This window comes from Nocardioides zeicaulis, assembly GCF_042432345.1.
Classification (GTDB): Bacteria; Actinomycetota; Actinomycetes; order Propionibacteriales; family Nocardioidaceae; genus Nocardioides; species Nocardioides zeicaulis.
Genome location: NZ_JBHLXH010000001.1, coordinates 1858331 through 1909547 on the forward strand (window position 1 = coordinate 1858331; position 51217 = coordinate 1909547).

Annotated in this window: 49 protein-coding genes; 20 read left to right on the forward strand and 29 right to left on the reverse strand. The window is 73.7% G+C overall.

Translation table 11 applies throughout. The annotated features are described in order from the left end of the window. Positions 1 to 636: 636 nt before the first annotated feature. From ACFFJG_RS09055 to ACFFJG_RS09065, 3 genes are all read right to left on the reverse strand, one after another. Complete coding sequence (locus ACFFJG_RS09055) at positions 637 to 1335, reverse strand: DUF4230 domain-containing protein (RefSeq protein ID WP_378518277.1); 699 nt, start codon at positions 1333 to 1335, stop codon at positions 637 to 639. Positions 1336 to 1446: 111 nt separating this feature from the next. Further along, positions 1447 to 2454, reverse strand: a complete 1008-nt coding sequence (locus tag ACFFJG_RS09060; protein WP_378518278.1) for a beta-ketoacyl-ACP synthase 3 — start codon at positions 2452 to 2454, stop codon at positions 1447 to 1449. 29 nt (positions 2455 to 2483) lie between these two features. Beyond that, complete coding sequence (locus ACFFJG_RS09065) at positions 2484 to 2618, reverse strand: hypothetical protein (protein ID WP_378518279.1); 135 nt, start codon at positions 2616 to 2618, stop codon at positions 2484 to 2486. Between the two features lie 84 nt (positions 2619 to 2702). Between ACFFJG_RS09065 and ACFFJG_RS09070 the strand changes: the two genes are divergently transcribed. Next, on the forward strand, positions 2703 to 3299 hold the full coding sequence (locus tag ACFFJG_RS09070) for a DUF998 domain-containing protein (protein WP_378518280.1): 597 nt from the start codon (positions 2703 to 2705) through the stop codon (positions 3297 to 3299). A gap of 4 nt (positions 3300 to 3303) precedes the next feature. On the opposite strand, the gene ACFFJG_RS09075 is transcribed toward ACFFJG_RS09070, so the two are convergent. Continuing rightward, complete coding sequence (locus ACFFJG_RS09075) at positions 3304 to 3435, reverse strand: hypothetical protein (RefSeq protein ID WP_378518281.1); 132 nt, start codon at positions 3433 to 3435, stop codon at positions 3304 to 3306. A 125-nt stretch (positions 3436 to 3560) separates the two neighbouring features. Here ACFFJG_RS09075 and ACFFJG_RS09080 point away from each other — a divergent pair, with 125 nt between their 5' ends. The 4 genes from ACFFJG_RS09080 to ACFFJG_RS09095 all read left to right on the forward strand — a co-directional run bounded on the left by ACFFJG_RS09080 (position 3561) and on the right by ACFFJG_RS09095 (position 7178). Continuing rightward, on the forward strand, positions 3561 to 4304 hold the full coding sequence (locus ACFFJG_RS09080; RefSeq protein ID WP_378518282.1) for a hypothetical protein: 744 nt from the start codon (positions 3561 to 3563) through the stop codon (positions 4302 to 4304). Positions 4305 to 4451: 147 nt separating this feature from the next. Continuing rightward, on the forward strand, positions 4452 to 4724 hold the full coding sequence (locus ACFFJG_RS09085) for a hypothetical protein (RefSeq protein WP_378518283.1): 273 nt from the start codon (positions 4452 to 4454) through the stop codon (positions 4722 to 4724). Continuing rightward, the gene (locus ACFFJG_RS09090) at positions 4708 to 6198 is read left to right on the forward strand and encodes a WXG100 family type VII secretion target (protein WP_378518284.1); all 1491 of its coding nucleotides are present in this window, start codon (positions 4708 to 4710) and stop codon (positions 6196 to 6198) included. Before ACFFJG_RS09085 ends, ACFFJG_RS09090 begins: the two co-directional genes overlap by 17 nt. Continuing rightward, positions 6171 to 7178, forward strand: coding sequence for a hypothetical protein (locus ACFFJG_RS09095; RefSeq protein ID WP_378518285.1), 1008 nt, complete (start codon positions 6171 to 6173; stop codon positions 7176 to 7178). The genes ACFFJG_RS09090 and ACFFJG_RS09095 overlap by 28 nt, the downstream gene beginning before the upstream one ends. A gap of 3 nt (positions 7179 to 7181) precedes the next feature. Here the strand turns inward: ACFFJG_RS09095 and ACFFJG_RS09100 are convergent, their stop codons facing one another. Further along, on the reverse strand, positions 7182 to 7895 hold the full coding sequence (locus ACFFJG_RS09100) for a hypothetical protein (protein ID WP_378518286.1): 714 nt from the start codon (positions 7893 to 7895) through the stop codon (positions 7182 to 7184). Between the two features lie 131 nt (positions 7896 to 8026). On the opposite strand from ACFFJG_RS09100, the gene ACFFJG_RS09105 reads away from it, so the two are divergent. Then, the gene (locus tag ACFFJG_RS09105) at positions 8027 to 9151 is read left to right on the forward strand and encodes a nucleotide sugar dehydrogenase (protein WP_378519469.1); all 1125 of its coding nucleotides are present in this window, start codon (positions 8027 to 8029) and stop codon (positions 9149 to 9151) included. A gap of 178 nt (positions 9152 to 9329) precedes the next feature. Here ACFFJG_RS09105 and ACFFJG_RS09110 read toward each other — a convergent pair whose 3' ends face one another. The 9 genes from ACFFJG_RS09110 to ACFFJG_RS09150 all read right to left on the reverse strand — a co-directional run bounded on the left by ACFFJG_RS09110 (position 9330) and on the right by ACFFJG_RS09150 (position 18980). Then, complete coding sequence (locus tag ACFFJG_RS09110) at positions 9330 to 10922, reverse strand: glycosyltransferase (RefSeq protein ID WP_378518287.1); 1593 nt, start codon at positions 10920 to 10922, stop codon at positions 9330 to 9332. A 2-nt stretch (positions 10923 to 10924) separates the two neighbouring features. Then, positions 10925 to 12748, reverse strand: coding sequence for a glycosyltransferase (locus ACFFJG_RS09115; RefSeq protein WP_378518288.1), 1824 nt, complete (start codon positions 12746 to 12748; stop codon positions 10925 to 10927). Beyond that, the gene (locus ACFFJG_RS09120; RefSeq protein WP_378518289.1) at positions 12745 to 13683 is read right to left on the reverse strand and encodes a glycosyltransferase family protein; all 939 of its coding nucleotides are present in this window, start codon (positions 13681 to 13683) and stop codon (positions 12745 to 12747) included. The genes ACFFJG_RS09115 and ACFFJG_RS09120 overlap by 4 nt, the downstream gene beginning before the upstream one ends. Then, positions 13683 to 14768, reverse strand: a complete 1086-nt coding sequence (locus tag ACFFJG_RS09125; RefSeq protein ID WP_378518290.1) for a sulfotransferase family protein — start codon at positions 14766 to 14768, stop codon at positions 13683 to 13685. Before ACFFJG_RS09125 ends, ACFFJG_RS09120 begins: the two co-directional genes overlap by 1 nt. A gap of 23 nt (positions 14769 to 14791) precedes the next feature. After that, positions 14792 to 15193: a hypothetical protein gene (locus ACFFJG_RS09130; protein ID WP_378518291.1), complete on the reverse strand. Its 402-nt coding sequence runs from the start codon at positions 15191 to 15193 to the stop codon at positions 14792 to 14794. After that, positions 15193 to 15936: a hypothetical protein gene (locus tag ACFFJG_RS09135; protein ID WP_378518292.1), complete on the reverse strand. Its 744-nt coding sequence runs from the start codon at positions 15934 to 15936 to the stop codon at positions 15193 to 15195. The genes ACFFJG_RS09130 and ACFFJG_RS09135 overlap by 1 nt, the downstream gene beginning before the upstream one ends. Beyond that, positions 15933 to 16925 (reverse strand): hypothetical protein, encoded by a 993-nt coding sequence (locus ACFFJG_RS09140; RefSeq protein ID WP_378518293.1) that lies wholly within the window; start codon positions 16923 to 16925, stop codon positions 15933 to 15935. Before ACFFJG_RS09140 ends, ACFFJG_RS09135 begins: the two co-directional genes overlap by 4 nt. Before the next feature lie 92 nt (positions 16926 to 17017). After that, positions 17018 to 17596, reverse strand: coding sequence for a hypothetical protein (locus tag ACFFJG_RS09145; protein ID WP_378518294.1), 579 nt, complete (start codon positions 17594 to 17596; stop codon positions 17018 to 17020). Positions 17597 to 17630: 34 nt separating this feature from the next. Beyond that, a complete protein-coding gene (locus ACFFJG_RS09150) occupies positions 17631 to 18980 on the reverse strand; it encodes a GH1 family beta-glucosidase (protein ID WP_378518295.1) in 1350 nt (449 codons plus the stop codon). Between the two features lie 18 nt (positions 18981 to 18998). On the opposite strand from ACFFJG_RS09150, the gene ACFFJG_RS09155 reads away from it, so the two are divergent. Further along, positions 18999 to 19685, forward strand: a complete 687-nt coding sequence (locus ACFFJG_RS09155) for a pirin family protein (RefSeq protein WP_378518296.1) — start codon at positions 18999 to 19001, stop codon at positions 19683 to 19685. A gap of 119 nt (positions 19686 to 19804) precedes the next feature. On the opposite strand, the gene ACFFJG_RS09160 is transcribed toward ACFFJG_RS09155, so the two are convergent. After that, positions 19805 to 21397: an FAD-binding oxidoreductase gene (locus ACFFJG_RS09160; RefSeq protein WP_378518297.1), complete on the reverse strand. Its 1593-nt coding sequence runs from the start codon at positions 21395 to 21397 to the stop codon at positions 19805 to 19807. 17 nt (positions 21398 to 21414) lie between these two features. On the opposite strand from ACFFJG_RS09160, the gene ACFFJG_RS09165 reads away from it, so the two are divergent. Then, positions 21415 to 22017 carry a TetR/AcrR family transcriptional regulator gene (locus ACFFJG_RS09165; protein ID WP_378518298.1) on the forward strand — a complete coding sequence of 201 codons (603 nt, stop codon included), beginning with the start codon at positions 21415 to 21417 and terminating at the stop codon, positions 22015 to 22017. Next, complete coding sequence (locus ACFFJG_RS09170) at positions 22017 to 23555, forward strand: glycerol-3-phosphate dehydrogenase/oxidase (RefSeq protein ID WP_378519470.1); 1539 nt, start codon at positions 22017 to 22019, stop codon at positions 23553 to 23555. Before ACFFJG_RS09165 ends, ACFFJG_RS09170 begins: the two co-directional genes overlap by 1 nt. 218 nt (positions 23556 to 23773) lie before the next feature. Here the strand turns inward: ACFFJG_RS09170 and glmS are convergent, their stop codons facing one another. After that, positions 23774 to 25597: a glutamine--fructose-6-phosphate transaminase (isomerizing) gene (glmS, locus tag ACFFJG_RS09175; RefSeq protein ID WP_378518299.1), complete on the reverse strand. Its 1824-nt coding sequence runs from the start codon at positions 25595 to 25597 to the stop codon at positions 23774 to 23776. A gap of 8 nt (positions 25598 to 25605) precedes the next feature. Beyond that, the gene (locus ACFFJG_RS09180) at positions 25606 to 25866 is read right to left on the reverse strand and encodes a hypothetical protein (protein WP_378518300.1); all 261 of its coding nucleotides are present in this window, start codon (positions 25864 to 25866) and stop codon (positions 25606 to 25608) included. Between the two features lie 246 nt (positions 25867 to 26112). Between ACFFJG_RS09180 and ACFFJG_RS09185 the strand changes: the two genes are divergently transcribed. Both ACFFJG_RS09185 and ACFFJG_RS09190 read left to right on the forward strand, forming a co-directional pair. After that, complete coding sequence (locus ACFFJG_RS09185) at positions 26113 to 26238, forward strand: hypothetical protein (RefSeq protein WP_378518301.1); 126 nt, start codon at positions 26113 to 26115, stop codon at positions 26236 to 26238. A gap of 161 nt (positions 26239 to 26399) precedes the next feature. Beyond that, on the forward strand, positions 26400 to 26969 hold the full coding sequence (locus ACFFJG_RS09190; RefSeq protein WP_378518302.1) for a YceI family protein: 570 nt from the start codon (positions 26400 to 26402) through the stop codon (positions 26967 to 26969). A 409-nt stretch (positions 26970 to 27378) separates the two neighbouring features. Here ACFFJG_RS09190 and ACFFJG_RS09195 read toward each other — a convergent pair whose 3' ends face one another. Continuing rightward, positions 27379 to 29130 carry a DEAD/DEAH box helicase gene (locus tag ACFFJG_RS09195; RefSeq protein WP_378518303.1) on the reverse strand — a complete coding sequence of 584 codons (1752 nt, stop codon included), beginning with the start codon at positions 29128 to 29130 and terminating at the stop codon, positions 27379 to 27381. A gap of 94 nt (positions 29131 to 29224) precedes the next feature. Here ACFFJG_RS09195 and ACFFJG_RS09200 point away from each other — a divergent pair, with 94 nt between their 5' ends. From ACFFJG_RS09200 to ACFFJG_RS09210, 3 genes are all read left to right on the forward strand, one after another. Beyond that, positions 29225 to 30157 carry a GNAT family N-acetyltransferase gene (locus ACFFJG_RS09200; protein WP_378518304.1) on the forward strand — a complete coding sequence of 311 codons (933 nt, stop codon included), beginning with the start codon at positions 29225 to 29227 and terminating at the stop codon, positions 30155 to 30157. Positions 30158 to 30350: 193 nt separating this feature from the next. Continuing rightward, entirely contained in the window at positions 30351 to 31184 is an 834-nt protein-coding gene (locus ACFFJG_RS09205; protein ID WP_378518305.1) for a response regulator transcription factor, read from the forward strand. Positions 31185 to 31321: 137 nt separating this feature from the next. After that, entirely contained in the window at positions 31322 to 32110 is a 789-nt protein-coding gene (locus ACFFJG_RS09210) for a response regulator transcription factor (RefSeq protein WP_378518306.1), read from the forward strand. A 32-nt stretch (positions 32111 to 32142) separates the two neighbouring features. Here the strand turns inward: ACFFJG_RS09210 and ACFFJG_RS09215 are convergent, their stop codons facing one another. From ACFFJG_RS09215 to ACFFJG_RS09230, 4 genes are all read right to left on the reverse strand, one after another. Continuing rightward, complete coding sequence (locus tag ACFFJG_RS09215) at positions 32143 to 35223, reverse strand: FtsX-like permease family protein (protein ID WP_378518307.1); 3081 nt, start codon at positions 35221 to 35223, stop codon at positions 32143 to 32145. A gap of 64 nt (positions 35224 to 35287) precedes the next feature. Beyond that, positions 35288 to 37648, reverse strand: coding sequence for a hypothetical protein (locus tag ACFFJG_RS09220; RefSeq protein ID WP_378518308.1), 2361 nt, complete (start codon positions 37646 to 37648; stop codon positions 35288 to 35290). Between the two features lie 10 nt (positions 37649 to 37658). Then, the gene (locus ACFFJG_RS09225; RefSeq protein ID WP_378518309.1) at positions 37659 to 38363 is read right to left on the reverse strand and encodes an ATP-binding cassette domain-containing protein; all 705 of its coding nucleotides are present in this window, start codon (positions 38361 to 38363) and stop codon (positions 37659 to 37661) included. Beyond that, on the reverse strand, positions 38360 to 39247 hold the full coding sequence (locus ACFFJG_RS09230) for an ABC transporter ATP-binding protein (RefSeq protein ID WP_378518310.1): 888 nt from the start codon (positions 39245 to 39247) through the stop codon (positions 38360 to 38362). Before ACFFJG_RS09230 ends, ACFFJG_RS09225 begins: the two co-directional genes overlap by 4 nt. A 59-nt stretch (positions 39248 to 39306) precedes the next feature. Between ACFFJG_RS09230 and ACFFJG_RS09235 the strand changes: the two genes are divergently transcribed. Both ACFFJG_RS09235 and ACFFJG_RS09240 read left to right on the forward strand, forming a co-directional pair. Continuing rightward, positions 39307 to 39960 (forward strand): response regulator transcription factor, encoded by a 654-nt coding sequence (locus ACFFJG_RS09235; RefSeq protein WP_378518311.1) that lies wholly within the window; start codon positions 39307 to 39309, stop codon positions 39958 to 39960. 53 nt (positions 39961 to 40013) lie between these two features. Next, on the forward strand, positions 40014 to 41546 hold the full coding sequence (locus ACFFJG_RS09240) for an SDR family NAD(P)-dependent oxidoreductase (RefSeq protein WP_378518312.1): 1533 nt from the start codon (positions 40014 to 40016) through the stop codon (positions 41544 to 41546). A gap of 18 nt (positions 41547 to 41564) precedes the next feature. Here ACFFJG_RS09240 and ACFFJG_RS09245 read toward each other — a convergent pair whose 3' ends face one another. Next, the gene (locus tag ACFFJG_RS09245; RefSeq protein ID WP_378518313.1) at positions 41565 to 42206 is read right to left on the reverse strand and encodes a LuxR C-terminal-related transcriptional regulator; all 642 of its coding nucleotides are present in this window, start codon (positions 42204 to 42206) and stop codon (positions 41565 to 41567) included. Further along, complete coding sequence (locus ACFFJG_RS09250) at positions 42158 to 43306, reverse strand: sensor histidine kinase (protein WP_378518314.1); 1149 nt, start codon at positions 43304 to 43306, stop codon at positions 42158 to 42160. Before ACFFJG_RS09250 ends, ACFFJG_RS09245 begins: the two co-directional genes overlap by 49 nt. A gap of 156 nt (positions 43307 to 43462) precedes the next feature. Here ACFFJG_RS09250 and ACFFJG_RS09255 point away from each other — a divergent pair, with 156 nt between their 5' ends. Next, complete coding sequence (locus ACFFJG_RS09255) at positions 43463 to 45610, forward strand: MMPL family transporter (protein WP_378518315.1); 2148 nt, start codon at positions 43463 to 43465, stop codon at positions 45608 to 45610. A gap of 168 nt (positions 45611 to 45778) precedes the next feature. Then, a complete protein-coding gene (locus tag ACFFJG_RS09260) occupies positions 45779 to 46417 on the forward strand; it encodes a hypothetical protein (RefSeq protein WP_378518316.1) in 639 nt (212 codons plus the stop codon). A gap of 42 nt (positions 46418 to 46459) precedes the next feature. On the opposite strand, the gene ACFFJG_RS09265 is transcribed toward ACFFJG_RS09260, so the two are convergent. The 5 genes from ACFFJG_RS09265 to ACFFJG_RS09285 form a co-directional block, all read right to left on the reverse strand. Continuing rightward, complete coding sequence (locus ACFFJG_RS09265; RefSeq protein WP_378518317.1) at positions 46460 to 46801, reverse strand: hypothetical protein; 342 nt, start codon at positions 46799 to 46801, stop codon at positions 46460 to 46462. Positions 46802 to 46840: 39 nt separating this feature from the next. Continuing rightward, positions 46841 to 47440 (reverse strand): hypothetical protein, encoded by a 600-nt coding sequence (locus tag ACFFJG_RS09270; protein ID WP_378518318.1) that lies wholly within the window; start codon positions 47438 to 47440, stop codon positions 46841 to 46843. 62 nt (positions 47441 to 47502) lie between these two features. Continuing rightward, the gene (locus ACFFJG_RS09275) at positions 47503 to 47850 is read right to left on the reverse strand and encodes a ribosome maturation factor RimM (protein WP_378518319.1); all 348 of its coding nucleotides are present in this window, start codon (positions 47848 to 47850) and stop codon (positions 47503 to 47505) included. Between the two features lie 48 nt (positions 47851 to 47898). Continuing rightward, the gene (locus ACFFJG_RS09280; RefSeq protein WP_378518321.1) at positions 47899 to 48561 is read right to left on the reverse strand and encodes a CE1759 family FMN reductase; all 663 of its coding nucleotides are present in this window, start codon (positions 48559 to 48561) and stop codon (positions 47899 to 47901) included. Beyond that, positions 48558 to 49733: an LLM class flavin-dependent oxidoreductase gene (locus ACFFJG_RS09285; protein WP_378518322.1), complete on the reverse strand. Its 1176-nt coding sequence runs from the start codon at positions 49731 to 49733 to the stop codon at positions 48558 to 48560. The genes ACFFJG_RS09280 and ACFFJG_RS09285 overlap by 4 nt, the downstream gene beginning before the upstream one ends. Before the next feature lie 126 nt (positions 49734 to 49859). Between ACFFJG_RS09285 and ACFFJG_RS09290 the strand changes: the two genes are divergently transcribed. Together ACFFJG_RS09290 and ACFFJG_RS09295 are read left to right on the forward strand one after the other, a co-directional pair. Next, positions 49860 to 50651, forward strand: coding sequence for a hypothetical protein (locus ACFFJG_RS09290; protein WP_378518324.1), 792 nt, complete (start codon positions 49860 to 49862; stop codon positions 50649 to 50651). Positions 50652 to 50757: 106 nt separating this feature from the next. Then, on the forward strand, positions 50758 to 51144 hold the full coding sequence (locus ACFFJG_RS09295) for a tetratricopeptide repeat protein (protein WP_378518326.1): 387 nt from the start codon (positions 50758 to 50760) through the stop codon (positions 51142 to 51144). Positions 51145 to 51217: the final 73 nt, after the last annotated feature.

Sequence of the window (51217 nt, forward strand, 5' to 3'; positions counted from 1 at the left end):
CCGCCGGGCAGCCCCTGCCGATGTGGTCGGACCACTGTTCACGGATCCCGGTCGCCACCCGGGTCGAGGCCCGGACAGCCCGGCCGCCCCAGGGGCGGGGCGAGGACCCGACCGTACGCCGCGCGGCGGGCGCCGCGCGACCGGATTCGGCTTGCGAGGTGGGGAAGCGCCCTTGGCGACGACCGCGGTGGACATCCATCACAAGGAGGACAAGTAAGGGACCGGACCTATCGAGCGCTTCGACCACGCCACCGTCCGCGACCTCGACCACGTAGCCAACTTCTTCGTCGCGGTCGGCATGACCGTCCAGGGTCGTGCGTTCGTCGAAGACGACTTCATCGACGACGTCTGCGCGACCCTGGTCTGCGTAGCCTCGGCTTCGACGTCCATGGCATTGAGGCGGTCGTCGCCGCGGCCGCTGACATGGGATGTACAAGCTCGTCAGAGTGATTGGCAAGTACAAGGGCAAGTGGAAACAGGCTTACGTCTGCGGGCCGGAGAGACCAGCGCCTCGGTCGCCCAGCGCATCTGGTGAGCTCCGCGTCGGTGGAGCGGAAGGCCCGTAGGTCGGGCCCAGCGCTCCACCGTCGGCCGAAGATCACACGCGACATCGCGAGCGAGGACCGGGTGACTGCTTCAGTCGACAAACGTCGCTTCCACGCCGAGCGCCTTGCAGATGCTCCCCAGCGTGTCCTTCGTGTTCGACAGGGCCTGCTCCTTCAACTCGGAGGCTTCGGCGGCCGTTGCGAGTTTGTCCTCGGCCTCGACGAAGAGTGTGGAGTCGTCCTCCGCCGAGAATGCGTCCCCAACCCGAGTCAGCAGCCCGCGGTCGTTCTCGTACCGATAAGTGTTCTCGTGATCGAGGTTGGGCTCTCCAAGCTCAACCTCTGGCAGACGGATCGTTGCCTTCGTCCCATCCTCGGAGAGGGTGATGTCGCCCTTCGCCAAACCGGAGAAGTCGACGTACGCATCGACAGTGCCGGTCACGACGTAGAGGTTGCGCTCCCCCGCGAGGAAGTCGGGAAGGTTGTTGACGTCGTCCTCGATGTCCAGGACCACCTCGAAGTTGCCAACCGCGGCTCGGAACTCCGCAAGGTCCTCGATCGACTTCAGCACTGGCGGCGCACTGCGATCAATCCGCTCGGTCTTGAAGATGTTGGGAATGCTGAAGAGTCCGAACACTCCTAGACCGACGAACGCCGCGATCCCGATAGCCGCGGCCGCGATGAGGGCGACCACGAGCTTGACCAGCTGTCCGAACGTGAACTCACCACCGACGCGTGGCCCGGCTGCAGACATGTCGACCTTCAGCTTGCCGTGTTCCTTCGTCGCCACTTCTTCCCCCTGTGATGGGCCACGCGCCCCGGGGAATGCTAGGCGGCCGCCCCCCAGATGTCTGTGACTTCAGGACGTCCGACCTCTCTCGGCCACATGCCGTCGACGGGCTCAGCCCAGCGGCGGGAGGGTGACGACCTGCCCGGCGTAGGAGAGCCCGGCGCCGAACGCGATGAGCAGCGCGGTGTCGCCGACCGAGGCCTCCCCCTTGCGCAGCATCGCCTCCATGGCCAGCGGCACCGAGGCGGCGGAGGTGTTGCCGGAGTCGACGACGTCGGTGGCGACGGCGACCGACTCGGGCAGCTGGATGTTGCGCGCGAGCGTCTGGGTGATGCGCAGGTTGGCCTGGTGGGGGATGAAGGCGTCGAGGTCGTCGATCGCGACGCCCGCGCGCTTGAGCGCCTCGTGGGCGACCTCGGCCATCGCGAACGGCGCCCACCGGAAGACCGCGGTGCCCTCCATCTGCACGACCGGGTGGTCGGCCCCCTCGCCCGAGGCGTGGCCGCCGAGGCAGCTCGGGGTCTGGGTGATGACGTGGGCCTGCGAGCCGTCGGAGCCCCAGGCAGCCGGGCCGATGCCGTCCTCGTCGGCCGCACCCACCACGACGGCGCCCGCGCCGTCGGCGAAGATGAAGGCGGTGCCGCGGTCGGTCGGGTCCATGAAGCGGCTGAGCTGCTCCACGCCCACGACCAGGACGTGCTGCTCGGCGCCCGAGCGCACCATCGCCGAGGCGAGGTTGAGCGCGTGGCAGAAGCCGGCGCACCCGGCGGAGACGTCGAACGCGGCGGCCGTCGAGCCGAGCGCGTTCGCGACCTGCGGCGCGGAGGCCGGGGTGTGCTCGGGGTGGGTGGAGGTGGCGACGATGACGCAGCCGAGCTGGGCGGCGTCGACGCCCGCGGCGGCCAGCGCCTTGCGGGCCGCGGAGACGGACATGCCGATGAGCGTCTCGTCCTCGCCCGCGAAGCGGCGGGTGCGGATGCCCGAGCGGGTCTGGATCCACTCGTCGGTGGAGTCGAGGACCTCGCAGATCTCGTCGTTGGTGACGACCCGCTCGGGTCGGTGGACGCCGAGCCCCAGCATCGCGGCGTGGGTCATCTCGGCGGGCTGCTCGATCCTCATGGGCCGAGCATAGGCACGGCGTCCACCGCTCAGCGCGGGCCGTCGGGGGCGGGCTGCGTCTCGGGCGGGTCGGGCACCTCCCCGGGTGCGATGGGGTTGGTGGCGGGGTCGCCCGACGGGACGACGTCGGGGGCGGGCAGCGGCTCCTGCGGCGTGGTGGTCATCGTCCACACCTACGCCCCGCGCGTGGCCGGCCACAAGGGCGCGCACACCCGCAGCGGTGGGGAGCCCCGGGCTAGGGTCGCGCCGTGCCCGAGACCTCGCGCGGCGTCCGCCTCGGCGCGCTCGCCCTCCTGCTGCGACCGACGTACGTCCTCACCGAGGTGGTGACCGCCGCCGCCACCCGCGGGGGCTACAGCTTCGTCTCCGACTCGGTCAGCCGGCTGGGCGAGGTCGGCTGCACGGTCGACTACTGCTCACCACGGCACGCGGTGATGAACGGCTCGTTCGTCGGCTACGGGGTGCTGCTCGCCGGCGGGGCGGCGCTCCTGGCCAGGCCCCTCGGCCCGTGGGTGACGGGCCTGCTGGTCGTCTCCGGCGTGAGCTCGGTGGCCACCGGGATGGCTCCGCTCGACCAGGACGCGACCCTGCACGCGCTCGCCGCGACCCCGCTCTTCGTGGGCCAGCCCGTGGCGCTCCTCGTGCTCGGCCACCGGCTGCGCGAGCAACGGCCACGGCTGGCGCGGGCACTCCTGGCGACGGGCATCGTCACCGGCGCGGCCGCGGTGGGCTTCATCCTCTCCGGCGACGACCGTGCGGCCGGCGCGCTCGAGCGGCTGGCGCTCTGGCCCGTGCTGGGCGCCCTGGCGGCGTTCGCCTGGCCGCTCGCGCGGCAGCGCGGCTGAGGCCTCAGCGCGGCCGGCGACGGTCCTGCAGCTTGCGCACCGCTGCCCGGATGCGCGCCTGGTTCTGCGGCTTGCGGGCCTCGTCGTAGACCTTCTTCGCGATGCCGAGTGCTGCGACCTTCTTCGCCATGCCCATGCCCCCACCCTGCCAGCGACGCCCAAGGCCGCATCCGGAGCTCGTACCCATCCGTGATCCGCGTCACTCCGAACCATCCTCGAAGCCGCCCGCTCCGACGGCGGCACGACGAAGGGTCCGACCCGATGCGCCTCCCCTCGATCCGCCGCCCCTCTCCCTCGATGGCCGTCTCCGTGATGGCCCTCGTGGTCGCCTCGACCGGCACGTCCTACGCCGCCGGCCTGATCGGCTCCGACGACATCAGGAACAACTCGATCCAGTCGCAGGACGTCAAGGACCGCACCCTCCAGGGCAAGGACGTCAAGAACGGCACCATCGGTGCCCGCCAGGTCAAGGACGGCTCGCTGCGCGCCCGTGACTTCAAGGCCGGCCAGCTGCCCGCCGGCCAGCAGGGGCCCGCCGGTCCCGCCGGCCCGGCCGGTGTCGGTCGCTGGGCGCTGGTCGACGCGACCGGTGCGATCGTGGCGCAGTCGGGCGGGTTCACCGTCACCGCGGCCTACCCGACCCTCGCCCCCGCGGGCACCGACACGACCGGCCTGCGCGCCAACGGCAACGTCTACATCGACGCCGGCGAGAACCTGGCTGACAACGGCGTCCTCGCGGTGGTCGCCCTGCAGAACACCGTCGACCAGAACGGCGACGGCGTCACCAACGGTCGTGCGCTCGGGGCCGACAACAACCCGGAGTTCTCCGGCGAGATCTCCGCCGCCGTGTGCCAGCCCGGCGTGGTGAACTGCGCCCCTCCCGGCACCGGCAACACCAACCACGTCGTGGTGAGCCCCCGCAACAGCGACGGCAGCGTGACGACCGACGGCACCCGCAAGCGCTTCTACGTCGTCGTCACCGGCGACTCCAGCGACCGCCGCTGATCGGTCAGCTCCAGGACGCCGCCGGGCGGGACCGCCCTCCCGCCCGGTGGCCCCGGGCCGCCCGTCCACAACCCGCCCGGGCCTTGTTTCGCACGCCGCCGCGGGGGAACGCTCCTCCTGACGAGAGGAGCCCCGATGGGCGTGGTGATGAGGCCTGACGCGGTGCGCGCCGGATGGGTGCACGCGGACAACGCGGCGGCCGAGATCCGGGCGGCGCGCAGCCGCACCGCTGACGCGGCCGGGCACGACCTGGGCGACCTGGCCACGACGCTCGCCGACGCGGCGGGCGACCTCGCCGGCGTCCTGCAGGTCGTGCTCGGCGTGGTCGAGGAGCACCACGCCGGCGTCGAGGCCTGCATCAGCGACTTCCTCGCCACCGACGGCGCCTCGGCAGGAGAGTTCCATGGGCTTGCTCGATGACACCATCGCGCGGCTGAGGGACGTGCTGGCCACCGTCGAGGACATCGACCTCTGGCCCCCGTGGGACGCCGCGCAGACGATCGTGGACGCGGTCGCCCTCGCCGTGTCGGTCGCGACCGAGCCCCCGGGGCCCGACCCGGCCGACCTCGCCGACGCCGCAGCGGCCTGGCGCGCGGCCGCCACCTCCGTCGACGCGGGCGTCGACGACCTCAGCTCGGCGCGCGACGCGATCGACGCCACGACGTGGGACGGCACGTCCGGTGACGCGTTCCGCTCCTCCTTGGGCCGCCTCCGCACCCGCACGGACACCGTGCCGCCGGCGGCCCGCGCCGTCGCCGCCGCGCTCGACCGCCTCGGCGACGAGATGACGGCCGCGCGCACCCGCCACCGCGAGGCCGACGACCTGCTCCGCGACCACCTCCAGCTGTCCTGGGGTGACCTCTGGCCGTGGGAGCTCGTCGACCACCTGCGCGGGGTGGTGCAGGGCGTGGTCCGGGCGATCACCGAGGCGATCGGCGCCTACCAGGACGCCGCCGAGGCGGTCCGCGTCGCGAAGGCGGCCGTCGTGGCCGCGATGGACGAGATCGACCTCCCCGACGCCCTCCCGGGCGGCGTCAGCCCGGTGTCGGTGGTCAACGGCTGGGAGGACGAGGACGGCCCGCTGTCCGGTGCGGCGCTCGCACGCTACGACGACGCGCTCGCCGGCCTCGACCCCGCCCAGCGGCAGGCCGTGCTCGACGCCCTGGCCGGCGCCCGCAGCGAAGCCGAGCGCGCGTGGATCGTCGCGGGCGTCGCCTCCGGCCTCTCCGGCGCCGCCCTGACCCGCTACCTCGCCCGCCTCCACTCGATGACGCCGTCGGAGCTCGCCGACCTCGACCCGCCGACCGACGGCTCGTACTCCCAGCCCGACCAGACGACCTGCGGGTCCTCGGCCCTCGTGATGTCGCGGATGCTCAACGACCCGGCCTACGCCCTGTGGATGCAGACCGGCTACGACGCCGAGACCGGCACCACCGACCCCCGCACGCCCGAGCAGCGCTTCGCCGACGAGTCGCTGGCGATGCACGACCGCACCAACGCCACCCACGACCGCGACGGCGACCTCCAGTTCCCGTGGCCGCAGGCGGCCGGCACCCAGCCCTGGGCGGTCGCGGCCGAGATGTCGAGCGACGGCGGGAGCGGGGTGCCCGGGCAGGACTACGAGGTGCAGACCGTGTCGCCGTCCGACCGCGGCGACACCTACGACGCGATCGCCGGCTCGGTCGAGGGCGGCCACACCGTGCCGCTCTACGTCGGTGACACCACGCGCCCCGGCCACGTCGTGCTCGTCACCGGCAGCGAGGGCGACTCGCTGACCCTGTTCGACCCGGCGACCGGGCAGGAGCAGACTGTCTCGCGCGACGACTTCACGAGCGGTCGCCTGGGGGTGTCGGGATGGGACGAGCCGTGGTTCGCGGTCACGCCGTCGTCCTGACCCTGCTGGCCGGAGCGCTCACCGGGTGCAGCGGCGACCCCGGCGTGGTCTCCGACCGCGACGACCTCGACGCGGCGGTGGCGGTGTGGACCGACCCGTGGGTCGCCCCGACCGCCGCGCGGGTCGCCGGCCCGTCGCTCGGCAGCAACGGCCGCGTCGACCGGGTCGTGGGTCGGCGCACCACGTCCTACGACGCCGGGGTGCGCGCCACGACGCGCGCCGAGCTCGCGGTCGCCACGGCCCACGGGTGGTCGCCCACCTCGAGCACCTGCGGCGACACCGTCGAGGTGGCGCTCGTCGGCCCGCACGACGAGCTCGCCCAGCTGGTGGTGACGCCCGACGGCGAGGGCGCCCAGGCCGCGCTCCAGGTGGCCACGCACCACCACCTCGACTCCGCCTGGCGAGTCCCCGACGCCGTCGCCCGCACCTGCCTCGACGGCACCTCGCCGACCTTCGAGGCGCCGCCGCTGACGTCCGCGCCGATCGGGGGAGGCAGCGAGGAGGTCCGCGCGGAGTGGGAGGAGGACCGCACCTCGACCGACCTCGTCGACGCGGTCGACGCCGACGGTGTCCTCGACGGGCTCGGGCTCTCCGTCACGGCGCCGCGCGTCCGCGACGGCGTCAACCGTCGTCAGGCCCCCGCCGCCGAGGCCTCGCTGCCCGTGCGCTCGCTCACCGAGCTCGAGCGACGGCTCACTGGGTGGCGACCCACGTGGGCGGCCTGCGGGGGTCGCGGTCCGGTGCTGGCCACCTTCGTGCGCGAGGTCGCCGACTCCTACGCCGTCCTCGCGGTGCAGCTCGACGACGACGGGGCGACGGCCCGGGTCACGCTCCCGATGACCGAGGGCCCGGGCGGCGAGTGGCTCGACGGGATCGACGGCATCGACCCGCGCACCTGTGCGACCCCGACGAGGGGACCGCGGGAGGCCACCGGGGTCCCGGCGGTGCTGCCCACCGACCTCACGCCGCTGGCCGACTGAGCCTCAGCGCGAGCCGCGCACCCGCACGTGCGCGGTCCAGGCCGAGCCGTTGTGCCACCGCTCGCGGGTGCGGTCGGCGGTGATGTACCAGCCGTCGACGACCGCGCCCGGTGGCGTGGTGGCGTCGCCGGTCAGCTCGTCGGGGGCCAGCACGCTGTAGCGGACGTCCTCGCCCGCCACGGGCTCGACGGGGAGCCCGGCCGTGGGTGCTGCCGGGGCGGGGACTGGCGTGGGTGCTGGCGTGGGTGCCGGTGTGGGTGCCGGGGTGGGGGCCGGCGTCGCTGCCTGTGTCGCCGCCTGCGTCGCCGCGGTCGGGGTCGCCCCGAACGGGGCGGGCATCCCCGAGGTGAACCAGCCCTCCGGCGCGCGGCGCTCGATCTCCTCGCGCATGTGCTCCGGCAGCCGGGCGTAGACCTCGGCGGCGTCGCGCACCACCTCCTCGCGGCTCCGCCCGCCCGGCAGCGCGAGCTCGACGGCGAGCCCCTTGAGCCGGTCGACCGCTGCCTCCAGCTCCGCCGCCGCGACGCGCGGGCCGGTGACCTCCGGCGCGCGACCGGCAGACTGCGAGGTCGAGCGCTTCGCCAGCACGATGATGCCCACGAAGACGATGATCGGCACGAACACGGCCACGTCCCCGCGCACGAAGCCCAGCACGAGGGCGATCAGGACGAAGAGGCCGAAGCCCTGCACGGGTCGACTGCGCCGCGGTGTGGTCACCAGGGTCCCCTGCTCTCGTGGTCGGTGGCCGCACCAGCGTGCAGCACGGCACCGGCCGTTGTCCGGCGTACGGCACAATCCTCGCCGTGACCCGGATCTCCGTCGCAGGACTCGGCTACGTCGGTCTCTCCATGGCCGTGCTGCTCGCCCGCCACCACAGCGTGGTCGGCCTCGATCTCGACGCCGGGCGCGTCGAGCGGCTCAGGCGCGGGGAGAGCCCGATCCACGACGACGACATCTCACGCTTCCTCGCCGAGGAGGAGCTCGACCTCGCGTTCACCACGGACGCCGAGGAGGCCCACGCGGGCGCCGACTTCGTCATCATCGCCACCCCCACGAACTACGACCCGGTGACCAACTACTTCGACACCGCCTCGATCGAGGCGGTGATGCGCGACGTGCTGCGGATCAACCCCGGCGCGACGATGGTGGTGAAGTCGACCGTGCCCGTCGGCTACGTCGTCGACGTCCGCGAGCGGCTCGGCACCGACGCGGTGATCTTCTCCCCCGAGTTCCTGCGCGAGGGCCGGGCGCTGCACGACAACCTGTACCCGGCGCGCATCGTGGTCGGCGAGGACTCCGAGCGGGCGCGCGCCTTCGCCGACCTGCTCGTCGGGGGCGCAGAGGCCGACGACGTACCGGTGCTGTTCACCGCGCCGACCGAGGCCGAGGCGATCAAGCTGTTCGCCAACACCTACCTCGCGATGCGGGTGGCGTACTTCAACGAGCTCGACTCCTTTGCCCTCTCCCACGGCCTCGACCCGCGCCAGATCATCGACGGCGTCGGCCTCGACCCCCGGATCGGCACGCACTACAACAACCCGTCGTTCGGCTACGGCGGCTACTGCCTGCCCAAGGACACCAAGCAGCTGCTGGCCAACTACACCGACGTCCCCCAGACCCTGATCAGCGCGATCGTCGACGCCAACACCACCCGCAAGGACTTCATCGCCTTCGACATCCTCGACCGCAAGCCGTCGGTCGTCGGCATCCACCGGCTGATCATGAAGTCGGGCTCGGACAACTTCCGCGAGTCGTCGGTGCAGGGGATCATGAAGCGGATCAAGGCCAAGGGCGTCGAGGTCGTGGTCTACGAGCCCGAGCTCGGCGAGGACTCCTGGTTCGGCTCCGAGGTGCTCACCGACCTCCCCGCCTTCAAGGAGCGCGCCGACCTGATCGTCGCCAACCGGATGGTCGAGGAGCTGCGCGACGTGAAGGACAAGGTCTACACCCGCGACCTCTTCGGCGCCGACTGACCCGTCAGCACGCACGTGGCGCCCGTCGCCAGGGTGGCGGCATACGACACGCGTTAGAGCGCCGGGCATGTCGTACGCCGCCAGTGTCACGCCGACCGTCGCCAGGGTGGCGGCATACGACACGCGTTGGAGCCGCGCACATGTCGTACGCCGCCACCCTGAGGCCGAGGGACGGCGATCAGCGGCGGCGGCCGAAGATCCCGCGGCGACCCTGGTCGCCGTCGTCCGCTGGAGCAGCCTCGGTCGGGCGCGCGTCGGGGACAGGCCGCACGTCGGCGGCGTCGGCGGCGCGGCGCAGGGCCTTGCGCAGCCGGTTCTCCGACTTGTCGGGGTCGGTGGGCGGGCGGGCACCGAGGACGAAGCGCTCGACCTCGCGCTCGGCGACGGGCACCCAGCCGACGTCGGTCGCGGGGTAGGTCTTCACGCCGAACGACGCGTCGAGGAGCGTGTCGAGGTCGTCGCCGTCGTCCGCGATCCGGGCCACGCGTGCCAGCGCGGAGGTGCGCTCGAGGCGGGCGGTCGCACCGGAGGCGTACGCCAGCAGCCGGGCGCCGTGGTGGGTGCGCTCGAGGTCGTCGAGCAGCGCGGACAGCGCGACCGGCAGCGGCGCGAGGCTGACGTCGGGCAGGGTGAGCAGGAACTCCGCGTCGGTGCTGCCGTCGAAGGACTCGACCAGCCGCACCCGCGGCTCGTGGAGGTAGGAGCGGTGGACCAGGCGCGTCTCCAGCACCGGGTCCTCGACCGGCTGGACGCGGTCCTCGTGCACCGTGCTCCACGGGCCGACGACCGTGACACGGAGGTCGGGCACGTCGCCGTCGAGGAGCGAGTCGACGACGTGGATGGTGTCGTCGGCGGGACCGGCCTCGACGACGACCTCGAGGTAGGGCACCTGGTAGGCGCGGCCGCGCCTGTTGCGCTTGGGCCGCATCGTCGGCACGAGGTCGGCGAGGTAGGGGTCGTTGTAGCGGTTGACCTGCTCGGCCCGCCGCAGGACCTGCGAGCGGCCGAGGTGCCAGCTGCGGGCCTCGCGGTCGACGACGAAGACGCCGCCGGCCTGCGCGAGCGAGTGGCCGAGGTGCATGTCCTCGCCGAGCCGCAGGGTGCGGTCGAAGCCGTCGGAGTCGAGGTAGAGCGCCTTGGTGACCGACCCGGTCATGCCGATGTGGAAGCGCTGGGCGCGCGGCCCGGCCGTGCGCAGGTCGTCGGTCTTGGCCCAGTAGTCCTCGACCCACTGGTGGGGCTCGTGGTCCTGGCCGGGGAACAGGTCGGCCGCCCCGCCGGCCGCGACCCGGTCGCGCACCGCCGCGGGGTCCTGCTCGAGGAGCGGCGCCGGGTCGACGAAGAGCTTGTGACCGCCGGGGACGGCGTAGTCGACGAGGTGGTGCCAGCGCGCGTGCGCCTCGACCTCCTCGCGGTGGGCGAGCATGTCGGCGTCGTACCAGTGCAGCACCTCGCCGTCGGCGGCGAGCGCCCCGAGGTGGCAGGCGTTCGCACGGCCCCAGCCCTCCTCCACCCGGAGCAGCCGGGTGCGGTCGGGGCGCACCTCGGGCAGCTCCTGCGGCGGCGTGCTCTGGTCGTCGACGACGATGACCTCGAGGAGGTGGGCGGGATAGCTCTGCGCGGCGAGCGCGGCCAGGACGTAGGGCAGGGTGCGCTGGTAGTTGAAGGTCGGCACGACGACGCTCACCGACAGCGTCGGCTCCCACTCGCCGAGCCGTGGCGGCGTCAGGGTGCCCCAGTCGTTCTGGCGCACCAGCGGCTGCCGGGCCATGCCTACTCCCCCTCGTCCGTGCGGTCCCCGTCCGGTCGGTCGACCGGGTCGATCTCGAGCGCGCGGCTCGGTCGGAAACCCTTCCACTCCTCCGCCACGATGTCAGGTCGACGGAACTCCTCGTCGTCGCGCTGCCAGGTGTGTCCTGCCCCGGTGCGCCGCAGCACGTAGCCGAGCCCGTGGGTGCGGTAGATGCGGCCGCCGGCGGCCTCGACCCCGGCGAGCAGCTGGGCGTCGACGAACTTGCGCACCCGCCGGAAGTCGCCGAGGGCGTGCAGCAGCCCGCGGTCGAGCAGCAGCGTGCCGCCGGCGACGAAGCGGGCGAAGAGCTCGGAGGGGTGGTTGCGGCGGACCGTGAGGGCCTCGCGCTCGGCGTTGGCGTGGAGGTAGACGAACTCCGAGGGCATCCCGACCACGTCGGCGCCGGAGAAGCGCCGGGCCATGAGCAGGTCGTGGACGGCGTCGGGGGCGTACCAGTCGTCGTCGTCGACCTTGAGCAGCACCTCGCTGGACGCGGCGCGGGCGGCGGCGGTGAGGACGTCGCCGAAGAACTCGGCCCCGTCGAAGGTCAGGACCTGGTGGGGCCGGTCGCCAAGGGCACGGCGTACGGCGTCGCGGTCGGGCTCGAAGCCATGCGCGGCGAGCACCAGCTCGACGTCGGCGCCGCGCTGGCGGGCCACCTGCCGGAGCGCGAAGTCGAGCATGTCGGGCCGCTTGGTCGCCAGCAGCGCGCTGACCGGAGGCATGCCGGGGTGCCGGACGCCCGCCCGCGTGGCCAGCGCCGAGCGCCAGGCGAGGGTCGAGTGGTGGTCGAAGGCGGCCCGGCGCACGGCGAGGCTGTGCTCCTCGCGGGCGAGGGGGTGGTCGAGGTCGACCGGGGAGGTCAGGGCGGCCACCAGCGGCGCGGCCAGGCCGAGCTCGGTGAAGCGGTCCTCCTCGAGCCCGACGACCGGGACGCCGGAGGCGGCGAGGGCGAGCAGGTCGGTCACCCGGGCGTCGGCGGAGACCCGCACCGCCTGGTGGGCGCGGGCGGCGTCGACGACGGACTCGGTGACCGGACCGCGCCCCAGCGAGGCGAGGTCGACGACGGGTCGGTCCCAGTCCTTGCGGAAGCCGACGGGGTTGAAGATCCGCTCGTCGACCGGCTCCGGACCGGGGTCGGTGACCACGACCGGGGCGCGGTCGATGACGTGGTGCTCCGGCACGCTCTGCTGCACGCCCGCGCCGCGGCGCGTGACGACGACGTCGGGCGGCACGTCGCGCTCCGCCGCGCCCGCCTGCGTCACGTCGGGCAGCAGCACGCTGCGGGCGTCGAGACCGGGCGCCGCGGGGCGACCGGCGTAGGCGACGACCACGCCGCCGTGGGTCGTGTCGCCCGGACCGGCGGCCTGGCGCGCCATCTCCATCACGACGAGCTGGGCGCGGGCGCCGCCGGCGAACCGGAGGACGGTCAGCACGCCCCGCTCCCCGGCCTCGCGTGCGGCGAGGTGGACCAGCCGCGGCCACTCCGGGCGGGGCACGACCACCCACGGCACGGGGGTGTCGGTCAGCCAGCAGGCGACGACCTTGCACTGGCCCAGCAGCGGCACCGCGCTCGCCATCCGGCGCAGCCGCGCACGGTCGGCGGCGACCACCAGCACCGAGCCCCAGCCCTTGAGCGGCCCGCTGAGCGAGGACAGCGTGACGATGTGCGCCTCGATGCCGGCCACGTCCTCGATGCCGTGCAGGGCGTCGAGGGCGAGCGCGTCCGAGTCGTCGACGAGCACGAGCGTCGGGCCGGGCATCCGGACGTCGTGCAGCGGGTGGGCGGTGGGGGGCGGGGTCACGGGCGTACGCGCTCCTTGAGCGAGGCCGGCAGCGAGTGCTGCACGAGGGGTCGGGGCTGGCGCCAGAGCCAGTCGCGGCTGACGTGGTCGATCACGTGGACGCCGGGGGGTGCGGTCACCTCCACCAGACCGCCGAGCTCCTCCGCGCGGCCGGTGCGGATGGCCTCGTCGACCTCGAACTCGCGCAGCTTGCGGTAGAGCCGGGTGTTGGTGAAGTCGACGCCGTCACGGCGCCAGTGGGCGTACTCGTCGGCGTCGAGCCACTTCACCTCCACGCACAGGCCCTGCTGGAGCACGATCCGCTCCACGTCGGGCGGGAACTCGCGCAGCTCCCAGTCGAAGGCCTTGACGAAGGTGAAGTCGGGGCCCATCGGGTAGACCCAGGGCTCGAGGAAGCGCAGCGACAGGTCGAGCCAGCCGGTGGACTCGTCGACGACGGTCAGCGGGTGGCGCGGCATCGCCACGATCGCGCGGGTCGACTGCAGCTGCCACGACAGGTCGCGCAGGATGCCGGCGCCCTCGGGCGTGAGCACCATGTCGCCGTCCCACTTCATCGAATAGGTCGTGCGGACGTGGGAGAAGCACCAGTTGTAGAAGTGCGTGAGCGAGTGGACGCTCGTCGCGGGCGTCGCGAGGTGCTCGCCACCCGCACGGGAGACGCGGTGCGGGTACGCCAGGACGGTCAGCCGGTCGGCCGCCCCGCACTCCTCGGCCACCCGGCGCGCGACGTCGGAGGTGCCGTCGTCGGAGCCGTTGTCGACCAGCAGCACGTGCTGCACGGCGGAGAGGATCGGGGGCAGCACCCACGGCAGGTTGCGGGCCTCGTTGCGGACCCGGAAGACGCATGTCAGCCCGGGCGCGAGCCGCTCGCCGGCTGTCCACGGCCAGGTGACGTCGTAGTCGGCCAAGCCCTCCAGCGAGGCGATGTCGGGCATCACGCCGGTCCCTGCGGGCGCTCCCGGCCGACCACCTTGCGCAGCTTCTGGCGCGCGGCAGGCGGCACCATCGCGCGCACCGCGTGGGGCACTCGGTCGGCGCCGCTGCGGGGTGCCTCCGCGGCCGCCTGGCGACGGGCCTCGGCGGCGGCCGTGCGGCGCTGGGCGACGACGGTCGAGTGGGCGAACGCCTCGGCCTCGGCGTACTGCGCGGCGTAGGCCTCGCGCAGCTCGTCGCACCGGCGGCGCACCTCGTCGGTGTCGTCGCGGGCGACCTCGACGAGGGCCTGCCACGTCGCATCGGCCAGCTCGCGGAGCCGGTCGGGGACGCCGATGTCGTCCCAGGTGGCAGTGACCCGGCGCAGGCTCGGGTCGATGAAGCGGTGCACCTCGGCGATGTCGACGGCCATCGCGGTGCGCACCGAGGTGAGGTCGAAGGCCTCGCCGAGCGCGAACACCGGCTGCGTCCAGTCGTCGAGCAGGTCGCCGTAGTGGACGAACGCGCGCTGCTGGTCGCGGGTGGCCCGCTCGGTGTGGAGCATCATGTTGACCCACGCGGCGGTGCGGGTGATGGCGCCCTGGTCCGACCCCGCGCCCATGCGGCCGTAGTAGGCCTGCTTCGACCCGACGACCTCGGTCACCGGCCGCAGCATCGTGACGTAGGACGACGTGGCGCCGCAGCGGTCGGCGGCCGCTCGCCACAGGCCGAGGAACCACGCGGCGCGGGGGTCCTTGACGACCAGCTCGTCGCTCACGGCGAACTGCTCCTCGAGCCAGGCCGTGACGCGTTCGCGGGTGGCGTGGTCACCGCTCGTGGTGCCGGCGTCGAGCCAGGCCCGCGGGCGGGCGTCGGAGACCTGGACGTTGCTGCGCTGCAGCAGCTCGGCGTGCAGGTCGACCACCCAGCGCGGCTCGCCGAAGCCCTTGGGGTTGGTGGCGTCGGCGACCACCTCGGGCTGGGGCACGTGCATGCCGAGGGTGCGCAGGGTCCCGGCCATGGTGCTCGTGCCGCTGCGCCCGGAGCCGACGACGAACACGATGCGCCGACTGCCCGCGGACGTGCTCGGGCCGCTGTGCTCGCTCATGCACCGGAGCCTATCGGTGCACCTCAGGCGTCCGGCGTGGCCCGCTGCTGCTGCTCGCGGGCCGCAGCGTCGGCCTCGAGGAACGCCTCGTCGTGCTCGAGCTCCTCCCGCAGCGCGGTGAGGCTGGTGCTGAGGTGGGCGCGCGCCGCCTCGGCGGCCGGGTCCTCGTCGGCGCCGGAGGCGATGTCGCGCCACGACGTCTCGCCGGCGTCGACCCGGCGCTGCAGCCGCTCCTGCTCCGGGCCGAGCTCGCCGCGGCGGGCCTGGCCCTGGATCTCGGCGATCCGCCGGGCCGACTCGGCCTTGAAGCGGTCACGCTCGGCGCTGAGGTGCGCCGCCATCTGCCGCAGCGACGCGGTCGCCTCGCGCGCCTGCTGGCGCGACTCCTCGAGGGCGGCCTGGAGACCGGGGTCGGAGAGCGCCATCAGAACCCCTGGTCGGCCGAGTCGTCGGTGCGGTTGCCCGCCACCGCGTGCTGCGCGGTGCTGATCGAGGACAGCACGGCGTTGGCGCCGCCGAGCCCGGCGTTGACGTAGCGCAGCACCTTGAGCAGCGCCTCGGCCGCCTTGGTGAGCTTCTCGATGGCGCGCAGGCCGTCGTGGATCAGCTCGACGATGCGCCGCGCCTTGCCGGGCGCGGACACGCCCGCCTTGAGCCAGCCGATCGGTCCGGCGAGGCCGGAGATGATGAGCTCCTGGATGACGCCGTCGATGAAGTCGATCGCGATGACCAGCACGTCGAGGGTGGCCTTGCCGACCTCGATGACGTGGCCGAGCTGCTCGGCGATGTAGCCGGCGGCCTCCTGCTGGTCGGCGTGCATCTCGCCGATGTCGGCCATCCGCGCCTTCGCCGACGCGCCGGCCGGGCCCTGCCACACGGCGGGGAGCTGCTGGCCGAGGGAGGTGTAGTTCTGCCCGACCGCGGCGCAGCCGTTGCCGACGTTGCCCCACGCCAGCTGCATCGACGACACGGCGTTGAAGTCGCCGGCGACCGGCTTGAACAGCGCCTCCAGCAGGCTCCAGCCGGTGATCTTGTCGACGATGCCGTCGATCGCCGGGATGATCAGGCCGCAGTCGCCCTTCTTGTCCTCGATGTACTGGCCCTCGGTGCCGGGCGGGGTGCCGCCCGAGACCGCGGAGGTCGGGTTGACGTGCTCGGTGATGGTCATCGGCCGGCCCACTCCTGTGCGCTCTCGTCCTCGTCCTGGGACTGGTAGTCGTCGTACTCGTGCAGGTCGTCGGCGTTGTCGCCGATCTCGTTGACGTTGTCGACGAGGTCGGTGATCCCCTCGACCGTCTCCTTGCCCTCGTCGTAGAGGTCGGTGTAGGTGCCGACCGTGCTGCCGATGTCCTGGCGGCGGGTGTGGTCGGCGGAGTCGCGCGAGCGGGAGTCGGCGTAGGCGTCGTTGGCCTGCTCGCGGGCGTCCTCCTCGCTCGCACCGGCGGCGATCGCCCGGTCGTACGTGCTGTTGTAGGCGTCCTCGGCGTTGCGGTTGATCCGGTCGTGGTTGATCGTGTCGGCGCGGCCGTCGACCCCGTCGGCCTTGGCGAACTGCAGCGCCTCCTCGTCGGAGTAGCCCAGCGAGCGGTAGTACTGGTACTCGTCGGTGCGGCGCTCGATCGCGTCGTTGACCGCGTCCTGGGCGGCCTTCTTCGGGTCGGCCCACGGCGGCGTCTCGTCCTTGGGGCCGCCGGGCTTGACCTTGTCGCCGACCGCGCCGGCACCGTCGCTCACCCCCGGGTGCTTGTCCTCGAGCTCGGGGATCTTCGTGCCGTCGGCCGGGGCGTTGGAGATCGGGCCGCCGGGCGTGTCGTTGCCGCTGCCCGCGGGGTCGTACGGCGGGAAGTGCGCCGGGTCGGGCGACAGCGCGCGGAAGCGGTCGTAGGTCGCCTGGTCGGTGTCGAGGTAGTCGTCGCGCGAGTCGATGAAGGCGTCGCGCACCTTCTCGGCCACCGCGCGGGAGTCGCGCAGGCCGTCGTGGGCGGTGGACACGGCCGACTCGTAGCTGCCCTGGAAGAGGTTCAGCACCCCCGAGAACGCCCCGAAGTTGCTGCACGAGGAGCGGATGTAGTCGTCGATCACGCCGATGTGGTCGTGCTGCTTGGACGCGAGTCGCGACGCCGCGGTGAGGGCGTCGGGGTCCACCTGGAAGCTCACGGTCGGGTTCCTCGTCGGTGTCGGGGGCGGGCTGACGTGCTCGAGGCGCCTCCTACCCGGTCACCCGGCAGGCAAAACGCCTCGATCGCGGCTCAGGCCGCGGACCCACCCCTGCGGGCGCGGGCGCGGACCCGGAACCAGCCGACGACCATGGCCAGCAGGGCGACCATGCCGAGCGCCCAGCCGACCACCCCGCCGATCGCCTTCTCCGACGTCGTGCGCCACTCGCCGTCGCTCTGGTAGACGGTGATCGTGTCGCCCTTCTCGGCGTCGCCGAGGCGGCGCAGCTCGTAGAGCGCGGAGGCCTGCTCACCGTCGGGCAGCTCGAAGACGACCGAGGAGTAGTCGGCGGCCCTCGCGCCCGGGCGGGCCCGGTCGAGGGCCTCGAAGCCGAGCACCGTGGCCTGCTGGGTCTGCACGCCCGAGGGCGGCTGGCGGCTGTCCCAGAAGTCGAACAGGCGCCAGCCCACGACCACGATCATCACCACGAGCAGCACCAGGGCCACCCACGTCATGCCGTACGCGTCGCGCGCGCCGCCCGAGGAGAACCCGCCCGGCGCCGCAGGCCGGCCGGGGACGGGACGCTGGGGGACGGGACGCTCGGGGACGGGCCTGTCCGGGACCGGGCGGTCGGGCACCGGACGGTCGGGGGTCTGGTCGTCGTCAGCCACGCCCGCAGTCAACCACCCGGCTCGAGCCCGGTGCTCACAGGTGCTGCGGCTGCGCCCGGATCAGGTCGGCGTACCAGTGGAAGGACTTCTTCGGGGTGCGCTGGAGGGTCTCGTGGTCGACGTGCACCAGCCCGAACCGCTGCGAGAGCCCCTCGGCCCACTCGAAGTTGTCCAGCAGCGACCAGCAGTAGTACCCGCGCACGTCGACGCCGCGGACGATCGCCTCCGAGACCGCGTTGACGTGGCCGCGCAGGTAGTCGATGCGGGCCTGGTCGTCGACCACCCCGTGCTCGTCGGGGCCGGTGTTGAAGGCGCAGCCCGACTCGGTGATGACGATCGGCGGGAGCGCGGCGCGGAAGCGCGCGCGGAACATCACCAGCCACTCGCGCAGGGCGTCGGGGACGATCGGCCAGCCGAGGTCGGTCGTCGGGTGGCCCACGACGTCGCGGTTCTCCCACGGCAGCTCGGCGTCCTCGCCCGCCGCCGCGACCTTCATCGGGTTGTAGTAGTTGACGCCGTAGAAGTCGAGCGGCTGGCGGATCGTGGCCAGGTCGCCCGGCTGCATGATGTCCTCCATCAGCGGCGCGAGGTCAGCGGGGTAGCGACCGAGCAGCATCGGCTCGAGGAACATGCCGTTCCACACCGCGTCGAAGAGCTTGCTCGCGCCGACGTCGGCCGGGTCGTCGCTGGCCGGCCAGACGGGGGCGTGGTTGTTGGCGCAGCCGATCGACGTCGCCCCGGCACGCCGCAGCTCGATGGCCGCGCGGCCGTGCGCGAGGAGCAGGTGGTGCGAGGTCCACAGGGCGTCGAAGAGCAGCCGCTTGCCGGGGGCGTGGATGCCCATGCCGTAGCCGAGGAGCGAGGCGACGTTGGGCTCGTTGACCGGGATCCAGTGCTCGACCCGGTCGGCGAGGCGCTCGCCGACCACCGCGGCGTACTCGGCGAACCGCTCCACGGTGGCGGGGTTGAGCCAGCCGCCGTCGTCCTCGAGCGCCTGCGGCAGGTCCCAGTGGTAGAGCGTGGCCATCGGCTGCTGGCCGTGCTCGAGGAGGGTGTCGACCAGGCGGTCGTAGAACGCCAGGCCCTGCTCGTTGACCTTCCCGCTGCCGGTCGGCACGACCCGCGGCCACGAGATGGAGAAGCGGTAGCCGCCGGTGCCGAGCTCGGCCATCAGCGCCACGTCCTCCTCGAACCGGTGGTAGTGGTCGCACGCGACGTCGCCGGTGGTGCCGTCGGCGATGCGGCCCGGCTCGTGGGCGAAGGTGTCCCAGATGCTGGGGCCCCTGCCGTCCTCGCGCGCCGCGCCCTCGATCTGGTAGCTGGCCGTGCTCGTGCCGAAGCGGAACCCGGGCGGGAGCAGGGGGAACGGCGGCGGTGCAGGCACATCGGCGAAGATATCGGCATGCCCGTGGCCCTGTACGCCGGTTCCGACAGGTCGTCGGCGACCGCCGCGGGGCGTGTGACCAGGCACTCCTTCTCCTTCGGCGCCGACTACGACCCCGCCAACCTCGGGTTCGGCCCCCTGGTCTGCCACAACGACGACCGGCTCGAGCCGGGCGCGGGGTACCCCGAGCACCCGCACACCGACCTCGAGATCGTCACCTGGGTGCTCGAGGGCGCGCTCGTGCACACCGACACCACGGGGTCGCGGCACGTGCTCGGGGCCGGGCGGGCGCAGGTGCTGTCCGCCGGGGCCGGCATCCGCCACAGCGAGGTCGCCGACCCGGCGTCGGGTCGCTGCCGCTTCGTGCAGGCCTGGCTGGTGCCGACCACCCCCGGCGGCGAGCCGTCGTACGTCCTGGGCGAGGCGCCGCCCCCGGCCTCGGGGCTGGTCGAGGTCGCCGGTGGCTCCGGCCTCCCGGTCGCGACGTCCGGCGCCCGGCTGCTCGTCGCCCGGCTCGCCGCGGGCCGGTCGGTGACGCTTCCCGACGACCCCCGCCAGCACGTCTTCGCCGCCACCGGCCGCGCCACCGTGGACGACCTCGAGCTCGGCGCCGGCGACGCCGCCCGGGTCAGCGACGAGCCCGGCCGCCCGGTCCGCGCCCTCGAGGACACCGAGCTCCTCGTGTGGTCCTTCGCCGCTCCCTGACCCGCCCCCGCCTCCTCCGCTACCTGGGGACGAAATGGTGGGCGAAAGTGGCCGAACGCCCACCATTTCGTCCCTAGATACCCGGGGCGCGGGCCACTGGGGGCGAAGCTCCCGGGGCCTCAGGGGACGAGGACGCCCGGGTTGAGGATCCCGGCGGGGTCGAGCTCGGCCTTGACCGCACGGAGGACGCGCACGCCGACGTCGCCGACCTCGCGGGCGAACCACGGCAGGTGGTCGGTGCCGACGGCGTGGTGGTGGGTGATGGTGGCGCCGGCGGCGAGGATCGCGTCGCTGGCGGCGGCCTTGGCGGCTGCCCACCGCGCGAGCGGGTCCTCGCCCTGCGGGGCCGCGACCGTGAAGTAGAGCGAGCAGCCGGTCTCGTAGACGTGGGAGACGTGGCACAGCACCAGCGCGCCGTCGCCGAGCGTGGCCCTCAGCGCGGCCCGCACCTCGGCGTGGAGCCGCTCGCGCTGCGACCAGAAGGTGGCGGTCTCCATGGTCTCGACGAGCACGCCGTGGTCGAGGAGCGCGTCGCGGAGGTAGGGCGCGTGGAACCTGCCCTCCACCCACCTCTGCCCCGGCTCCGGGCCGAGCGGCGTGCCGCCGAGGGCCGTGAGCCGCTCGGAGACCGCGGCGCGTCGGGCGGCGACCTGCGCCGGCGTGCCCTCGTGGCCCACGACCATCAGGCAGCCGGGGTCGTCGCTCGCCCCGATCGACGACGGGTCGGCGAGGTTGAGCGCGGTCTCGTCCTCGTCGGAGAGCCGCAGCACGGTCGGCAGCAGGCCCTCCTGCGCGAGCGCGCGCATCGCGTCGGACCCCGCGGCGAACGACGGCCAGCGCCATCCCTCGTACGTCGTCTCCTCCGGCGCCCGCCGCACCCGCACCGTGACCGAGGTGAGGACGCCGAAGGCGCCCTCCGAGCCCAGCAGGAGCTGGCGCAGGTCGGGGCCGGCCGCGCTGGCGGGGGCCGAGCCCAGCTCGAGGGTCCCCGTGGGCGTGGCGGCCGTGAGGCCGACGACCATCGCGTCGAAGCGGCCGTAGCCGGCACTGGACTGCCCGCTGGAGCGCGTGGCCGCGAACCCCCCGACCGACGCGTGCTCGTAGGACTGCGGGAAGTGGCCGAGGGTGAGGCCGTGCGCGCCGAGCAGCGCCTCCACCTCCGGCCCGCGCAGGCCGGGCTCCAGCGTCGCGGTCATCGAGACCTCGTCGAGGGCGAGCAGCCGCTTCATCCGCACGAGGTCGAGGTTGACCAGGCCGGCGAACCCGTCGCGCCGGGCGGCGAGCCCCCCGGTCACGCACGTGCCGCCACCGAAGGGCACGACCGCCACGCGGTGCTCGCTCGCCCACGCCAGCAGCGCGACGACGTCGTCGTGGCCGCCCGGGCGCACGACGGCGTCGGGGGCGTCGGTGAGGTCGCCGGCGCGGGCGCGCAGCAGGTCGGGGGTCGACTTCCCGCGGGTGCGCAGGGCGCGGGTGGCGTCGTCGGTCAGCACGTGCTCGGCCCCCATGACGGCCCGCAGGCCGTCGAGGAGGTCGTCGGCCAGGGCGACCGGCGGCGGGGCGGCGCCGAGCACCGCCGGTGTCTCGTGCCGGCCGAAGGCCAGCTCGACGAGGCCGAGCGCGGACGCGGGCAGGTCGGAGGCGGCGTCGGGGTCGCCCCAGCGCTGCGGGTGCATCTCGACCGTCTCGACCGGGGGGCTCTGCGGGGTCATACGTTACAGTGTGACACATGTCGTCACTTCGTCACACCAACGCCGGCACCGGCGACCCTCGGCTCGACGGGTACCTCGACGCCGCCCGCGACTGCATCCTCGACGTCGGGTGGCGTCGTACGACGCTGACGGAGGTGGCCCGCCGGGCCGGTGTCTCGCGGATGACGATGTACCGCGCGTGGCCCGACATGGGGTCGCTGCTGGGCGACCTGATGACCCGGGAGTGGGTCGGCATCGCCGCCGCCACCCGGGTCGCCGCCGCCGACACCTCGACCCCCGCGGGGATCGCGGCCGCGGCCCTGTCGACGGTGCGCGCGCTGCGCGACAACGAGCTGTTCGTCCGGATCGTCGAGCTCGACCCCGACCTGATGCTGCCCTACCTGCTGTCCCGCCGCGGCCGTTCGCAGGAGGCGCTGATCGAGATCCTGGCCGCCGAGGTGGCCAGCGGGCAGGCGACCGGTGCGATCCGTGCGGGCGACCCGGTGCTGCTGGCCCGCAGCCTGGTGCTCGCCGCCCACGGCTTCGTGTTCTCTGCGCTCACCATGGTCGACGGACTGATCGGCCTCGACGACCTCGACGCCGAGCTGCGCCACCTCGTCGTCCGCACGCTGGAGCCGTGATGGAGCGCCGGATCACGCCGGGCCTCGCGGGCGCGCCCGACGAGGTCGACGTGGTGGTCGTCGGGCTCGGCATCACCGGCGCGGGCGTCGCGCTCGACGCGGTGACCCGCGGCCTCTCCGTGCTCGCCCTCGACGCCCGCGACCTGGCCTTCGGCACCTCGCGCTGGTCGTCCAAGCTCGTCCACGGCGGCCTGCGCTACCTCGCCCAGGGCCGGCTCGCGATCGCCCGCGAGAGCGCCGTCGAGCGCGGCATCCTGATGGACGTCACCGCGCCCCACCTCGTCCACGCCCTGCCGATGCTCACCCCGCTCACCGACGCCGTGCCGCGCATGGCCGCCGCGCTCACCCTGGGCGGCCTCCAGGCCGGCGACCTGCTGCGTCGCAGCGCGCACACCACCGCCCGTACGCTCCCCCGTCCGCGCCGGCTCAACGCGACCGAGACCCTGAGCCTCGCGCCCGCCCTCCGGGCCGAGGGCCTGCGCGGTGGGCTGCTCGCGTGGGACGGCCAGCTCGAGGACGACGCCCGCCTGGTCACCACGGTCGCCCGCACCGCCGCCTCCCACGGTGCTGACGTGCGCACGCGCGCCCGGGTGCTCGCCGCGACCGGCACCCTCGTGCGGGTCCGCGACGAGCTGACCGGCACGACCCACGAGGTGCGCGCCCGCGCGGTCGTCAACGCCACCGGCGTCTGGGCCGGCGACCTCGACGACCGGGTGCGGCTGCGCCCCAGCCGCGGCACCCACCTGGTGCTGCGCGGCGCGACCCTGCCCCACACCCGGGTGGCGGTGATGGTGCCGATCCCCGGCACCCGGGCGCGGTTCGCGATGGTGCTGCCCCAGGCCGACGGCACCGTCCACGTCGGGCTCACCGACGAGCCGGTGACCGGGCCGGTGCCCGACGTGCCGGTCCCGAGCGAGGCCGAGGTCGACTTCCTGCTCGGCGTGGTCGCCCCGTCGTTCGCCACGCCGCCGACGCGTGCCGACGTCGTCGGGGCCTACGCCGGCCTCCGCCCGCTGCTGGAGGTCGCGGGCACCGACGCCACCGCCGACCTGTCGCGGCGCCACGCGATCCTCACCTCGGCGACCGGCGTGACGACCGTCGTCGGGGGCAAGCTCACCACCTACCGACGGATGGCCCAGGACACCCTCGACGCGCTTGTCGCCGAGGGCCGCCTCGACGCCGGGCCGTGCCGCACCGCCTCGCTCCCCCTCGCCGGAGCCGCACCGGCTGCCCGGCTGCGCGCGCTCGACGGCCCGCCCCGGCTCGTACGCCGCTTCGGCACCGACGCCGCCCTCGTGCTGGCGTCGGCGCGCGCCACCACCGGGCTCTCCGACGACGAGCTGCTCGCCCCAGTCTCCCCCGACGTGCCGGTCACCCTGGCCGAGCTCGTCTTCGGCGTGACCCACGAGGGCGCCCACGACGTCGACGACCTCCTGGACCGGCGTACGCGCACCGGGCTGGTCCCCGCCGACCGCTCCCTCGCCGAGCCCCTGGCGCGCCGGGCGCTCACCCTCGTCGGCGCCGCGACGCACTCCTGAGGGCCTGGCGAGGACGTTCGTCACCGATTCCTGCTGCGTCGACGGACCCTGGGGCAGGAACCCGCGCCGGGTGAGCCACGCGACAGCAAAATCCGGCGACAGTTCGGGTGAAGCCCGGACAGGACGACCGCCCCGTGGGAAGGTTTTCCAGGCGCGCCCCTTGCCGACCCCATGCGGCAAGGGGCGCCCAGTCCATCTCCGGGGCAGCCCGCCCGCCGTCACTCCACGGTGACCGACTTGGCCAGGTTGCGGGGCTTGTCGATGTCGTGGCCGAGGTGCTGCGCCGCGTGGTACGCCAGCAGCTGGAGCGGGATCGTCAGCAGGATCGGGTCCAGCTCGGGCTCGTTGCGCGGCACGACGATGCGCCGCGCGCCGACCTCGCCGAGGTCGACCTCCTCGTGGGTCACCACCACCAGCGGACCCTGGCGCGCGGCGATCTCGTGCAGGGCAGCCACGTTGCGCTCGGTGAGCTCGTCGTGCGGCACCACCGCCACCGTGGGGACGTCGGGGTCGATGAGCGCCAGCGGACCGTGCTTGAGCTCGGAGGTCTGGTAGGCCTCGGCGTGGCAGTAGCTGATCTCCTTGAACTTCTGCGCCCCCTCGCGCGCGACGGGGAAGCCGCGCACCCGGCCGATGAAGAACAGGCTGCGCGCCTCGGCGAGCCCGCGGGCCACCTCCACGAGGTCGTCCTCCCCGGCCAGCACCTCCTCGATCTGCGCGGGCAGCCGCTCGAGGCCGGCGACCAGCCGCCTGCCGTCGGCGATCGAGAGGTCGCGCACCCGCCCGAGCTGGAGGGCGAGGAGGGCGAAGCCGAGGAACATGTTGGTGAGCGCCTTGGTGCTGGCGACGGCGACCTCGGGACCGGCGTGGAGGTAGATCCCGCCGTCGCACTCGCGCGCGATCGCCGAGCCGACGACGTTGACCAGACCCACGCAGCGCCCGCCCTTGCGGCGTACCTCCTGCACGGCCAGGAGCGTGTCGATGGTCTCGCCCGACTGGCTGACCGCGACGTAGAGGGTGTCGGGCTCGATGACGGGGTCGCGGTAGCGGAACTCGCTGGCCGCCTCGGCGTCGGCGGGGATGCGCGCCAGCTCCTCGATGAGGCCGGCGCCCATCTGGCCGACGTAGTAGGCCGACCCGCAGCCGAGCACCTTGACCCGGCGCACGGCCCGCAGGTCGCGGGCGTCCATGTCGAGGCCGCCGAGGTGGGCGGTGCCGAAGCGGTCGTCGAGCCGTCCGCGCAGCACGGCCTGCGCGGTCGTGGGCTGCTCCAGCATCTCCTTGCGCATGTAGGACTCGTGCTCGCCGGCGTCGTAGGCCGACGCGTCCACGTCGACCTGGCTGGCGGTCTTGCCGGTGGCCGAGAGGTCGCTGGGCCGCAGCGTGCTGAACCCGGCGGCGGTCACGGTCGCCATCTCGCCGTCGTCGAGCACGGCCACGGTCGTGGTGTGGCGGACGATCGCAGCCAGGTCGGAGGCGACGTACATCTCCTTGTCGCCGACGCCGACGACCAGCGGGCTGCCGTTGCGGGCCACCACGATGCGGTCGGGGAAGTCGGCGTGGACCACCGCCAGGCCGTAGGTGCCGACGACCGCGGCCAGCGCGTCGCGCACCTTGCCCTCCAGGGTGTCGGCGTCGCTGCGGGCCACGAGGTGGGCGAGCACCTCGGTGTCGGTGTCGCTGGTGAGCTCCACGCCGGCAGCGGTGAGCTCGGCACGCAGCGCCGCGGAGTTGTCGAGGATGCCGTTGTGCACCACCGCGACCCGCTCGAGCTCGTCGGTGTGCGGGTGGGCGTTGGCGTCGGTGGCCGGGCCGTGGGTGGCCCAGCGGGTGTGGCCGATGCCCGTCGTGCCGGCGAAGCGCCTGGGCAGCGCGTCGGTCAGGTCGCGGACCCGGCCCGCCTGCTTGGCGACCCGCAGGCCGCGGCTGCCGAGGACGGCGACCCCGGCGGAGTCGTAGCCCCGGTGCTCGAGCCGGGTCAGGCCCTCCAGGACGACGGGGGCAGCGTCCTGCCGGCCGATGTAGCCGACGATTCCGCACATGGTGGTTCCTATCCGTAGATGATGCGACGCAGCTGCCGCTCCGACAGCTCCGGAGCCGCGACCACGCGCTCGCGCAGCTCGTCGGCGATCCGCACGAAGATCTCGGGGTTCCTCGCGCCGTACGTCTTGAGGTGGGCGTGCCGGCTCCGGACGTAGGACTCGACCGTCTCGGCGTGGAAGGCGATCACGTCCTCCACGACCCGGGCGGCCTCGCCCGGCGTCAGCGACGTGGTCGCGACGACGTGGGCGACGAGGTCGGGGTCCGGCACGCTCCGAGCATGAGGCGGCAGCCTCGTTGCCGCAAGTTCCTGCCCGAAATCGGGCAGAACTGAGCCGTTGCTCTCCCTTCCGCGTGCCAGCGCCGGCGTTTTGGGGCTCCAAGTGGGGCGCGAGGGCCGAGCTGGAGCCATCGCAGCCGTCCGGGTGGGGCGTGACCGTCGTCTTCGAGCGAAACGATGGTGTGCGGGTGGGGACGTGCTAATCTGGGTGAACAGAAGGTGAACGGGAGGTGTCACATGAACGAGCGCGAGATGACCGGAGCCCCGGTCTGCACGTGGATCGCGGTGACCGACGCGTCGGGCCGCACCCGCATGGAGGCGCGCTGGACGTCGGTCGCCACGGCCCACGTCACGGCTGCCTGACCCAGCTCACGCACCGAGCCACGTCCCCGACCAGGGACGTGGCTCGTCGCAGGTATAGACCACCCGGGACGCGCGCCCCCTCCTCGGGAATCAAACCGCGCGCTCATCCGTTAGGGTGGTTGAAAGTTCTACCAACCACCGCCTTCACCGCAGGAGCTCGCATGTCCACCTCGTTCGACGCCCCCACCACCGCCATCGACGACATCTCCGGCAGCTACACCATCGACGCCAGCCACAGCCGCCTCGGCTTCGTCGCCCGCCACGCGATGGTCACCAAGGTGCGCGGCCAGTTCGGCGCCTTCACCGGCACCGCCGTCATCAACGAGGCCGACCCGGCCGCCAGCAAGGTCGACCTCTCCATCGACGTCACCTCGGTCGAGACCGGCAGCGCCGACCGCGACGGCCACCTGAAGTCCGGCGACTTCTTCGACGCCGAGACCTACCCCTCGATCACCTTCACCTCCACCGAGGTCTCCCGCTCCGGCTCGGACTGGACCATCACCGGCGACCTCACCATCAAGGACGTCACGAAGCCCGTCACGATCGAGTTCGAGCAGACCGGCTCGGCCAAGGACCCCTTCGGCAACCTGCGCGTCGGCTTCGAGGGCGAGACCACCATCAACCGCAAGGACTGGGGCCTGACCTGGAACGCCGCCCTCGAGACCGGTGGCGTCCTCGTCTCGGAGAAGATCAAGCTCGAGTTCGACGTCTCGGCCATCCAGGACGCCTGAGCCCCGAGTCGGCAACGTCCCGCCGCTGACCCCCGAGTCGGCGCCTGTGTCCCTCCTTGGAGGACACGGGCGCCGGCTCGGCGTCATTTCCAGGGACGTGCAAGCGCGACGGCGTACGACCGGCGCGGAGGCAGGCGACGCCTGACCTCGCACCCGCAGCTCGTGCTTGGCACCCGCGATCTCGGGTGCACAGCACGAGAGTCCCCGGATATCCGGGGACTTCCGAGGAGGCCGAGCCGAGGCGGGGTTGGCTGGGCCCCGGGGGGTCAGTCGCGGAGGCAGGCGACGCCCGACTTCGCGGTCGAAGCCGCCGCTTCGTACGCAAAGCTTCGACCTCGAAGCGGCAGTTTCCCCGGATATCCGGGGATTCCGCCGACGAGATGAGCGAGGAGCGAGCGACCCCCCGGGGTCAGTCGCGGGGGCGCTTGCCCTTGTAGCCGCCGCCGGAACCGCCCTGGCGGTGACCGCCGCCGGGGCGACCGCGGAACGGGCCGTTGTCGGGCTTGATCTCGATCAGCTTGCCGGAGATCCGGGTGCCGGAGAGGCGGTCGAGGGTGCCGGCGGGGAGGTCGGCGGGGAGCTCGACGACCGAGAAGTCGGGCTTGATCATGATGTGGCCGAAGTCGCCGCGCGAGAGGCCGCCCTCGTTGGCGAGCGCGCCGACGATCTGGCGCGGCTCGACCTTGTGGCGCTTGCCGACCTCGATGCGGTACGCCGCCATCTGCTGGCCGTTGCGCGACTCGCGGGGTCCGCGGTCGGCCTTGCCGGCGTGGCTGGGGCGCTCCTCGAAGGAGCGCTGGCGCTGCTCCGGCTCCGGCTCGAGCAGCAGCGGCTGCTCGCCGTGCATCACGGCCGCGAGGGCCGCGGCGACGTCGACCTCGGACACGTCGTGCTCGGCGACGTAGTGGGAGACCACGTCGCGGAAGAAGTCGATCCGCTCGGGCTGGGTGAGCGCCTCGGTGATCTGGTCGTCGAAGCGCGAGAGGCGGGTGGCGTTGACGTCGTCGACCGTCGGCAGCTGCATCTGGGTCAGCGGCTGGCGCGTCGCCTTCTCGATCGCGCGCAGCAGGTGCCGCTCGCGCGGGGTGACGAAGGCGATCGAGTCACCGGAGCGCCCCGCGCGGCCGGTCCGGCCGATGCGGTGGACGTAGGACTCGGTGTCGGTGGGGATGTCGTAGTTGACGACGTGGCTGATCCGCTCGACGTCGAGGCCGCGGGCGGCGACGTCGGTGGCGACCAGGATGTCGAGCTTGCCGGCCTTGAGCTGGTTGACCGTGCGCTCGCGCTGCACCTGCGCGACGTCGCCGTTGATCGCCATCGCGGAGTAGCCGCGGGCGCGGAGCTTCTCGGCGAGCGTCTCGGTCTCGTTCTTGGTGCGGACGAAGACGATCATCCCCTCGAAGTTCTCGACCTCGAGGATGCGGGTGAGCGCGTCGACCTTCTGCGGGTACGACACGATCAGGTAGCGCTGGGTGATGGTGGACGACGTCGTGGTCTTGTTCTTGACCGTGATCTCGACCGGGTCCTCGAGGTACTTCTTCGAGATCCGGCGGATCTGCGCCGGCATGGTGGCCGAGAAGAGGGCGACCTGCTTGTCGTCGGGGGTGTCGGCGAGGATCGTCTCGACGTCCTCGGCGAAGCCCATCTTCAGCATCTCGTCGGCCTCGTCGAGGACGAGGAAGCGCAGCTCGGAGAGGTCGAGGGTGCCCTTCTCGAGGTGGTCCATGATGCGACCGGGCGTGCCGACGACGACGTGCACGCCGCGACGCAGCGCGGAGAGCTGGACGCCGTAGCCCTGGCCGCCGTAGATCGGCAGGACGCGCACGCCCTTCATCTTCGCCGCGTACTTCTCGAACGCCTCGGAGACCTGCAGCGCGAGCTCGCGGGTGGGCGCGAGGACGAGCGCCTGCGGGGTCTTCTGCGTCTGGTCGAGCTGGGACAGGATCGGCAGCGCGAACGCCGCCGTCTTGCCGGTGCCGGTCTGGGCGAGGCCGACGACGTGGCGCCCCTCGAGCAGCGGCGGGATGGTCAGCGCCTGGATCTGCGAGGGCGTCTCGTAGCCGACGTCGGACAGGGCCTTCAGGACCTCCGGGGCCAGGCCCAGGTCGGAGAAGCTCTGCTCGGTCCCCGCGTCGGGTGCTGCGTTCTGCTCGTCACTCACCCGTCAACGGTAGGGCCTCGGAGGCGATTCGGGCATTCCCCGGGGCCCGGAAACCCCGCGACAACGGGGAACGTGAGGCAGCACACTCCTCCGCATGCACGACACCGCCGCACCCGCTCCCACACCCCCGCTCCCCGACGGCCTGACCACCCGGCCGCTCGAGAGGTCGGACTCCCGCGCCGTCTTCGAGCTCATGGCCGCCCAGGAGCGCACCGACATCGGGGAGGTCGCCATCGAGGAGGCCGACATCGTCGCCGACTGGGCGAAGCCGAGCCACGACCTGGCCGCCCGCTCGGTGGGCGTCTGGGACGGCGAGGCCCTCGTCGCGTACGCCGAGCTCATGGGCGCCGACCGGGCCGACACCAGCGTCCTGCCCTCCCACCGCGGCCGCGGCATCGGCACCTGGCTGGCGCACTGGCTCCAGCAGCGGGGGCGCGAGCTGGGCTCGACGGTCGTCGGGATGCCCGTCCCCGCCGGGTCACCCGGCGACGTGCTGCTCGAGTCGCTGGGCTTCCGGGTCCGCTGGAACAGCTGGGTGCTGCGGCTGCCCGAGGGCGTCACCGTCCCCGAGCGCGCGCTCCCCGAGGGGTACGCCGTGCGGGCGGCCGAGCCCGGGGAGCTGCCGGTCGTGCACGAGGTGCTCGAGGACGCCTTCCTCGAGTGGTCCGAGCGCCAGCGCGAGCCGTACGACGACTTCGTGGCCTCCACGACCGGGCGGCCCGGCTTCGAGCCGTGGAACCTGCGCGTCGTCCTCGACCCGGAGGGCACCGTGGTGGGGGTCGCGGTCGTGCTCGTCTCCGACGACGGCCGCACGGGCTACGTCGACCGCCTCGCCGTGCGTCGCGACCAGCGCAACCGCGGGCTGGCGCAGGCGCTGCTGGTGGACGCGTTCGCCCGCGCCCGCGAGCACGGGACGACGTCGTCCGAGCTCAGCACCGACTCGCGGACCGGCGCGCTGGACCTCTACCGGCGTGTCGGGATGGAGGTCACCAGCAACTGGGTCAATCGGGCCATCGACCTCGTCTGAGCCTCGGATCCCGTGGCTTCACTACCACACCACCATCGAATCCGCGAGCTCGGTGTGGTCTAGACCTTGCACCCCCCTGTGGCATGGATCTCCCCCGGCGGGGAACGCTGCCCTACCATTCGAACGATGTCTGTTCGGGAGGCACGACGGGACGTGGGGTCACCGTCAGGAAAAATTTGTGTGGGGGTTCGACATGCAGGATCTACATGCTCTGGTCGTCGAGGACGACGCAGACATCTCTTCGGCTCTGGTGGAGACCCTGGAGGGCGCGGGGTTCCGCGTCACCACGGCTCCTGACGGGCGGGTGGCGGTCGACGTCGCGGCGTCCGACCCGCCCGACCTGGTCACGCTCGACCTGACGCTGCCGCACATGGACGGCATCGAGGTATGCCGGCGCATCCGGGAGGCCAGCGACTGCTACATCGTCATCGTCTCCGCGCGCTCGGACGAGGTCGACAAGCTGATCGGCCTCGAGGTCGGCGCCGACGACTTCGTGCTCAAGCCGTTCTCGCCCCGCGAGCTGCGGGCGCGCGTGGCGGCGCTGTTCCGGCGTCCCCGCACCTCCGCACCCGCGGACGACGCCCCGGCTCGGGCGCAGGCGCCGCGGGTTCCGGCGCCCTCGCAGCCGGCCGACGAGCCCAGCACGATCTCCTGCGGCGCCGGCCTGGTCATCAACTCCGCCCGGCGCGAGGTGCAGGTCGACGGCAGGATCGTCGAGCTGACCCGCATCGAGTACGACGTGCTGGAGTACCTCGCGACCCACCTCTCCCGGGTCTGCACCCGCGAGGAGATGGTGCTCGCGATCTGGAGCAGCGCGCTGACCCACGACCACCACCTGGTGGACGTGCACGTGGCCAACCTGCGCGGCAAGCTCCGTCGCCACTCCGACGCGACGTGGATCCACACCATCCGTGGCATCGGCTACCGGATGGACCGCGAGGAGGACCAGGTTCGCCGCGCGGGCGGCGGGCCCTACCTCGTCGCGCGCTTCGACTCCGAGGACTGGGCCAGGGGCCTCGACTTCTGACGTACGGCGTCCGCGCCGGGTCGCACCGCACGTCGTGGGGACGTGCGGTGGCAGCGACTCCCGCCCCGGGAGGTGGGGAGAAACGCTGCGCCCCTGCACGCGCGCACCTAGACTTCTCAGCCAGGGGTGATTGAACCATGAACCAGCGCACGGCAGTGGTCGTCGAGGACGACGGCGACCTCGGTGACCTCATCTCCCGCCTGCTCGACCAGGCCGGCTTCGAGGTGACCGTGGCGCGCACCGGCGCCGACGCCCTCGCGCTCGTCCGCGACACCCGCCCCGACCTGGTCACCCTCGACATGTCGCTGCCCGACATCGACGGCGTGGAGGTGTGCCGCCAGATCCGCCAGGTCAGCGACTGCTACGTCATCGTCATCAGCGGCCGCACGGCCGAGGTCGACCGGCTCGTCGGCCTCGAGGTCGGCGCCGACGACTACCTGGTCAAGCCGTTCTCGATGCGCGAGCTCCAGGCCCGCGTGGCGGCCCTCTTCCGCCGCCCCCGCGGCACGGTGCCCGCCGCCCCCTCCGCACCCGCGGCGCGCCCCCAGCCCGCCCCGGCCGCACAGGCCGAGGTGCGCTCGATCGCCGAGGCGCGCCGCGGTGCCACCGAGCAGGACCTCGGCTGCGACGACCTCGCGCTCAACGCCGACGCCCGCGAGGTCCGCGTGCGCGGCCAGGAGGTCGACCTGACCCGCACCGAGTTCGACCTGCTGGCCCACCTGATCAGCAACCCGGGCGTCGTCGTGGGCCGCGAGGAGCTGCTCAAGGCGGTCTGGGCGACCGACTTCGTCCCCGACAGCACCCACGTCGTCGACGTCCACCTGGCCAACCTGCGTCGCAAGCTCCGCAAGCGCGCGGTCGTCGACCACGAGTGGATCCGCACGATCCGCGGCGTCGGCTTCCGCTACGACCCCTGCTGCGGCTGACCGGTCCCGACCGACCGACCGGCCGGACCGGGTCAGCGGGCCGACTCGCGCAGGGTCGCGCCCCGCGCGCCGCGCACGGTCATCGACGCGCTGACCAGGGCGACGGTGCCGAAGACGGCGGCCGCGAGCAGCGCCAGCACCACCAGCCGGAGCGGCGAGATCGCCGCGACGAGGGCGGGCGTGGTCGCGGAGTCGGCGTACCCGAGCGTGATGGTCCGCAGCACCACCCACTGCGCCAGCGACCCGGCGAGGATGCCGGCCAGCGCAGCGCTGCCGAGCACCACGCCGAGCTCGCGGACCACCGCGACCATGACCGACGACCGCGGCACCCCGACCACGCGCAGCGCGGCGGCGTCGCGGCGACGGGCCGGCAGCTGCACGGCCGCGCTCACGAACAGGCCGGCGAGCGCCATCAGCAGCACGAGGGCCGCCACCACGCCGTAGAGCCGCAGGGCGAGGGCGTACGCGCTCTGGTCGAGGACCTTGCGCTCCTGCGCCAGCGTGGTGCCGATCGTCAGGCCGGCCTTCGACAGGCCCTCGGTGATCGAGGCGGGCGTGCCCTCGCGGGCCAGCACGTGGGTGGTGAAGAGGTTCTCGAAGACCGGGCGGTCGGTGATGAACGACGAGTAGTCGACCAGCAGGCCCGACGGGCCGGTGAACGGCATGCCCTCGACCGCGCCGATGCCGCCGATCGGGTCGACCGGGATCAGGCTCGAGCCCTCGTCGAGCCGGATCAGCGCACGCTCCTGCACGCCCGGGCCGGCCAGCGCAGGGCGCTCGCGGGTGATCCCGCCCGAGGTGAGGCGGGCCATGCCGACCGAGTCGCCGGTGTCGACGGTGAGGTCGAGCCCCCCGTCGGTCTCCTCGAGGTCGGTGATCGAGGTGCGGACGGCGGGGTCGGGGGTGGCACGCCACCCCGCGCCGTCGATGCCGCCCGCGAGCGGGGTGCCGTCGACGGAGATCCCCTCGAGGCGGATGGTGCCGCTCATCGCGGTGTTGGTGCCGGCGCCGCCGCCGAGGGTCATCCCCTCGAGCGGGCAGCCGGTGCGGCAGGACGGCACCTTCGCCGACTGCGTGGACTCGCCCTTCGGGAACGGCCCGAGGTAGACCTTCTGCGGCACGCCGGCGCGGGTGCCGAACCGCACCTCGGCCTTGAGGCCGCCCTCGACGCGCGCCCGGTTGTCGATGGTCAGGCTGATCCGACGGCCCTCGAAGGTCGGCACGACCCCGTCGGGCGCGATCTCCTCGGCGACCTGCTCGACGCTGCGGCCCGGGGTCCAGGTGGCGGGCCAGGTGGCGACCCGGGCCAGGCGCGAGCTGTCGACCACGGAGAAGTTCGCGCCGGGGTTGTTGACGCTCGCGGCGGCCATGATCCACTCGCCGTCGGGGTCGAGGCGGCGGGTCAGGTCGACGGCGTCGGACAGCGACAGGGTGGTCGACCACGTGGTGGCGGCCGGGGAGGCGGTCGCCGCCACGCTCGTGCGCCAGGTGGCGGCCGAGTCGTAGACGCCCGCGCCGAACACCGCCACCGCGATGGCGGCCGTGATCGGCAGGATGACGAGCGTGCCCTCCTGGCGCCGCGAGATCGCGCGCGAGGACACGAAGCCGCTCAGCGAACGTCCCCGCGAGCGCCGGGTCCACCAGGTCGCGAGCACCGCGGTGGCGCGGGTGGCGCCGAGGCCGGCGACGACCGCCAGCAGGACCGGCAGGACCAGGTCGGTGGCGTCGGGCTCGCCCGGCGCTCCGCCGGAGAGCTTGCTGACGAGGGTCGCGATCGCGAGGGCCACGAGCGTGAGCTGGGCGATCACCGACCATCGTCGCGCGGAGACCGGACGGCGTACGCCGGAGAGCTGGGAGGCCAGCGACTCGCGCACGACGAGGCCCACCGCGACGCACGCGACCACGAAGGCCGCGACGAGCACGAGGCCGGCGGCGGCCCAGCTGGCCGCGGGGAGCGGGAGCGGCAGCCCCGGCACCAGCCAGGCCCGCACCAGCAGCACCGACAGCCCGAGGCCGAGCGCGACGCCGATCGGGGTCGCCACGACCAGCAGGGTGACCGGCTCGGCGAGACCCAGCCCCCAGAGCCGGCGCGAGGTGACCCCGCGCAGCGAGGCCAGGGCCAGCTCCGGCACGCGCAGCTCGCTGGCCGCGTTGAGCAGGCGCATCAGGAGCGCCAGGGCGACCAGCACGAGCGAGAGGACGGCGGGCGCGATGGAGCTGCGCGCGGTGGACTGCTGGAAGGTCACCTCGTCGACGACGCCGGCGAGGTCGTTGGTGTCGTCGGCGCGCAGGGTGCCGCCGGCCACCGGCAGGTCGGCGTCGTCGGGGACGGCGGTGGCCGAGCGGGCGGCCTGTCCGAGGTCGGCGGGCGTCAGGTCGGCGGGGGTGGCGAGGTGGGAGTCGACGCGGATCGTCCACGAGCCCGCCGCGGCGACCGTCTCGTCGGTGGTGATGAGGGGGGCGGGCGCGTAGGGCTGGTAGCCGCCCTTGATGCTGGTCTGCTCGTTGGTGCTCGTGAGCCGACCCGGGATCAGCCAGGCGTCGTCGTCGGTGGGCGCGGTGTAGGTGCCGACGACCGTGACCTCGTCGATGCCCGGGCGCGGCAGGCCGAGCGCCCGGACGCCGGACGTCTCGAAGATCGCGAGCTCGAGCGGCTCGCCGATGCTGGCCCCCGTCTTCTCGAGGTCGCCGGCGAGCATCAGCACCTCGCCGGGTGCCTCCGGGCAGCGCCCCTCGACCTGGAGCGCCTCGCACGCGTCGGGCCGCGACCAGAAGGTGACCACGCCCCGCAGCGCGCTGAAGCGCTGCGACTGCGCGATCGTCACCGGCGGCTGCCACGGCCCCCTGGTCAGCTCGCGGGTCGCGGCGACGGCGTCGTCCTCGGCCTGCGCGATGTCGGTGTCCTGGTCGGGGGTGAAGACCCGGCTCAGGCCGGTGAGGCCGGCGGGGGTCTCCTGCAGGCGGGTCACGACGTAGGAGTTCGTGACCGCCTCGGAGAACACCGGGCCGAGGACGGCGGAGCCGATCGCGAGCGCGGTGAGCAGCACGGAGCCGGCCGAGAGCAGGGCACGCGCGCGGAGGCCGCGCACGATCGCACCGAAGAGCTGGATCATCTCGGGGTCCCCTCGACGTCGTCCGGAGGAGCGCAGCGGAGGAGGAGGAGGTCGTGGGGTGGGCTCATCCGGCGTCCTCCTCCCGGAGCAGGCTGGGGCGGGTGGTGGAGGCGCGCACCGCGCGGGCACGCCCGCCGACCAGCAGCACCGCGAGGGCTGCCACGAGGGCGGGCAGCACCAGCGGGACCACGCGGGGCGAGGTGTCGAGCGGGAGGGCCGCGGGCGGGACGCTGAGCAGCGGCAGGCCGCCCAGCAGCAGGTCGACGGCGAGCCAGCCGCCCGCGACGACGGCCACGAGCACGACGGCGACCAGGCCGGCCAGCTCGGCCCGGCCGGCGCGGCGCGCGGTGCCGGTGGAGATGCCGAGGACGCGCAGCGAGGCGACGTCGCGGCGGTAGTCGCGCAGGTGCCGCGCGACGCCCGCCCCGAGGGCGAGCAGCGCGACGAGGGCGCAGGCGAGGGCGGTGAGGGCGTACGCCACGGCCTGCGCGCCGCCGTGGGCGTCACCGAGCTCGGAGCGCACGGCCCCGCGGGTGCGCCACGTCGAGCCGGTCGCGTCGGCGACGGCGTCGAGCACCGACGGCGGCGTGCCGGTGGCGGCGACGACCTGCACGACGGCCGCCGGGACGGTGGGCCCCGAGCCGGCGGCGACGGTGCGGATGTCGGCCAGCACGCCGACGCTGCCGACCAGCGGCAGCTCCTGGGCCACCCCGAGGACGTCGGTGGAGCGCTCGTCGCCGCCGAGGTCGAGGGCCTGGCGGGTGGCGGCCCCGGCCACGAGCACCGGCACCTGGTCGTCGGCGAGGTCGAGGCGCAGCTCGACCGGGGTGTCGGGCAGCAGCGCGACCTGGAGGCCGTCGGTGCGGTTGACCACCAGCGGGTCGGGCGGGCGGTAGCCGGGGAAGAAGCGGTTGGTGAGCGCGGCGTCGACCGAGGCCTGGTCCGGCACCCACGGGCGGGCGACGACGTCGGTGTCGCCGATCCGCACCCGGTCGAGGAGCACGACGAAGTCGCGGCGGTCGAACGACGACGCGGCGTCGCGGCCCACGCTGAGCGAGGTGACGGTGCACCCGTCGGCGCACTCCCCGACCCGGACGGACCGGGTGACCGGCCTCCCGTCGGCCGAGACGCGGAACGGCACGACGGCGGTGCCGGAGGTGTTGGTGGACGTGACGTAGTTGAGGCTCAGCTGCGCCCGGCCGCCGCCCGAGGTCACCTGCTGCCCGCCCTGCCCGATGAACGTCCGCGGAGGCGGCACGCGGAGGCCGGACGCGGCCACCTCGAGCCGGTCGCCGGCGACCTGGAACGGGACGGTGCCGGTGCTGAGGCGGTCGACGGCGTCGGAGGCCGCGCGCACGGGCGTGCCGTCGTAGAAGCCACCGACGACCGCGTCCCACCGGGCCGCGTCGACGTAGGCCCGGCGCTCGGTGAGGCGTGCTTCGTTGGGCACGACCGCGGTGGCGATGAGGTGCTCGCCCTCCGGGTCGAGCTGCTCGGTCAGCGTGGCGGCACCCATGGCGCCGAGGGTGGAGGCGTCGATGGTGCGGGCGCCGGGGACCTCCACGGCGGCCTGCTGGTCGGTCCACCCGCTGACGGCGACGGCCCCGCTGGCGGCCAGCGCACCGACCACGGCGGCGGCGACGACGAGGCGTACGGGGGTGACCAGGTCGTCGGCGCGGGCGAGGCGGCGGGCGGCGAGGAAGGCCCCGAGGCCGCGACGCTCGGTCGCGGGCGTGAGGCCGCGGGCCGCGAGCCGCACCACCCAGATGGCCAGCTGGCCCAGGGCCAGCCCGACGAGGGCCGGGCCGACGAGCACCACGAGGTCGGGCTCGCCGGACTCCGCGCGGCTGCGGTAGGCCGCGACTCCAGCGCCGACGAAGACCAGGACGCTGAGGAAGATGGCGAGCGTGGTGGCCCGACGGGGCCGGCGTCGGGTCGAGACCTGCACGCCCAGCGGCTCGCGCAGCGCGGCGCCCGAGGCGAGGGCGACGATCAGGAGCGCGGCGCCCGCGATGGCCGCCGCGACCAGCAGGGCCCGCGTGCCGAGCGGCGCGGCCGCCGCGTCGAGCCACGTCGAGGTGGCCAGGACCGTGCCGACGGCGCCGACCCCGAGGCCCAGCCCCGTCCCGACCAGGATCGCCAGCAGCGGCTCGACGAGCAGGAAGCGCCACAGGCGGGCACCGTGGATGCCGCGCAGCCGGGCCAGCCCGACCTCCTCGCGGCGCGCGACGGCGAGCTCGGCGCCGATGCTCGGCACGGACACGGCGCCGAGGAGGAGCAGCGGTGCGGCCAGCCACGGGGAGGTGTCGGCGGCGGCTGCGAACTGCAGCACCACCACCGCGCCGCCCACCACGACGAGGGTCATCAGCACGAGGGTCGTCAGGGCTCCCCGACGGCTCCAGGCGCCCCGGAGGACACGACTCACGCGGGGGCCCTCACTGCACGACCCGTCCCTCGTCGAGCGCGACGTGGAGGTCGCAGGCGTCGACGACGGCGGGGTCGTGGGTCGCGACGACCACGACCGCGCCCCGCGCGGCCTCCTCGCGCAGCTCGGCCAGCACGACACCGCGGTTGCCCTCGTCGAGCTCGGAGGTGGGCTCGTCGGCGAGCAGCACGTCGGCGCCCACGACGAACCCGCGGGCACACGCCACGCGCTGCATCTGGCCCCCGGAGAGCTCCTCGACCTGGCGCTCCCCTAGGTCGGCGATGCCGAACCGGGCCAGCGCGGCCTCGGCCGCCTCGTCGGCGTCGGCCGGTGCGGTGCCGCGTGCGCGCAGGGCGATCGAGACGTTCTCGCGGGCCGAGAGGATCGGCACCAGGCCGTAGACCTGGAGGACGAACGCGACCTCGGGCAGCGGGTCGCCGCTCCCGGTCCAGGTCTCGCGGCCGTCGAGCTCGGCGGTGCCGGAGGTGGGCTGCAGCAGCCCGCCGGCGATGGAGAGCAGGGTCGTCTTGCCCGAGCCGCTGGGGCCGGACAGCGCGGTGACCTTGCCGGCGGGGAAGACCACGCTCACGTCGTCGAGCAGGGTGCGGCCCGCGACGTAGGTCACCGCCTCGAGGTGGAGGCCCGGCCCGTGCGGGTCGCGGCCGCTGAAACCGCCGAGGGGGCCGGCGCCGGGACCTGGGAACGGCGTGCTCATGCGGGGTTCCCCTCGGTGCTGGCGCGGGTCACGACGATGCGGCCCTGGTCGTCGTCCTCGAACTTCACGAGCGTGCCGGGAGGCCATTCGGCGGCGATGTGGCCGGGCAGGTGGAGGACGCCGTCCTCGCCCACCACGGCGTACTCCGAGCCGCCGTGGCCCTCCGCACCGACCCGCCCGCCCTTCATGGTGACCGTGCGGGGGAAGGTCGCGGCGACCTCGGGCTGGTGGGTGACGACGACGATCGTGGTGCCGAAGTCGTCGCCGAGGGAGTGGATGAGGTGGAGCACGTGGTCGCGGTCGGCGTGGCTGAGCTGGCTGGTGGGCTCGTCGGCGAGCAGCAGCCGCGGCGCCGTCGAGACCGCGCACGCGAGCGCCAGTCGCTGCCGCTGGCCGCCCGACATCGTGGAGACGACCTGGTCGGCCTGCTCGAGGAGGCCGACGCGGTCGAGGAGCTCGGTGTCGACGAGGGCGTCCTCCCGCTCGCGGCCGCTCAGGGAGAGCCGGGCGAAGGCGATGTTCTGCCGCGCGGTGGCGTAGGGCAGCAGGTTGCGGGTCGAGCCCTGCAGCATGGTGGAGACCTGCCGCGAGCGGATCCGGGCGAGGTAGCGCTCCCCCATGCGGGAGATCTCCTCCTCGCCGAGGAAGATCCGGCCCGCGCTCGGGCGCTGGATGCCGCCGAGCAGGGCCAGCAGGGTCGACTTGCCGGAGCCGCTGGGTCCGAGGAACGCGACACGCTCGCCGGGGCGGATGGTCAGGTCGACGCCGCGCAGCGCCACGACGTCGTGGCCTCCGAACGTCTTGTAGAGGTGGACGACCCCCTCGCAGCGGATCCCCAGCCCCCCCGTGCGGGTGTCCTCGACCACCGCCGTGCTCTCGTGCACGCGTCCCCCTTTGAGTGAACAGCGGCAACAACATACATAAGTAGCAGTACCTTGAGCGCATGGTGATCCGCGTCGCACTCGTCAACGACGACGAAGTCGTCGTGCGGGGGCTCGACGCGATGATGCGCAGCTACGCCCACCGGGTCGAGGTGGTCGAGCTCGCGGCCGGCACGACGGTGTCGCAACCGGTCGACGTGGCGCTCTACGACACCTTCGGGATGGGGCAGGGCAACGGCGAGGCCGTGCGCCGTCTCGTCGACAACCCGCAGGTGCGCCGGGTGGCGGTCTACACCTGGAACTTCCAGCCCTGGCTGACCCGCGACACCCTCGACCAGGGGGTGCGCGGCTACCTCTCCAAGAGCCTGCCGGCCGGACGCCTGGTCGACGCGCTGCACGCCATCTCGGCCGGACAGGTCGTGGTCTCGCCCTCGCGGGGACGCTCCGCCCTCGTGGGCGGCGACTGGCCCGGGCGCGAGGAGGGTCTCACCGCGCGCGAGGCCGAGGTGCTCTCGCTGATCACCATGGGACTGACCAACCTCGAGATCGCCGAGCGCACGCTGCTGTCGCTCAACTCGATCAAGTCCTACATCCGCTCGGCCTACCGCAAGATCGAGGTCGACTCCCGCTCGCGCGCGGTGCTGTGGGGCATCGCCCACGGCATGCGGTCCGACCGGGTCCGGATCAACGGCTCCCCGGCTCGCGAGGACGCCTGAGGCGCCCCTGCAGCGATGCGGGCCACGCCCGCCCCCCGCCGTACCCTCTCCCGGTGCAGACGCAGGACCAGCAAGCCCCGGCCGTCGCCGGCCTCGACCCCGACGACCTCGCCGCCACCCTCCGCGTGCTCGGCGACCTCCACCGGCTGCCGGGCGACCACCCCGACCACGTCGCGGTGAAGCGGGCCGCGTCGCACATGTACAAGTCGATCAAGTCCGAGCGCAAGCTGGCCAAGCGCGCCGCCGAGCTCGCCCACGACCGGGCCGTGACCGAGCGCACCGCGACCGGCTCGCCGATGCGCATCGACGACGAGACCGCCGGCATCCCGCTGGCCTCCTCGGCCGCCGGAGCCTTCGCGGGCGAGCTGCTCAACCCGCGCGGCTGCTACATCTGCAAGCAGGACTTCACGCTGGTCGACGCGTTCTACCACTGGCTGTGCCCCGGCTGCGCGGCCATGAGCCACGCCAAGCGCGACCAGCGCACCGACCTCACCGGCAAGCGGGCGCTGCTCACGGGCGGGCGCGCGAAGATCGGGATGTACATCGCGCTGCGGCTGCTGCGCGACGGCGCGCACACCACCATCACCACCCGGTTCCCGAAGGACGCGGTCCGCCGGTTCGCCGCCATGGAGGACTCCGCCGACTGGATCCACCGGCTCAAGGTGGTCGGCATCGACCTGCGCGACCCCACCCAGGTCGTCTCGCTGACCGACGACGTCGCCGCCGACGGCCCGCTCGACATCATCGTCAACAACGCGTGCCAGACCGTGCGCCGCCTCCCGGGCGCGTACTCCCACCTCATCGAGGGCGAGCAGGCTCCGCTGCCCACCCCCGCGTCGCTCGGCGTGGCGCAGCTGCCGGAGATGGTCACCTTCGACCGGATCTCCGAGGCGCACCCGGCGGCCATCGCCGGCGCGCTGTCGGCGACCGCGGTCGCCCACCACGACGGCGAGTCGCCCGAGCACGCGCTGGCGGCCCACAACGCGGCGTCGCTGACCGCCCTCGCCCTCAAGGCGGGCGGCGCGTCGCTCGACGCGCACCTGGCCGGAACGGCGATCGACGCCGGCGGGCTGATCCCCGACATCCAGGACAACAACTCCTGGACCCAGGTGCTCGACGAGGTCGACCCGCTGGAGCTGCTCGAGGTGCAGTTCTGCAACTCGATCGCGCCCTTCCTCATCAACTCCCGGTTGCGACCGGCCATGCGCGCGGCCGTCCAGGGCGGCGCGCGGCGCGCCTACGTCGTCAACGTCTCGGCGATGGAGGGCCAGTTCGGCGGCCGGCGCTACAAGGGCTCGGGCCACCCGCACACCAACATGGCCAAGGCCGCGCTCAACATGATGACCCGGACCTCGGCGGGCGAGATGTTCGAGACCGACGGCATCCTGATGACCGCCGTCGACACCGGCTGGATCACCGACGAGCGGCCCCACCACGACAAGCTCCGGATCGCCGCCGAGGGTTGGCACGCGCCCCTCGACCTCGTCGACGGCGCGGCCCGCGTGTACGACCCGATCGTGCGCGGCGAGGCCGGCGAGGACCTCCACGGCTGCTTCCTCAAGGACTACCAGCCCGCTCCCTGGTGAGCGGGGCCTTGTCCCGGCTCAGGCCTCGAGCCAGGCCAGCACCGCGCGCACCCGGCGGTTGTCGTCGGGGGCGAGCGGCAGGTCGAGCTTGGTGAAGATGTTGTTGGCGTGCTTGTCGACGGCCTTCGGCGTGATGAACAGCCGGGAGGCGATGGCGCCATTGGACCGTCCCTCGGCCATCAGCCCGAGCACCTCGCGCTCGCGCTCGGAGAGCCGGTCGACCGCACGCGCCCGGGGCCGCGCCATGATCGCCGAGACCACCTCGGGGTCGAGCACGGTGCCGCCGCCCGCCACCCGTCGTACGGCGTCGACGAACTCGCCGATGTCGCCGACGCGGTCCTTGAGCAGGTAACCCACCGAGCCACCACCGTCCGCGAGCAGCTCGCGGGCGTAGAGGTGCTCGACCCACTGCGAGAGCACCAGGACGGGGAAGCCGGGCCGGGCCGAGCGGCAGGCGATCGCGGCGCGCAGGCCCTCGTCGGTGAGCGTGGGAGGCAGGCGTACGTCGAGGATCGCGGCCTCGGCGTCGGGGTCGGCCAGCGCCACCGCGAGGTCGGGGGCGTTGTCGACCGTGTGGAGGATCGTGAAACCGTGCGCCGCCAGGATCCGGGTCAGCCCGTCGCGGAGGAGGGCGTTGTCCTCGGCGAGGACGACTCGCACGGCACCTCCAGCGTGACCAGGGTGGGACCACCCGCAGGGCTCGACACTCTCACGCTGCCGTCGAGCGCCGCCAGCCGCCGCGCCACCCCGCGCAGACCGGTGCCGCCCCCGGGATCGGCGCCGCCGCGGCCGTCGTCGCCCACGACGACGACCAGCAGGTCGTCACGGCGGTCGAGCTCGACCCATGCGTGCTCGGCGCAGGAGTGCTTGGTGACGTTGGCCAGGCACTCCAGCACGGCGAAGTAGGCCGCGGTCTCCACCGGTGCCGGCGGTCGCTCCGCCAGGTCGCCGGACACCGAGACGGGTACGGCCAGGTCGAGGGCGAGGGCCTGCACCGCGCCGGCGAGGCCGCGGTCTGCGAGCACGGGCGGGTGGATGCCGCGCACGACATCGCGGATGTCCCCCAGCGCCGCGCCCGTCGTGGTCGAGGCCTCCGCGAGCAGCTCGCGCGCCGCCGTCGGGTCGGTGTCCATCAGCGAGCGGGCCAGCCCGAGGTTCATCTGGAGCGCTACGAGCCGGGCCTGCGCGCCGTCGTGGAGGTCGCGCTCGATCCGGCGGAGCGCGGCCGCCGAGTCCTCGACCGTCTCGGCGCGTGTCTCCGTCAGCACCTGCACCCGCTCCTCGAGCAGCTCGTGGCTGCCCCGGCTGAGCAGGCGGGCGTCGGCGACCGAGCGCAGCCTCATCAGCTGGGGCGTGGCGTAGTACCAGAGCACCAAGGTGACGACGCCGAGCGCCAACACGACCACGACCAGCGCGAGCGCCAGGCCGAGGCTGGCCGACACCAGTCCCCACGCCAGCTCGCGCCACGTCATCGGGTCGCGGCCCCACGTGCCGAGGCGCCGCAGGATCGGCAGGTCCTCGTCGGCCAGCCGCTCCGCCGGCACCGGGTGCCCGAGCGTGGCCGAGGCCATGGCGCGGTGGCGATCGGCGATCCAGCGCAGGAGGGGCAGCCCGACGAGCAGGACCGGGATCCCGACGACCAGCAGCGCCGTGCCGCCGCCGACGGCGACGAGGACGACGGCGAGCACGGTCGGCACGGCCAGGGCCACCTGCGCCAGGGCGTACCCCGTGAGGCGCAGAGGGGTCGGTCGCTGGTCCATGGCTCCATCCTCACCGATCGCGGGGACGCGGGCGGTGGGGTTGACCCCACCTCGGACCGGGAGGTGCCACCCCTGCCCCCGGCGCGGATCGCGACCACGGTGGAGGTGACGCGGTCCACGACGACGAGGACCCCCACTCACGAACGGAGGACGGCGATGGCAGCCGACCTGATCACCCGGGTCCCCCAGCGGGCCGCGCGCTGGAGCGCCGAGCACCCGTGGCGCGCGATCCTCACCTGGCTGGCGCTGGTGGCCGGCACGACCAGCCTCGCGGTCCTGGTGCCGACCCACGAGGCCCAGCCGGCCGACTACCGCATCGGCGACTCCGGGCGCGCCGACGCCATGGCCGGGAGCGCCGGGCTCGACGAGCCCGACACCGAGCTCGTGCTGCTGAGCGGCGACCCGGCGGAGCTCCCGGCCGCCGCGCGCCAGGTCGCCCGGGGGATGTCGCGGACCGACGGCGTGGCCGGCGTCGCGCCGCCGACCTGGAACAACGACCGCACGGCGGTGCTCGTGGCCGTCTCGCTGGCCGACGGGGCCGACGACGCCGCACCCCTGACGGAGGTGACCGACGCCGTGGCGGCCGAGCACCCCGACCTGTCGGTCCGCCAGACCGGCGGGCTCAGCCTCGACGAGGCGATCAACGACCAGGTCGCCGACGACCTGTCCTCGGCGGAGGGCATCAGCCTGCCGGTGACGCTCGTGCTGATGCTGCTGGCCTTCGGCGCGCTCGTCGCCGCCGGGATCCCGGTGCTGCTGGCGCTGGGCAGCGTGGCGGCGACGATGGGCATCTCCGCGGTGGTGTCCCACGTGGTGCCGGCGGAGCCGACGGTCGGCTCGATGATCGTGCTGATCGGGATGGCGGTCGGCGTCGACTACTCGCTGTTCTACCTCAAGCGGGAGCGCGAGGAGCGCGCCCGCGGACGGAGCACGCTCGACGCGGTCGAGATCGCGGCGCGGACCTCAGGGCACTCCATCCTCGTCTCCGGCTTCGCCGTCGCGGCCTCGATGGCCGGCCTGCTCCTGGTCGACGTCGTCACCTTCACCTCGCTCGCCCTCGGCGCGATCATCGTCGTCGCGGTGGCGGTGCTCGGCTCCATCACCGTGCTGCCCGCGCTGCTCGTCGCGCTCGGCCGCTGGGTCGACCGGCCGCGGGTGCCGCTGCTGTGGCGCCTCAACCGGCGCATCGGTGCCGGGGGGATCAGCCGCCGCGTCCTCGCCCCGGTGCTGCTCCGCCCCGGCCTGGCCCTCGCCGGCTCGGTCGCGGCCGCCGCCGTCCTCGCGGTGCCGGCACTAAGCATGACGATGCACGCCGCCAGCCTGGAGACCCTGCCCGCCGACATCCCGGCCGTGCAGACGATGCGCGACGTCGCGGACGAGTTCCCCGGCGAGGGCACGACCGTCACCGTTCTGGCGCGCGGCGAGGGATCGTCGGCCGCGCTCGACCGCCTCGCGACCGCGGCCGACGGCGCCGGGTTCGCCGAGGTGCCCGACGGGGCGGTCACGTCCGAGGACGGTCGGACGTCGTCACTCACCCTCGCCCTTCCCTGGCCCGACTCGGACGATCGCACCGACGCCGCCATCACCGACCTGCGCGAGCGACTGGCCCCGGCCACCCTCGGCGACGCCGGTCTGACGTACGCCGTCGGCGGCGACGCCGCCTCCAACCTCGACTTCGACCAGCACCTGGCCACGTGGATGCCGGTGGTGATCGGCTTCGTGCTGCTGCTGACGCTGCTGATGATGGGCGTGGCCTTCCGGAGCGTGCCGCTCGCCCTCGTGTCGACCGCGCTCAACCTGGTCTCGGTCGGGGTGGCCTTCGGCGTGCTGACGCTGGTCTTCCAGCACGGCTGGCTCGAAGGGCCGCTCGGCTTCACCAGCCCCGGCTTCGTCATCGACTGGATCCCGCTCTTCGTGCTCGTCGTCCTCGTCGGGCTCTCGATGGACTACCACGTCTTCGTCACCGGCCGGATCCGCGAGCTGGTCGGCCAGGGGCTGCCGACGCGGCTGGCCGTGGAGCGCGGCATCCGCGACAGCGCGTCCGTCGTCACCAGCGCCGCCGCGGTCATGGTGTCGGTCTTCGCGATCTTCGCCACCCTCAGCATGCTCGAGATGAAGATGATGGGCGTCGCCCTGTCGGTGGCGATCCTCGTCGACGCGACGATCATCCGGCTGGTCATGCTGCCCGCGGCGCTGGTCCTGCTCGGCGAGCGGGTCTGGTGGCCGCGGCGCCCCGCACCGCTCGCAGGCGAGGTGGTCGCCCCCGGGGTGGTGCCCGCGCCGGAGCTGACGCCCGTCGCGTAGACGCGCGGACACGACCCGCCCGCGCTCGCCCGTGCCCCGCTCACCCGCGGGGCGCGGGCGGACCTCTGTCCGCGCGCCTGCGGCACGTCGCTGGTCACGACCCCGCCGCGGGGCCCCTTCCGGCACTGCAGGCCTGACGGCCCGGCCGATCACTGGTTGACTGCCTCCATGAGCGCGCTCGAGACCGCCGAGGAGTTCCACGCCCGCGTCGCCGCGGCGACCGACGAGGAGGGCCGGCTGGCCGTCGCGGTGGAGGAGATGCCCGGCTGGTTCGTCTACCCCTACGAGCTCGACGGGCTGCGGATCAAGCCGCTCGAGCCGCTCGAGGACGCCGAGCCGCCGCGCCACGGCGAGGACCCCGCCGACTGCTCCTGCCGTCGGGAGGAGACGCCCGAGCACGCGGCGGCGGTGGCCTGGTCCAACGAGCGCTGGCAGCTCGTCGAGGCCGGGATGAAGCTGCCCGTGGTGCTGGTCCTCAGGCCTCGCGCGCACCACGACCTCGCGGACCTGCCCGACGACCTCGCCTCGGAGATGGGGCTGCTGATGGTGGCGATCGCGGCGGCGGTGGAGAGCCTGCCGAGCGTCGGGCGCTGCCACGTCGGTCGCTACGGTGACGGCGGCGCGCACCTGCACCCGTTCTTCTTCGGCCGGCCCGCGCGGATGGCGCAGCTGCGCGGCTCACCGCTGCTCGACTGGGAGGAGAACCTCCCGCCCGTGCCCGAGGACGTGCGCCGGGCCAACGCCGCGCACGTCGGGCGCGCGCTCGTCGAGCGCTTCGGCGGCACCGGGCCTGCCTGGGAGGCCTGAGGCCGAGGCGGCCGGCCAGGGGTCCCTGCACGCAGCCGTGGGTCAGCCGGTCATGCCCCCGCCGTCGAACGGGCCGCCGTGGCCTCCGTGCCCCCCGAAGTGACCGCCGCCGTGCCCGCCGCCGAGGGCCGCGCCGCTCCAGCCGGCACCCGGGGTGGGCTGCCTGAGCTCGGGGTCGCCCGGCACCAGGACCGCGTCGAGGCAGGCCGCCAGCACCACGACCGCCACGAACCAGGTCGCGGCGGTCGCGACGACGGCCATCCGCCCGCCGCCCGCGAGCGCGACCACCAGCTCGGCCAGCACGACCGCGAGCACGGCCACCGCGGCGAAGGTGAGCCACGCCGTGCGGGCGTGGGGCCGGAGGCGACGCGTGAGGGTCCTCATACAGGGAGTGTGCTCCTGCGCGGCCCGCTCCGCCAGAGGTCAGCGGGCGCGGGCGGCGTCCCAGAGGCGGCGGCACTCCCGCACGTCCTGGCCGTAGACGGCGACGAGCGCGGGCGGCAGCCCGTCGGGGTGGGCGGCGAGGAGGTCCTCCAGGGCGGCGTACGCCTCGAGGAAGGCGGCGGTGTCGGGGTCGGAGACGTCGGTGGAGGCGGATGTCGTCAACGGCGCGAGCGAGTCGGTCAACGCGCGGGTCCACTCCTCGCGGATCGCCTCGTGCCGCTCGCGGGAGACGGCCAGCAGTCCGACCAGGGACGGGTCGCGGGTGACGCCGTCGCGCCCGCTCCCGCCGTCGTCGTACGACGCCTCCAGCCGCCCGACGTCGCGCCGGGCCCGCTCGCGCAGCAGCCAGAGCGCGCCGAACCCGAGTGCGTCGAGCGCGAGCAGCGCGGGGACGGCGACCGGGACGACGTCGAGGGAGACGAACAGCGGCACGAGGAACGCCGCCTGCAGCGCGAGCAGGACGATCGCCACCCCGGTGACCGGGTAGTCGGCGCGCACCCGGAGCCGGTCCGCGCCCACCGTGCCGAGGTGGACCCGCGGACGCTCGGGCTCGGTGCGCCAGGGGACGAGGTCAGCCACGCGACGACCCTGTCACGCCCGGGGTCGCGGTGCCGTGCGGGGTCGGGCGGGACCCCTCCGGCTCAGCGGCGCGCGTAGGGCTCGTAGTACTGCGCGTGGGCCTGGCGGGCGTCCTGGGTGTCCCAGTCCGACTCGTCGTGGTCGGGCGCCGCCTTCACCTGGTCCTTGGTCATGCTGATGATGATCCGCCGGGCCTCGTGGTCCATGCCGACCACGACGCCGGCCGGGATCACCCGCTTCTTGCCGAAGATCCAGAAGCCGGTGTCGACCACGAGCCACTGCCCCGCGGTCTCGTTGCTGGCGGCGTCGACCTTGCCGATGCTCCCGCCGTCGGCCTCGACGTCGTAGCCGACGAGGTCCTTCTCCTCGGTCCACTCGCTGTCCCGGTAGCTCCACACGATGTCGTCCACACCGGTGCCGTACCCCGCGCGGGCGCGGTGATCCCCAGGGAGCGTGCGTCAGTCGGTGCCGGAGTGACCGCGCAGCAGCTCGCCGAACGGCGTCACCTCGGGCTCGACCTGCGTGCCGGACGTGCGCCGGGGACGGGCCGCGAGGTCGGGCGCGAAGCCGCCCACGGCGTACGCGCCCTGGGTCAGCACGGCCGCGGCGAGCTCGGCGGCCGCACGGGTGATGCGGTCGGCCAGGCCGTGGCTGCCGAAGTCCTCGGTCGCGGCGAAGACGCCGGTGGGGACGACGACGGCGCGGAGGTAGGCGAAGAGCGGGCGCAGCGCGTGGTCGAGCACCAGCGAGTGCCGGGCACTGCCGGCGGTCGCGGCGATGAGCACGGGCGTACCGGTGAGCGAGTCCTTGTCGAGCGCGTCGACGAGCATCTTGAACAGCCCGCTGTAGGAGCCGTTGAAGACCGGCGTCACCGCGATCAGGCCGTCGGCCGAGGCGACCGACTCGCGCAGCGCGGTCAGTCGCGGCGAGGGGATGCCGCCGGTGACCATGAACGACGCCAGCTCGGCGGCGAGCTCGCGGACCTCGACGAACTCGAGCTCCACGGACTCGCCGCGCGCGCTGACCTGGGCCGAGGTGGCCTCGGCCAGCTGGTCGGCGAGGAGGCGGGTGGACGACGGGACGGTCAGCCCCGCCGCCACCACCACGATGCGTCGGCTCATGCCGTCGCCCCCGCGGTCTGCCCAGCCCTCGCCGCCTGCTCCGCCGCCATCGCCTCGAGCCGGGCCCGGGCGGGCTCGACGAGGTGGTGCGGGGCGTCGGCGCCGGCCGCCACGAGGGAGGCGTGGGTGGGCGGGTCGCTCGGCACGTGGGCCGGGCGCCGGCGCTCGAACTCCTTGCGCAGGACCGGGACGACCTCGGTGCCGAGCATCTCGACCTGCTCGAGCACCAGCGAGGTGGGCAGGCCCGCGTGGTCTACGAGGAAGAGCTGGCGCTGGTAGTCACCGACGTAGTCGGCGAAGCCGAGGGTGCGCTCGATGACCTGCTCGGGGGTGCCGACGGTCAGCGGCGTCATCTCGGTGAAGTCCTCCAGCGACGGGCCGTGGCCGTAGACCGGGGCGTTGTCGAAGTAGGGCCGGAAGACGCGCTTGGCCTCCGCCTCCGAGCCGGCCATGAAGACCTGCCCGCCGAGGCCGACGTAGGCCTGGTCGGCGGCGCCGTGGCCGTAGTGCTCGAAACGCTGGCGGTAGAGCCGCACCATCTGCTCGGTGTGCTCCTTGTTCCAGAAGATGTGGTTGTGGAAGAACCCGTCGCCGTAGTAGGCCGCCTGCTCGGCGATCTCCGTGCTGCGGATCGAGCCGTGCCACACGAAGGGAGGCGTGCCGTCGAGCGGCGCCGGGGTCGAGGTGTAGCCCTGGAGCGGGGTGCGGAACTGGCCCTGCCAGTTGACGACCGGCTCGCGCCACAGCGTGCGCAGCAGGTGGTAGTTCTCGACCGCGAGCTTGATGCCGTCGCGGATGTCCTTGCCGAACCACGGGTAGACCGGGCCGGTGTTGCCGCGGCCCATCATCAGGTCGACGCGGCCGCCGGAGAGGTGCTGCAGGAAGGCGTAGTCCTCCGCGATCTTCACCGGGTCGTTGGTGGTGATCAGCGTGGTGCTCGTCGAGAGCAGCAGCTTCTCGGTCTTCGCCGCGATGTAGCCGAGGTGGGTGGTCGGCGAGGAGACGACGAACGGCGGGTTGTGGTGCTCGCCGGTCGCGAAGACGTCGAGGCCGACCTCCTCCGCCTTGAGCGCGAGCTGCGTCATCGAGCTGATGCGCTCGGCCTCGGACGGGGTCCGTCCGGTGGTCGGGTCCGTGGTGACGTCCCCGACGCTGAAGATGCCGAACTGCATGGTGTCCTCTTCCCTGTGGCTTCCTAGTTGGTTGAAGATTCTACGATCTCCAACGGGGCAGGTGTCCCCAGTATTCCGCGCGCTGGGGCGACGACAGCAGCCGTCCGGGCCCTAGGCTCCGCTGCCATGCGCACCTCGACCCTCGGATGCCTCGCCTCCGCGACCGTCCTCGCCCTCCTCTCTCCCCTCGCTCCGGCGCCGGCGACGGCGTCGGCAGCCGCAACGTCAGCCGGGTCGACCGACTGGCGCACGCAGGCGTGCCGGGACGCCGGCTCCGAGTCCTCCGGGACGCCGTCGCGGGCCACCCTCCTCGAGGGCCGGGTCAGGGGCCTGCGCTCGTTGACCGTCACCGCCGAGCGGCTGACGTGGGGCGACGGCGTGCGCTGCGACCTGGTCTCGGTCGACGGACGACCGCCGTTCGGTCGAGACCTCCCGAGCTACGGCGCCGAGGTGGCCGAGATGGGCACGCTCGTCGTGGGCGGGGTCGACCAGGGCGAGACCGAGCACCAGCGGGTCAGCATGGGGGTCGGCTCGTCCGCCGGGCCTGCCGGATCCACGTCGCCGCGCGACGTCGACCACGAGGTCCTGGGCGCGGTGGTCTACTCACCCAGCGAGTCGGGGACGTTCCCCTCCCCCTCCGACCTCCCGGCCGCGTGGCAGGGCCAGCCCTACTCCTTCACCCACACCCGGACGACGATCGTGGCGACGTTCCACGCGCGGGCCGGGGTCAGGAAGACCTTCACCGTCACGCCGGCCACCCGGGCGGCCGCCGCGCGCCGGCTCGAGCGTGACCTCGGCGCCGCCACGTCCGCGGCGGACCGTCGTGACGCACGGCGGACCTACCGCCTGGCGCTGCACGGCGTACGGCTGGTGATGAAGCCGTTCACCACCCGCTGGAAGGGCGAGCTGGTCGGCTGAGCGCCGCGCCCGCGCGACGCGCCCGAGGAATGCCTGCGGCGATCGGCGTGTTGGGAGGAGCACCATCGAAGGCACCGGGCCGACGTCAGTCGCGAGAGGAGCGACGATGACCGACTTCACCCCGTTCGAGGACCTGCTCCGCGGACACGCCGGGCTGCTCGAGGACTCGACGCACGACCGCTGGGTGCGCGCGCAGGCCCTGTTCGAGGAGCGCGCCTACCGCGAGGCCGCGGTCATGCTGACCGAGCTGCTCGCCGACCCGGGCGAGGTGGTGCACGAGCTGACCGACGTACGCCTGCTGCTGGCGCGCTCGCTCTTCCACTCCGCCCAGCTCGACGGCACCATCCGCGTCGCGACCGAGCTGCTGGAGCACGACCCCAACGAGCCCTACGCCCACCTGCTGCTGGGCCGCGCCCTCCAGCGCCAGGGCCGCAAGGACGAGGCCCTGCCCCACCTGCGCCTCGCCGAGCTGCTGGGCGGCTACCGGAGCTGACCGGCTCGGGGTCGGGCACCCGCCGTCGACGCATCGACCCCCGCCGTCCAGGGCGGGGGTCGAGCGGAGATGT

Bases quoted from the DNA above. Each gene is read 5' to 3' on its own strand.
- ACFFJG_RS09060 (WP_378518278.1), bottom strand. From the start codon at position 2,454: ATGAGGATCGAGCAGCCCGCCGAGATGACCCACGCCGCGATGCTGGGG.
- ACFFJG_RS09130 (WP_378518291.1), bottom strand. From the start codon at position 15,193: ATGGCGCTCTCCGACCCCGGTCTCCAGGCCGCCCTCGAGGAGTCGCGC.
- ACFFJG_RS09290 (WP_378518324.1), top strand. From the start codon at position 49,860: ATGCGCACCTCGACCCTCGGATGCCTCGCCTCCGCGACCGTCCTCGCC.
- ACFFJG_RS09265 (WP_378518317.1), bottom strand. From the start codon at position 46,801: ATGAGGACCCTCACGCGTCGCCTCCGGCCCCACGCCCGCACGGCGTGG.
- ACFFJG_RS09065 (WP_378518279.1), bottom strand. From the start codon at position 2,618: ATGACCACCACGCCGCAGGAGCCGCTGCCCGCCCCCGACGTCGTCCCG.
- ACFFJG_RS09190 (WP_378518302.1), top strand. From the start codon at position 26,400: ATGTCCACCTCGTTCGACGCCCCCACCACCGCCATCGACGACATCTCC.
- ACFFJG_RS09285 (WP_378518322.1), bottom strand. From the start codon at position 49,733: ATGCAGTTCGGCATCTTCAGCGTCGGGGACGTCACCACGGACCCGACC.
- ACFFJG_RS09110 (WP_378518287.1), bottom strand. From the start codon at position 10,922: ATGGCCCGGCAGCCGCTGGTGCGCCAGAACGACTGGGGCACCCTGACG.
- ACFFJG_RS09170 (WP_378519470.1), top strand. From the start codon at position 22,017: ATGGAGCGCCGGATCACGCCGGGCCTCGCGGGCGCGCCCGACGAGGTC.
- ACFFJG_RS09210 (WP_378518306.1), top strand. From the start codon at position 31,322: ATGAACCAGCGCACGGCAGTGGTCGTCGAGGACGACGGCGACCTCGGT.
- ACFFJG_RS09250 (WP_378518314.1), bottom strand. From the start codon at position 43,306: ATGGACCAGCGACCGACCCCTCTGCGCCTCACGGGGTACGCCCTGGCG.
- ACFFJG_RS09205 (WP_378518305.1), top strand. From the start codon at position 30,351: ATGCAGGATCTACATGCTCTGGTCGTCGAGGACGACGCAGACATCTCT.
- ACFFJG_RS09105 (WP_378519469.1), top strand. From the start codon at position 8,027: ATGGCCGTGCTGCTCGCCCGCCACCACAGCGTGGTCGGCCTCGATCTC.
- ACFFJG_RS09280 (WP_378518321.1), bottom strand. From the start codon at position 48,561: ATGAGCCGACGCATCGTGGTGGTGGCGGCGGGGCTGACCGTCCCGTCG.
- ACFFJG_RS09120 (WP_378518289.1), bottom strand. From the start codon at position 13,683: ATGCCCGACATCGCCTCGCTGGAGGGCTTGGCCGACTACGACGTCACC.
- ACFFJG_RS09255 (WP_378518315.1), top strand. From the start codon at position 43,463: ATGGCAGCCGACCTGATCACCCGGGTCCCCCAGCGGGCCGCGCGCTGG.
- ACFFJG_RS09260 (WP_378518316.1), top strand. From the start codon at position 45,779: ATGAGCGCGCTCGAGACCGCCGAGGAGTTCCACGCCCGCGTCGCCGCG.
- ACFFJG_RS09215 (WP_378518307.1), bottom strand. From the start codon at position 35,223: ATGATCCAGCTCTTCGGTGCGATCGTGCGCGGCCTCCGCGCGCGTGCC.
- ACFFJG_RS09135 (WP_378518292.1), bottom strand. From the start codon at position 15,936: ATGACCATCACCGAGCACGTCAACCCGACCTCCGCGGTCTCGGGCGGC.
- ACFFJG_RS09080 (WP_378518282.1), top strand. From the start codon at position 3,561: ATGCGCCTCCCCTCGATCCGCCGCCCCTCTCCCTCGATGGCCGTCTCC.
- ACFFJG_RS09235 (WP_378518311.1), top strand. From the start codon at position 39,307: ATGGTGATCCGCGTCGCACTCGTCAACGACGACGAAGTCGTCGTGCGG.
- ACFFJG_RS09165 (WP_378518298.1), top strand. From the start codon at position 21,415: ATGTCGTCACTTCGTCACACCAACGCCGGCACCGGCGACCCTCGGCTC.
- ACFFJG_RS09075 (WP_378518281.1), bottom strand. From the start codon at position 3,435: ATGGGCATGGCGAAGAAGGTCGCAGCACTCGGCATCGCGAAGAAGGTC.
- ACFFJG_RS09090 (WP_378518284.1), top strand. From the start codon at position 4,708: ATGGGCTTGCTCGATGACACCATCGCGCGGCTGAGGGACGTGCTGGCC.
- ACFFJG_RS09295 (WP_378518326.1), top strand. From the start codon at position 50,758: ATGACCGACTTCACCCCGTTCGAGGACCTGCTCCGCGGACACGCCGGG.
- ACFFJG_RS09185 (WP_378518301.1), top strand. From the start codon at position 26,113: ATGAACGAGCGCGAGATGACCGGAGCCCCGGTCTGCACGTGGATCGCG.
- ACFFJG_RS09225 (WP_378518309.1), bottom strand. From the start codon at position 38,363: ATGAGCACGCCGTTCCCAGGTCCCGGCGCCGGCCCCCTCGGCGGTTTC.
- ACFFJG_RS09085 (WP_378518283.1), top strand. From the start codon at position 4,452: ATGAGGCCTGACGCGGTGCGCGCCGGATGGGTGCACGCGGACAACGCG.
- ACFFJG_RS09160 (WP_378518297.1), bottom strand. From the start codon at position 21,397: ATGACCCCGCAGAGCCCCCCGGTCGAGACGGTCGAGATGCACCCGCAG.
- ACFFJG_RS09155 (WP_378518296.1), top strand. From the start codon at position 18,999: ATGCCCGTGGCCCTGTACGCCGGTTCCGACAGGTCGTCGGCGACCGCC.
- glmS (WP_378518299.1), bottom strand. From the start codon at position 25,597: ATGTGCGGAATCGTCGGCTACATCGGCCGGCAGGACGCTGCCCCCGTC.
- ACFFJG_RS09200 (WP_378518304.1), top strand. From the start codon at position 29,225: ATGCACGACACCGCCGCACCCGCTCCCACACCCCCGCTCCCCGACGGC.
- ACFFJG_RS09125 (WP_378518290.1), bottom strand. From the start codon at position 14,768: ATGAGCGAGCACAGCGGCCCGAGCACGTCCGCGGGCAGTCGGCGCATC.